General features: G+C 52.4%; 50 protein-coding genes and 1 pseudogene (1 of these 51 running past the window's edge). 27 read left to right on the top strand and 24 right to left on the bottom strand.

Features of this window, described 5'->3' with window-relative positions:
• Both HGO41_RS09780 and HGO41_RS09775 read left to right on the top strand, forming a co-directional pair.
• Nucleotides 1-316, top strand: the final stretch of a protein-coding gene (locus tag HGO41_RS09780; protein WP_112151948.1) for a methyl-accepting chemotaxis protein. The gene continues 1340 nt to the left of window position 1, outside the view; the window shows 316 of its 1656 coding nt (coding positions 1341-1656); the start codon falls outside the window, past its left edge; the stop codon is at nt 314-316.
• Nucleotides 317-357: 41 nt separating this feature from the next.
• On the top strand, nt 358-666 hold the full coding sequence (locus HGO41_RS09775; protein WP_013573528.1) for a hypothetical protein: 309 nt from the start codon (nt 358-360) through the stop codon (nt 664-666).
• A gap of 140 nt (nt 667-806) precedes the next feature.
• Here the strand turns inward: HGO41_RS09775 and HGO41_RS09770 are convergent, their stop codons facing one another.
• Nucleotides 807-2009, bottom strand: coding sequence for a BaiN/RdsA family NAD(P)/FAD-dependent oxidoreductase (locus HGO41_RS09770; RefSeq protein ID WP_112151949.1), 1203 nt, complete (start codon nt 2007-2009; stop codon nt 807-809).
• A 311-nt stretch (nt 2010-2320) separates the two neighbouring features.
• Between HGO41_RS09770 and pitA the strand changes: the two genes are divergently transcribed.
• Nucleotides 2321-3826: an inorganic phosphate transporter PitA gene (gene pitA / locus HGO41_RS09765; protein WP_013573526.1), complete on the top strand. Its 1506-nt coding sequence runs from the start codon at nt 2321-2323 to the stop codon at nt 3824-3826.
• A 100-nt stretch (nt 3827-3926) separates the two neighbouring features.
• On the opposite strand, the gene uspB is transcribed toward pitA, so the two are convergent.
• Nucleotides 3927-4262 carry a universal stress protein UspB gene (gene uspB / locus HGO41_RS09760; RefSeq protein WP_013573525.1) on the bottom strand — a complete coding sequence of 112 codons (336 nt, stop codon included), beginning with the start codon at nt 4260-4262 and terminating at the stop codon, nt 3927-3929.
• Nucleotides 4263-4599: 337 nt separating this feature from the next.
• Between uspB and uspA the strand changes: the two genes are divergently transcribed.
• Nucleotides 4600-5040 (top strand): universal stress protein UspA, encoded by a 441-nt coding sequence (uspA, locus tag HGO41_RS09755; RefSeq protein WP_013573524.1) that lies wholly within the window; start codon nt 4600-4602, stop codon nt 5038-5040.
• Between the two features lie 93 nt (nt 5041-5133).
• Here uspA and rsmJ read toward each other — a convergent pair whose 3' ends face one another.
• Both rsmJ and prlC read right to left on the bottom strand, forming a co-directional pair.
• Nucleotides 5134-5880 carry a 16S rRNA (guanine(1516)-N(2))-methyltransferase RsmJ gene (rsmJ, locus tag HGO41_RS09750; RefSeq protein ID WP_037033739.1) on the bottom strand — a complete coding sequence of 249 codons (747 nt, stop codon included), beginning with the start codon at nt 5878-5880 and terminating at the stop codon, nt 5134-5136.
• A gap of 9 nt (nt 5881-5889) precedes the next feature.
• Nucleotides 5890-7950, bottom strand: coding sequence for an oligopeptidase A (gene prlC, locus HGO41_RS09745; protein WP_153376658.1), 2061 nt, complete (start codon nt 7948-7950; stop codon nt 5890-5892).
• Between the two features lie 181 nt (nt 7951-8131).
• Here prlC and HGO41_RS09740 point away from each other — a divergent pair, with 181 nt between their 5' ends.
• The gene (locus HGO41_RS09740) at nt 8132-8974 is read left to right on the top strand and encodes a 23S rRNA (adenine(2030)-N(6))-methyltransferase RlmJ (protein WP_112197404.1); all 843 of its coding nucleotides are present in this window, start codon (nt 8132-8134) and stop codon (nt 8972-8974) included.
• A gap of 176 nt (nt 8975-9150) precedes the next feature.
• Complete coding sequence (gene gorA / locus HGO41_RS09735) at nt 9151-10503, top strand: glutathione-disulfide reductase (RefSeq protein WP_112151951.1); 1353 nt, start codon at nt 9151-9153, stop codon at nt 10501-10503.
• 67 nt (nt 10504-10570) lie between these two features.
• Here the strand turns inward: gorA and cho are convergent, their stop codons facing one another.
• Nucleotides 10571-11422 (bottom strand): excinuclease Cho, encoded by an 852-nt coding sequence (gene cho, locus HGO41_RS09730; RefSeq protein ID WP_013573518.1) that lies wholly within the window; start codon nt 11420-11422, stop codon nt 10571-10573.
• 120 nt (nt 11423-11542) lie between these two features.
• The gene (locus tag HGO41_RS09725) at nt 11543-11851 is read right to left on the bottom strand and encodes an antibiotic biosynthesis monooxygenase (protein ID WP_112197958.1); all 309 of its coding nucleotides are present in this window, start codon (nt 11849-11851) and stop codon (nt 11543-11545) included.
• Between the two features lie 139 nt (nt 11852-11990).
• On the opposite strand from HGO41_RS09725, the gene HGO41_RS09720 reads away from it, so the two are divergent.
• Nucleotides 11991-12899, top strand: coding sequence for a LysR family transcriptional regulator (locus HGO41_RS09720; protein ID WP_013573516.1), 909 nt, complete (start codon nt 11991-11993; stop codon nt 12897-12899).
• Nucleotides 12900-12936: 37 nt separating this feature from the next.
• On the opposite strand, the gene HGO41_RS09715 is transcribed toward HGO41_RS09720, so the two are convergent.
• From HGO41_RS09715 to HGO41_RS09705, 3 genes are all read right to left on the bottom strand, one after another.
• Nucleotides 12937-14523: an MFS transporter gene (locus HGO41_RS09715; protein ID WP_112197957.1), complete on the bottom strand. Its 1587-nt coding sequence runs from the start codon at nt 14521-14523 to the stop codon at nt 12937-12939.
• Nucleotides 14520-14939, bottom strand: a complete 420-nt coding sequence (locus tag HGO41_RS09710; protein WP_112197956.1) for a DoxX family protein — start codon at nt 14937-14939, stop codon at nt 14520-14522. Before HGO41_RS09710 ends, HGO41_RS09715 begins: the two co-directional genes overlap by 4 nt.
• A 62-nt stretch (nt 14940-15001) precedes the next feature.
• On the bottom strand, nt 15002-15643 hold the full coding sequence (locus HGO41_RS09705; protein WP_013573513.1) for a hydrolase: 642 nt from the start codon (nt 15641-15643) through the stop codon (nt 15002-15004).
• A gap of 327 nt (nt 15644-15970) precedes the next feature.
• Between HGO41_RS09705 and HGO41_RS09700 the strand changes: the two genes are divergently transcribed.
• Nucleotides 15971-16792 carry an alpha/beta fold hydrolase gene (locus HGO41_RS09700; RefSeq protein ID WP_112151954.1) on the top strand — a complete coding sequence of 274 codons (822 nt, stop codon included), beginning with the start codon at nt 15971-15973 and terminating at the stop codon, nt 16790-16792.
• A 67-nt stretch (nt 16793-16859) separates the two neighbouring features.
• Here HGO41_RS09700 and HGO41_RS09695 read toward each other — a convergent pair whose 3' ends face one another.
• The 3 genes from HGO41_RS09695 to HGO41_RS09685 all read right to left on the bottom strand — a co-directional run bounded on the left by HGO41_RS09695 (nt 16860) and on the right by HGO41_RS09685 (nt 21627).
• Nucleotides 16860-19775 carry an FKBP-type peptidyl-prolyl cis-trans isomerase N-terminal domain-containing protein gene (locus HGO41_RS09695; protein WP_223509934.1) on the bottom strand — a complete coding sequence of 972 codons (2916 nt, stop codon included), beginning with the start codon at nt 19773-19775 and terminating at the stop codon, nt 16860-16862.
• Nucleotides 19772-20140, bottom strand: coding sequence for a YuaE family lipoprotein (locus HGO41_RS09690; RefSeq protein ID WP_037033751.1), 369 nt, complete (start codon nt 20138-20140; stop codon nt 19772-19774). The genes HGO41_RS09695 and HGO41_RS09690 overlap by 4 nt, the downstream gene beginning before the upstream one ends.
• A 554-nt stretch (nt 20141-20694) precedes the next feature.
• Nucleotides 20695-21627: a sugar-binding transcriptional regulator gene (locus tag HGO41_RS09685; RefSeq protein WP_013573509.1), complete on the bottom strand. Its 933-nt coding sequence runs from the start codon at nt 21625-21627 to the stop codon at nt 20695-20697.
• A 233-nt stretch (nt 21628-21860) separates the two neighbouring features.
• Between HGO41_RS09685 and HGO41_RS09680 the strand changes: the two genes are divergently transcribed.
• The 7 genes from HGO41_RS09680 to HGO41_RS09650 all read left to right on the top strand — a co-directional run bounded on the left by HGO41_RS09680 (nt 21861) and on the right by HGO41_RS09650 (nt 26369).
• Nucleotides 21861-22796 carry a tagatose-bisphosphate aldolase gene (locus tag HGO41_RS09680; RefSeq protein WP_013573508.1) on the top strand — a complete coding sequence of 312 codons (936 nt, stop codon included), beginning with the start codon at nt 21861-21863 and terminating at the stop codon, nt 22794-22796.
• Complete coding sequence (locus tag HGO41_RS09675) at nt 22789-23385, top strand: P-loop nucleotide/nucleoside kinase family protein (RefSeq protein WP_013573507.1); 597 nt, start codon at nt 22789-22791, stop codon at nt 23383-23385. The genes HGO41_RS09680 and HGO41_RS09675 overlap by 8 nt, the downstream gene beginning before the upstream one ends.
• 206 nt (nt 23386-23591) lie before the next feature.
• Nucleotides 23592-24035 carry a PTS sugar transporter subunit IIA gene (locus tag HGO41_RS09670; RefSeq protein ID WP_013573506.1) on the top strand — a complete coding sequence of 148 codons (444 nt, stop codon included), beginning with the start codon at nt 23592-23594 and terminating at the stop codon, nt 24033-24035.
• A 65-nt stretch (nt 24036-24100) separates the two neighbouring features.
• Nucleotides 24101-24403 carry a PTS sugar transporter subunit IIB gene (locus HGO41_RS09665; protein WP_013573505.1) on the top strand — a complete coding sequence of 101 codons (303 nt, stop codon included), beginning with the start codon at nt 24101-24103 and terminating at the stop codon, nt 24401-24403.
• 72 nt (nt 24404-24475) lie between these two features.
• A complete protein-coding gene (locus HGO41_RS09660; RefSeq protein ID WP_013573504.1) occupies nt 24476-25741 on the top strand; it encodes a PTS sugar transporter subunit IIC in 1266 nt (421 codons plus the stop codon).
• 20 nt (nt 25742-25761) lie between these two features.
• Entirely contained in the window at nt 25762-26067 is a 306-nt protein-coding gene (locus HGO41_RS09655; protein ID WP_013573503.1) for a hypothetical protein, read from the top strand.
• A gap of 119 nt (nt 26068-26186) precedes the next feature.
• Nucleotides 26187-26369, top strand: a complete 183-nt coding sequence (locus tag HGO41_RS09650) for a 4-oxalocrotonate tautomerase (protein WP_013573502.1) — start codon at nt 26187-26189, stop codon at nt 26367-26369.
• A 69-nt stretch (nt 26370-26438) separates the two neighbouring features.
• On the opposite strand, the gene msrA is transcribed toward HGO41_RS09650, so the two are convergent.
• Nucleotides 26439-26981 (bottom strand): peptide-methionine (S)-S-oxide reductase MsrA, encoded by a 543-nt coding sequence (gene msrA / locus HGO41_RS09645; protein WP_013573501.1) that lies wholly within the window; start codon nt 26979-26981, stop codon nt 26439-26441.
• Between the two features lie 220 nt (nt 26982-27201).
• On the opposite strand from msrA, the gene HGO41_RS09640 reads away from it, so the two are divergent.
• Nucleotides 27202-27837: a carbonic anhydrase gene (locus HGO41_RS09640; RefSeq protein ID WP_013573500.1), complete on the top strand. Its 636-nt coding sequence runs from the start codon at nt 27202-27204 to the stop codon at nt 27835-27837.
• A 163-nt stretch (nt 27838-28000) separates the two neighbouring features.
• Nucleotides 28001-29128, top strand: a complete 1128-nt coding sequence (locus HGO41_RS09635; protein ID WP_013573499.1) for a GNAT family N-acetyltransferase — start codon at nt 28001-28003, stop codon at nt 29126-29128.
• A 9-nt stretch (nt 29129-29137) separates the two neighbouring features.
• On the opposite strand, the gene HGO41_RS09630 is transcribed toward HGO41_RS09635, so the two are convergent.
• Together HGO41_RS09630 and HGO41_RS09625 are read right to left on the bottom strand one after the other, a co-directional pair.
• Nucleotides 29138-30985: an ABC transporter ATP-binding protein gene (locus HGO41_RS09630; protein ID WP_013573498.1), complete on the bottom strand. Its 1848-nt coding sequence runs from the start codon at nt 30983-30985 to the stop codon at nt 29138-29140.
• A gap of 102 nt (nt 30986-31087) precedes the next feature.
• A complete protein-coding gene (locus HGO41_RS09625; RefSeq protein ID WP_013573497.1) occupies nt 31088-32587 on the bottom strand; it encodes an MDR family MFS transporter in 1500 nt (499 codons plus the stop codon).
• Between the two features lie 84 nt (nt 32588-32671).
• On the opposite strand from HGO41_RS09625, the gene HGO41_RS09620 reads away from it, so the two are divergent.
• From HGO41_RS09620 to HGO41_RS09610, 3 genes are all read left to right on the top strand, one after another.
• Complete coding sequence (locus tag HGO41_RS09620; protein ID WP_013573496.1) at nt 32672-33373, top strand: TetR/AcrR family transcriptional regulator; 702 nt, start codon at nt 32672-32674, stop codon at nt 33371-33373.
• A 143-nt stretch (nt 33374-33516) separates the two neighbouring features.
• Nucleotides 33517-34602, top strand: coding sequence for a type I restriction endonuclease (locus HGO41_RS09615; RefSeq protein WP_013573495.1), 1086 nt, complete (start codon nt 33517-33519; stop codon nt 34600-34602).
• A 209-nt stretch (nt 34603-34811) separates the two neighbouring features.
• Nucleotides 34812-36026: an MFS transporter gene (locus tag HGO41_RS09610; protein ID WP_013573493.1), complete on the top strand. Its 1215-nt coding sequence runs from the start codon at nt 34812-34814 to the stop codon at nt 36024-36026.
• On the opposite strand, the gene HGO41_RS09605 is transcribed toward HGO41_RS09610, so the two are convergent.
• From HGO41_RS09605 to dcp, 3 genes are all read right to left on the bottom strand, one after another.
• Entirely contained in the window at nt 35998-36750 is a 753-nt protein-coding gene (locus HGO41_RS09605) for an isocitrate lyase/PEP mutase family protein (protein WP_119261086.1), read from the bottom strand. The genes HGO41_RS09610 and HGO41_RS09605 overlap by 29 nt on opposite strands.
• Before the next feature lie 14 nt (nt 36751-36764).
• The gene (locus HGO41_RS09600) at nt 36765-37823 is read right to left on the bottom strand and encodes a bifunctional transcriptional activator/DNA repair enzyme AdaA (protein ID WP_119261085.1); all 1059 of its coding nucleotides are present in this window, start codon (nt 37821-37823) and stop codon (nt 36765-36767) included.
• A 137-nt stretch (nt 37824-37960) separates the two neighbouring features.
• Nucleotides 37961-40114 (bottom strand): peptidyl-dipeptidase Dcp, encoded by a 2154-nt coding sequence (dcp, locus tag HGO41_RS09595; RefSeq protein ID WP_250980989.1) that lies wholly within the window; start codon nt 40112-40114, stop codon nt 37961-37963.
• Nucleotides 40115-40301: 187 nt separating this feature from the next.
• Between dcp and HGO41_RS09590 the strand changes: the two genes are divergently transcribed.
• Both HGO41_RS09590 and cytX read left to right on the top strand, forming a co-directional pair.
• Nucleotides 40302-40958, top strand: a complete 657-nt coding sequence (locus HGO41_RS09590) for a Qnr family pentapeptide repeat protein (protein ID WP_013573489.1) — start codon at nt 40302-40304, stop codon at nt 40956-40958.
• A 156-nt stretch (nt 40959-41114) separates the two neighbouring features.
• Nucleotides 41115-42368: a putative hydroxymethylpyrimidine transporter CytX gene (gene cytX, locus HGO41_RS09585; protein WP_112197945.1), complete on the top strand. Its 1254-nt coding sequence runs from the start codon at nt 41115-41117 to the stop codon at nt 42366-42368.
• A gap of 531 nt (nt 42369-42899) precedes the next feature.
• Here cytX and ygjK read toward each other — a convergent pair.
• Nucleotides 42900-45281, bottom strand: coding sequence for an alpha-glucosidase (ygjK, locus tag HGO41_RS09580; RefSeq protein WP_250980988.1), 2382 nt, complete (start codon nt 45279-45281; stop codon nt 42900-42902).
• Nucleotides 45281-46363 (bottom strand): protein YgjJ, encoded by a 1083-nt coding sequence (gene ygjJ / locus HGO41_RS09575; RefSeq protein WP_112151964.1) that lies wholly within the window; start codon nt 46361-46363, stop codon nt 45281-45283. The genes ygjK and ygjJ overlap by 1 nt, the downstream gene beginning before the upstream one ends.
• 210 nt (nt 46364-46573) lie before the next feature.
• Between ygjJ and ebgR the strand changes: the two genes are divergently transcribed.
• The 4 genes from ebgR (at nt 46574) to HGO41_RS09555 (ending at nt 52748) form a co-directional block, all read left to right on the top strand.
• Nucleotides 46574-47554, top strand: a complete 981-nt coding sequence (gene ebgR / locus HGO41_RS09570) for a transcriptional regulator EbgR (RefSeq protein ID WP_037033902.1) — start codon at nt 46574-46576, stop codon at nt 47552-47554.
• A gap of 134 nt (nt 47555-47688) precedes the next feature.
• On the top strand, nt 47689-50745 hold the full coding sequence (ebgA, locus tag HGO41_RS09565) for a beta-galactosidase subunit alpha (protein WP_250980987.1): 3057 nt from the start codon (nt 47689-47691) through the stop codon (nt 50743-50745).
• Nucleotides 50745-51197, top strand: coding sequence for a beta-galactosidase subunit beta (locus HGO41_RS09560; protein WP_112197942.1), 453 nt, complete (start codon nt 50745-50747; stop codon nt 51195-51197). Before ebgA ends, HGO41_RS09560 begins: the two co-directional genes overlap by 1 nt.
• A 51-nt stretch (nt 51198-51248) precedes the next feature.
• Entirely contained in the window at nt 51249-52748 is a 1500-nt protein-coding gene (locus HGO41_RS09555) for an amino acid permease (RefSeq protein ID WP_013573482.1), read from the top strand.
• 92 nt (nt 52749-52840) lie between these two features.
• Here the strand turns inward: HGO41_RS09555 and mqo are convergent, their stop codons facing one another.
• The gene (gene mqo / locus HGO41_RS09550; RefSeq protein ID WP_250980986.1) at nt 52841-54493 is read right to left on the bottom strand and encodes a malate dehydrogenase (quinone); all 1653 of its coding nucleotides are present in this window, start codon (nt 54491-54493) and stop codon (nt 52841-52843) included.
• Nucleotides 54494-54543: 50 nt separating this feature from the next.
• Here mqo and HGO41_RS09545 point away from each other — a divergent pair, with 50 nt between their 5' ends.
• Entirely contained in the window at nt 54544-54897 is a 354-nt protein-coding gene (locus HGO41_RS09545) for a hypothetical protein (RefSeq protein ID WP_250980985.1), read from the top strand.
• On the opposite strand, the gene HGO41_RS09540 is transcribed toward HGO41_RS09545, so the two are convergent.
• The 3 genes and pseudogenes from HGO41_RS09540 to HGO41_RS09530 form a co-directional block, all read right to left on the bottom strand.
• Nucleotides 54874-56664 (bottom strand): T6SS phospholipase effector Tle1-like catalytic domain-containing protein, encoded by a 1791-nt coding sequence (locus HGO41_RS09540; protein WP_250980984.1) that lies wholly within the window; start codon nt 56662-56664, stop codon nt 54874-54876. The two genes, HGO41_RS09545 and HGO41_RS09540, sit on opposite strands and share 24 nt — an antisense overlap.
• Nucleotides 56665-56669: 5 nt before the next feature.
• Complete coding sequence (locus tag HGO41_RS09535; protein WP_250980983.1) at nt 56670-57212, bottom strand: DUF3304 domain-containing protein; 543 nt, start codon at nt 57210-57212, stop codon at nt 56670-56672.
• Between the two features lie 97 nt (nt 57213-57309).
• A pseudogene (locus HGO41_RS09530) lies at nt 57310-57587 on the bottom strand (contractile injection system protein, VgrG/Pvc8 family); the annotation flags it as partial.
• Nucleotides 57588-57671: the final 84 nt, after the last annotated feature.

Here is a 57671-nt window from a genome sequence, read left to right as displayed (position 1 = left end):
GACTGATTTGGTCAACGAGATTGCCGCAGCGGCAACAGAACAGAGTCAGGGAATTTCTCAGGTGCATCAGGCGGTCAATCAGATGGATGACGTGACCCAGCAGAACGCCGCGCTGGTTGAAGAAGCCTCTTCAGCCTCGCGCTCGTTGCAGGATCAGGCGGATGGCCTGGCGAGACTGGTCGGCGAATTCCACCTCAGCAACGCCACGGCTCAGCATCAGTCCCTGGCAAAACCGGCGCAGGCACTTGGTGCCCTTCCACGCAAGGAAAAGCCGGGGGCACTCTCAGCCAATGAGGCCGACTGGCAAAGCTTCTGATCAGGCTTTTACCGTCGTCTTATTACCGGGAGAACGTCATTATGGAAAATCTTCAGGAGCATACCGGCCATCTGGAAAAACACAGGGCGCTGGTAGAGAGCTTCGAACAGATGGCGGCGCTGGTGAATCAGCTTGCTACGGGAGAATACCGGTCGCTGGATTTGTACATTAATAACTGCCGCCATTTTCGCGATCGCAGTCTGGAAGTTCAGGCGGTGCTGGCAGATAAGCGTTTTGAAACATACCTGATGCGCAATGATATTACGCTGTATTACAGCATTCACAGCGTAAATATGGCCTTCGGCATGATGACCAACATGCTGGAAAATTTGAAAGGTTTTTTGTCCTGAGAATGTGTTACCGGGGATACGGTAACGCGGCACGGGGTATTTTTTAATCTTTCCCCTGAAGGATCACTTGCTCCTTCAGGGGGATTTTTAATTCACCGCGCAGACAGCACCTCATGATGACGGGTACGGGATGAAGAGTGTTAACTGCCACGAACAGCCACCAGATCCTGCGCACATGCCCACGCCGAGCTCCATGCCCACTGGAAATTGTATCCGCCCAGCCAGCCGGTCACATCCACCACTTCGCCGATAAAATACAGGCCGGGGACTTTCGCTGCCGCCATCGTTTTTGAAGATAATTCTTTGGTATCGACGCCGCCGAGTGTGACTTCCGCCGTGCGGTAACCTTCGGTGCCGTTCGGCTGTACCTGCCAGTTTTGCAGTTGCTCAACCAGTTCGGCCTGCTGCGGCACGTTCAGCTGTTTCAGTGTCACGTCCGGCAACTGCCCCAGCGTTTGCAGGCATTCGACCAGACGCTTCGGCAGTTGCATCGCCAGCGTGTTTTTCAGACTCTGATTTGGGTGTTCCTGACGCTGTGCATTCAGAAACGCCGCCAGATCGACATCAGGAAGTAAGTTAACGCTCACAAACTCGCCAGGCTGCCAGTAACTGGAAAGCTGTAAAACGGCCGGGCCGGACATGCCACGATGGGTAAAAAGAATGCTTTCACGGAAGACAGTGCCGTCTTCAGCAGTAAGCACCGCCGGGACTGACACCCCGGAAAGCGTCTGCAAGTGATCGAGCAGCGGCTTGTGCAGGGTAAATGGCACCAGACCGGCGCGGGTCGGCAGTACTTTCAGGCCAAACTGTTCCGCCAGACGGTAACCGAAGGGTGTCGCGCCCAGCCCTGGCATGGAAAGCCCGCCGCTGGCAATAACAAGTGAGTGAGTGCTTACAGTTGAGCCATTCACTTTGATAACAAAGCCATTTTCGGTTTTCTGCACGTCGGAAATCTCGCTGCGCAAGCGCACATCGACATTGCCCTGCTCGCATTCTTTATCGAGCATGGTGACGATTTGCTGCGCCGAGTCGTCGCAGAATAGCTGCCCGAGCGTTTTCTCGTGCCAGGCGATGCCGTAACGGTTGACCATATCGATGAAATCCCACTGGGTGTAACGCGCCAGCGCGGATTTACAGAAATGCGGGTTTTCGGAAAGATAGGCAGCGGGTTCGGCATAAAGGTTGGTGAAATTGCAGCGTCCGCCGCCTGACATCAGAATTTTTCGCCCGGTTTTTTTGCCGTTATCCAGCAGCAGAACACGGCAGCCACCCTGTCCGGCCTGTGCTGCGCAGAACATGCCTGCCGCACCTGCACCAATGACTACCACATCAACCTGTTCCACTTTTGGCCTCTCTTTTCCGGAAATTCAACTACGTTTTAGATAAGGTTTGCCCTGTTAACCGGGGCTTTGAGTCGCGGATTGTAAGGGACGGAGGGCTGTTAAACCAGCCAGACAGACTGCTTGCCGGACGTCGTAAGTAAATGTTTCTGCGTTCAAAGGAGGAATAACATATTGATAGATAAATACTTAATTGAAATAAAGCCAAACATTGAACTGTTTTTAGTCAAAAAAATGTCATATTTTCCTTTTCCCGTCCCCCTGTTCTCGCAGATAATGCGCGGCGTTCATGACCACTAACTGGCGTAACAATTATGCTGCATCTATTTGCCGGATTGGATATTCATACCGGTTCGTTATTGATTCTCGCGTTACTGTTTGTTCTGTTCTATGAAGCCATTAACGGTTTTCATGATACGGCCAACGCAGTGGCAACCGTCATCTATACCCGGGCAATGCGTTCGCAATTAGCGGTCGTGATGGCAGGGGTATTTAACTTCTTTGGCGTCCTGCTCGGTGGTTTGAGTGTGGCCTATGCCATCGTTCATTTACTGCCAACCGATTTGCTGCTCAATGTGGGTTCTGCTCATGGCCTTGCCATGGTGTTCTCTATGTTACTGGCCGCGATCATCTGGAACCTCGGTACCTGGTATTTCGGCCTGCCGGCGTCCAGCTCCCACACCCTTATCGGCGCCATCATTGGCGTAGGGCTGACCAATGCATTAATGACTCACACCTCTGTGGTCGATGCGTTAAACATCCCTAAAATGATTGGTATTTTTGCTTCGCTGATTATCTCTCCGCTGGTCGGGATGATTATCGCCGGTACCATGATTTTCCTGCTGCGCCGTTACTGGAGTGGCAATAAGAAACATGCCCGTATCCACCTGACACCCGCGGAACGTGAGAAGAAAGACGGCAAGAAAAAACCGCCATTCTGGACACGTACCGGTCTGATTCTGTCGGCTATCGGCGTGAGTTTCTCTCACGGCGCTAACGATGGTCAGAAGGGTATCGGTCTGATCATGCTGGTGCTGATTGGCGTGGCGCCAGCCGGTTTTGTGGTGAATATGAACGCGACCGGTTACGACATTACCCGTACCCGCGACGCCGTGACACACCTCGGCCAGTATTATCAGCAACATGTTGATGCCGTGCCGCACGTGGTTGCACAGACGCCAATAGTGCCGGCACCGGACGTCAATATCGCACCGACCGATGAGCCTAAAGTGTTCCACTGCGACAGCAGCCACGCACTTGACGCTATCGGCCGCGCGCAAACCCTGCTGACCAATCTTCAGTCTTACAGCGACCTGGCACCGGAAGAACGCAGCCATATGCGTCGCCTGCTGATGTGTGTTTCTGATACTGCGGATAAAGTGGCCAAGCTGCCGGAAACCTCTCCTGCAGACAAACGCTTCCTCGGCGAGCTGAAAACAGACATTCTGCAAACCGTTGAATACGCGCCTATCTGGATCATTATCGCTGTGGCACTGGCACTGGCGCTGGGTACGATGATTGGCTGGAAACGTGTCGCAACCACTATCGGTGAGAAGATTGGTAAGAAAGGCATGACTTACGCACAGGGTCTGTCTGCACAGCTCACGGCGGCGGTCTCCATCGGCGTAGCCAGCTATACCGGCATGCCGGTATCCACCACGCACGTGCTGTCTTCTGCGGTCGCAGGAACCATGATTGTCGATGGTGGCGGTGTGCAGTCGAAAACCGTGAAAAACATCGCGATGGCGTGGGTCTTAACCCTGCCTGTGTCGATTGTGCTTTCCGGTGTCCTGTACTGGATTGCACTGAAGCTGATCTGATGATTGTCTGACCGGCATGAAATAAAAAGGCGACCTTGCTCAGCAGGTCGCCTTTTTTGTTTCCTTTTTCACGCATCCTCCCTCGCGTTTCTTTCCGTTTCTAATACCAAATCAGCATGGCTAACATACTGATTAATATTAAACCGACCAATGCTGTTGTCAGGATAAACTGACCGCGAACCCGTTCACAACGGCGAATAAACTCAGGATCGTGATGTTCAACGTAGCGCTGAGCATAAATATAGCGTACCAACCTTATTTGCTTGCTGGGCTGACCGTGAGACGTAAAAAATCCTCCTCCATCAACGTACTGATACAGCAGCGGATCACACCCTCGCAGAACCACCAGCAATGCGCGCAAAGAAGAGTAATAGCGCAGCATATTCACTACACACACAAAACATAAAGCCCAAAACAGCGCAACGGGACTGATCATGATTCCCCCTCAAGGCGAACTGACACCGCGCAATGCGCCCGTCGTGCTGGCACACACCCGGCGTTTCGCCCTGCCTTTCCGCAATTTCACACCCCCGGGCTACGTTCGCCCGCCCTCTTGCCCTATCACAGAAGATTGCCAAAACAGGAGACGCCTGCATTATTCAGTGTAGGAAACGAATCCGTAACTGTTCATATTATTTATATCTATACATAGCCGGAAACGGAAATGGGATCTGTATGCTTGATTTATTTAACCCTTTTGGCGCTATACTGAAGTCATGAGTTTTGCATGATGCTGATATTGCTATTAACCGACTTATGGAAGGAGTTTTCTTATGGCTTACAAACACATACTTATTGCTGTGGACTTGTCACCGGAGAGCAAAGTTCTGGTCGAGAAAGCCGTTTCCATGGCGCGTCCGTATAACGCCAAAGTGTCCCTGATCCACGTTGATGTAAACTATTCAGACCTGTATACCGGTCTGATCGACGTTAATCTGGGTGACATGCAGAAACGTATTTCCGAAGAAACGCATCACGCGTTGAACGAACTGTCGCAAAATGCCGGCTATCCGATTTCAGAAACCCTGAGCGGCAGCGGTGATTTAGCGCAGGTGCTGGTGGATGCCATCAACAAATATGGCATGGACTTAGTACTGTGCGGCCATCACCAGGATTTCTGGAGCAAACTGATGTCCTCCGCACGCCAGCTAATCAACACCGTTCATATCGACATGCTGATCGTGCCGTTGCGCGATGAGGAAGAAGAAGAATAAGAGGCGTTGTTGTTAATTTAAAAAAGCCCGCAGGTTTTCACCTGCGGGCTTTTTTTTATGACAGTAGTGGAAAGACGTTACAGCAGCGGCTTTCTATAACGGCGTATAGATATCAAACCGGTGGCTCTTGGTCACCACGGCGGCCTGTGCGGGGATGTCGGCCATCGGCGGCGCATAATCCGGGCGTTTCACCACAATACGTTTGGTCGCTAAACGGCGTGCCGGTTCCAGCAGGCCATCGGCATCTTCGTCCGGGCCAACCAGTCCCTGAAACACGCGCATCTCTTTCTTCACCAGCGCACTTTTCTGTTTGTGCGGATACATCGGGTCGAGATACACCACTTCCGGCTTTGGCGAAAGCTCAGCAAGCGCCGTCAGGCTTGAGACGTGCAGCAGCGTCATACGCTCGCGCAGCCACGGGCCAATTTCTGCATCGCGATAACCCCGCGCCAGCCCGTCATCAAGCAGTGCCGCGACCACCGGATTACGTTCCAGCATCCGCACTTTGCAACCCAGAGAAGCCAGCACAAACGCATCGCGGCCCAGCCCGGCGGTCGCGTCGACGACATCCGGCAGATAGCGCCCCTTGATGCCGACAGCTTTGGCCACCGCTTCACCGCGCCCGCCGCCAAATTTGCGACGATGCGCCATCGTGCCGCCGACAAAATCGACATAAATCGCGCCGAGTTTCGGCTCATCACGTTTACGTAATTCCAGACGTTCAGGCGTCAGCACCAGTGCCATCACAGCATCCGGGTCAGACGTCAGATTCCAGCGCTGCGCCAGAACAGATAAGGCGCCTTCATCGGCGCCTTCTTCACACAGTAAACACACACTCACAGGCAGAGGTTATCCTTTGATTCCGTAGTGGCGCAGCATAGCATCCAGCTGCGGCTCACGCCCGCGGAAGCGTTTGAACAGCTCCATAGGCTCTTCGGAACCGCCGCGCGACAGAATGTTATCCAGGAACGACTGACCGGTTTCGCGGTTGAAAATCCCTTCTTCTTCAAAGCGGGAATAGGCATCTGCAGACAGCACTTCCGCCCACAGATAGCTGTAGTAACCGGCCGCATAACCGCCTGCAAAGATGTGGCTGAAGGCATGCGGGAACCGGCCCCATGAAGGTGACGGCACCACGGCAACCTGTTTCTTGATTTCAGCCAGCGTTTGCAGGATTTGCGCGCCTTTAGCCGGGTCGTATTCCGCATGCATACGGAAATCGAACAGGCCGAATTCCAGCTGACGCAGGATAAACAACGCCGCCTGATAGTTTTTCGCCGCCAGCATTTTATCCAGCATCTCTTTCGGCAACGGTTCGCCGGTTTCGAAATGACCGGAGATGAACGCCAGTGCGTCCGGCTCCCAGCACCAGTTTTCCATAAACTGGCTTGGCAGCTCGACGGCATCCCACGGCACACCGGCAATACCGGCGACTCCCGGCGTGTCGATGCGGGTCAGCATATGATGCAGGCCGTGACCGAATTCATGGAACAGCGTCGTGACTTCGTTATGGGTAAACAGCGCCGGTTTGTTGCCGACCGGACCGTTAAAGTTACAGGTCAGGTACGCGACCGGTTTTTGCAGTTCGCCGTCGGCTTTACGCATGCTGCCAACGCAGTCGTTCATCCATGCGCCACCGCGTTTGTGTTCGCGGGCATACAGGTCGAGATAGAAGCTGCCGCGCAGGTCGCCGGTTTCATCGAACAGGTCGAAGAAACGCACGTCTTTATGCCAGGTTTCTACGTCTTTACGTTCTTTGGCGGTGATGCCGTAAATGCGTTTCACCACTTCAAACAGCCCTTCCAGCGCACGCTGCTCAGGGAAGTAAGGACGTAACTGTTCGTCGTTGATGGAGAACAGATGCTGTTTCTGTTTTTCGCCGTAGAACGGCAAATCCCAGGCTTCCATTTCGTCCACACCGAAATATTCTTTGGCGAAAGCACGCAGTTGGGCCAGTTCCTGCTCGCCCTGCGGACGCGCACGGGTTGCCAGACCGCTCAGGAAGTCGATCACCTGTTTCGGGCTTTCGGCCATTTTGGTGGCGAGAGACATATCCGCGAAAGAATCAAAACCTAACAACTGAGCCAGTTCGTGACGCAGCGCCAGTTCTTCGGCCATGACTTCACTGTTGTCCCACTTACCGGCATTCGGACCCTGATCGGAGGCGCGGGTAGCAAATGCGCGGTACATCTCTTCACGCAGTTCACGGTTTTCGCCATAGGTGATCACCGGCAGATAGCTCGGGATATCCAGCGTCAACAGCCAGCCTTCCTGCTCTTTCGATTCTGCCAGCGCTTTCGCGGCGGCCAGCGCACTTTCCGGCAGACCTTTCAGGTCATTCTCATCAGTGATGAGTTTGCTCCAGCCCATCGTGGCGTCGAGCACGTTGTTGCTGTAGGTCGAACCCAGCTCAGACAGACGCGCGGAAATTTCGCCATAGCGCTTTTGTTTTTCCATCGGCAAACCAATGCCGGACAGCTCAAAATCACGCAGCGCGTTATCAATGGCTTTTTTCTGTGCCACGGACAGCGTGCTGAAATGTTCGCTGTCTTTTAAATCGCGGTAGGCCTGATACAAACCGGCGTGCTGCCCGGTCCAGGTGCTGAATTCAGACAGAATCGGCAGGCACTGCTCGTAAGCTTCACGCAGTTCCGGGCTGTTTTTTACGGCATTGAGATGCCCGATCGGCGACCAGATGCGGCTCAGGCGGTCATCACTTTCGGCCAGCGGTTGACAGAGATTTTCCCAGGTATAAGGCGCGCCCTGCGCGACAACACGTTCGATCGTCTGACGGCTTTCTTCGATAGCGGATTTCATCGCAGGGACAATATGTTCAGGCTTGATCGCAGAGAAAGGAGGCAGGGAGAACGGTTTTAAGAGCGGATTCGACGCGTTTTGCTGTTCAGTCATAGGGCCAGTCCTTCGTAATAGCGTTTGGGGCTGATGCGCCTGTGGCGCACCACGCCGTGAATTCGGGTCGTCTTAAAGATGACGTGACTTCTAACATGCGGTCAAGTTACGGGGAAATCAATGGGTGGCGGCGGGATAGTCTTTAATGGATAATGCCGCGAAGCCGCAGGAGAAGCCGCACATGTTGAGTTACCGCCACAGTTTTCACGCCGGCAACCATGCCGACGTACTGAAACACACCGTTCAGAGCCTGATCATTGAATCTCTGAAAGAAAAAGAAAAGCCCTTCCTTTATCTCGACACCCACGCGGGTGCCGGGCGTTATCAGCTGAGCGGCGAACATGCCGAACGTACTGGCGAATATCTGGAAGGCATCGCGCGCATCTGGCAGCGGGACGATATTCCTGAAGAACTGGCGGCGTATATGTCAGTCGTCAATCACTTCAACCGCAACGAGAGCCTGCGTTATTACCCGGGTTCACCGCTGATTGCCCGTCAGCTGTTGCGCGAAGACGACAAACTGCACCTGACCGAACTGCACCCGAGCGATTTCCCGCTGCTGCGCAGTGAATTCCAGAAAGATGACCGTACCCGCGTTGCGCGTGCCGACGGTTATCAGCAGTTGAAAGCCCAGTTGCCACCGCCTTCACGTCGCGGGCTGATCCTGATGGACCCGCCGTACGAAATGAAAACCGATTATCAGGATGTGGTAAAAGGCATTCAGGAAGGCTACAAACGTTTTGCCACCGGCACTTACGCGTTGTGGTATCCGGTGGTGATGCGCCAGCAAATTAAGAAAATGCTGCGTGATCTCGAAGCAACCGGCATCCGCCGTATTCTGCAAATCGAACTGGGCGTGCGACCGGACAGCGATCAGCGCGGCATGACCGCTTCCGGCATGATCGTGATTAACCCGCCATGGAAGCTCGAGCAGCAGATGAACAACGTACTGCCGTGGCTGCTCAAAGTGCTGGTGCCTTCCGGTACCGGTCACACCACGGTGAACTGGGTAGTGCCTGAGTAAGTAAAGAATTTCCCTTCGCTGAGGCCTTTTTCTAAGGTCTCAGCTATCAAACCTATTGCAGCCATCGATCCAAACTTTGCGACAAAACGCATTCACGCGCTAAACTCACAAGCAATTTTTAAGATTAGCGACGCCGGTATGGCGTTCTTCATTTTTGACAACTCATGGAAAATCCGATGACCAAACATTATGACTATCTGGCAATTGGCGGCGGCAGCGGCGGTATCGCATCAATCAACCGTGCAGCCATGTATGGGAAAAAATGTGCGCTGATCGAAGCTAAAGAGCTGGGCGGCACGTGCGTCAACGTGGGTTGTGTCCCGAAAAAAGTGATGTGGCATGCCGCGCAAATCGCTGAAGCGATCCGCAACTACGGCCCGGATTACGGCTTTGATACCACCGTGAACAGCTTCAACTGGAAAACGCTGGTCGCCAACCGTACCGCCTACATCGACCGTATCCATACCTCGTACGATAACGTGCTGGGCAAAAATAACGTTGATGTGATCAAAGGCTTCGCCCGTTTCGTTGACGATCATACTGTGGAAGTGAACGGTGAGAAGATCACTGCAGATCACATCCTGATCGCTACCGGCGGACGCCCGAGCCATCCGGATATTCCGGGTGCAGAATACGGCATTGATTCAGACGGTTTCTTCGATCTGACCGAAATGCCAAAACGCGTTGCGGTGGTTGGCGCAGGTTATATCGCGGTAGAAATCGCCGGTGTGATGAACGCGCTGGGTGCTGAAACCCATCTGTTCGTGCGTAAACACGCGCCGCTGCGGACTTTCGATCCGCTGATCGTTGAAACGCTGGTGGAAGTGATGGAAACCGAAGGCCCGGCGCTGCATAAAGAATCCATTCCGAAAGAAGTGGTGAAAAATGCCGACGGCAGCCTGACGCTTAAGCTGGAAAACGGTCAGGAATTTGAAGTCGACAGCCTGGTCTGGGCGATTGGCCGCGAACCGGAAACCGATAACTTCAATCTGAAAGCGACCGGCGTGAAAACCAACGAAAAAGGTTACATCGTCGTCGATAAGTTCCAGAACACCAGCGTAAACGGGATTTACGCCGTTGGCGATAATACCGGTGCCGTTGAACTGACTCCGGTTGCCGTTGCTGCGGGTCGTCGTCTGTCTGAGCGTCTGTTTAACAACAAACCTGACGAACATCTGGATTACAGCAACATTGCGACCGTGGTGTTCAGTCACCCGCCAATCGGTACGGTCGGTCTGACTGAACCGCAGGCGAAAGAGCAGTTCGGCGAAGAAAACGTGAAAGTCTACAAATCTGCTTTCACCGCCATGTACACTGCCGTCACTCAACACCGCCAGCCGTGCCGCATGAAACTGGTGTGCGTCGGTGCTGAAGAGAAAATCGTCGGTATCCACGGTATCGGCTACGGTATGGATGAAATGTTGCAGGGCTTTGCGGTCGCACTGAAAATGGGCGCGACCAAGAAAGACTTCGACAACACCGTCGCCATCCACCCGACCGGTGCGGAAGAGTTTGTGACTATGCGTTAATTCGCGGGGCTTGCGCTGAGTCGCAATGCACTGAAAGGCTGCCGATCGGCAGCCTTTTTTGTTGCCGTCAGTCCAGCAAAATCACTTTCGAACTCTCCGTCTCGAATAGCGGCTTACAGAGTATTTTATAACTGTCGCGGTCAAAGTGCGGCACAGCGATATCGAAGGCTTTGGCGTCTTCCAGCGTTTTGACCGTTCCCAGATAGAACCAGTGATTGATGACGTGATAATCGGTCAGCCCGTTGGCTTCTTCGGCGATGGCAATGCGCCCCGGATACGGCCAGCTGCGGATTCTCAGGGTGCTGAGTGCATTTCTGAGGCGCGCCTGATGGACGTCGGGCGTCTCTTTACCGCAACAGACACCGGCACATTTGCCGAGTGAAAAGCGGAAACACGCACGATTTTTTGCCAGTTTTTCCAGCCCCAGCGCGCCGTAACACAGCTTTTCCTGATCGGCGATATCCCGGATTTTTTCGACTGCCGACATTTTAGTTTTAAACAGGCCAAATAAATCTTCGCTGTGAGAAAAATCCACGTCATCGCTGAACACAATACTGGCCGTCAGCCCCTGAAGCCGGATCGAACACAGCTTGCGGGCGGTGCGCAGCCGCTTATTAAACAGCGGTCGTCGGGTTTTAATCAGATCCGATTCCAGCAGTAACGCCCCCACTTCACCGATCGTCTCGATGAATTCAATATCGCGGGTCATATGCAGAAGTTTGGCTTCGGCAGGATTGCGGAAATGCGACATCACGCGGCTGCGGATATTCACGCTTTTACCGATATACAGCGGAAAGGCATTATCGTCGCCGTAAAAAATATAGACGCCGCTGCCGTTGGGTAAGTTTTCTAAGGTATGGCGAAGATGTTCAGGGTACTGATAAAGCTCGGTAAAAAACTCTTTTTCGGGATTCCACAAAATAACTGACCTGCTTTAACCGGATAAACGTCGTATAGAAAACAGACGAATAATACTGGTGATTTATACAGCCTTCAACCTTTATGGAAAAAATCGGGTGTAAATGTTGGACGTCAGGATTTACGCCTGCGTACGCAGCTCAATATATTCCTGTCCGCTCAGTAAGTTGGCTAATGCCGCCTCACGGATTTCGCGCTGATCGGATTGTATCCAGAGATACAAATTATCGAGGTTATCAAACCGCACCAGCACGGTATAGATAGTTTCGCCATGCACCGGGCGCAGGATATTTACATTCTGATAACCTGGAAACCGGGCCGCATCGGTCTTCAGCTGTTCCAGCCAGCGTTCATATTCCGTCAGCTTATCCCGCTGTACGCCGTGGGTGATCACCAGAGTAATGTGGTCAGGTTGATGAGGATAAGTCACAGGATGTTCCTTCTGATTAACCGTTGTTCTGGTTAACTGAATGTTGCGTTATATTCATGAACGATACGAAATCAACACGGCCATTCATAACGGAAATATTTTGGGTTGTTGTTAAACAATTTTTGGGGTGGGGAAAATAATGCGATTAAGCCTTGAAGCGCTGCTGATCCTGGATGCGCTGGACAGACACGGCACTTTTGCCGCAGCGGCCGCCAGACTGTTTAAAACCGCTTCTGCACTGAGTTATACCGTGCAGAAAATGGAAAGTGACCTGAACATTAAACTTCTGGACCGCTCAGGCCACCGTGCGACATTCACACCAACAGGCCGTCTGATGCTGGAAAAAGGCCGTGTGCTGCTGCGTGCCGTCAGTGAGCTGGAACAACAAGCGCAGTACGTCGAAAGCGGCTGGGAAAGCAAACTGACCATCAGCGTGGATGCTTCCGTCCCCTTCGCGCTGCTTGCGCCGCTGATTGACCGTTTTTACGCAGAACATCAGCACACGCAGTTATTGTTCCGCCACGATGTACTGGCCGGTTGCTGGGAAGCGCTGAGTTATGGCGAAGCCGACATCGTATTTGGTGCCGTGCAGGAACCGGTGACGCGCAGCGGCATTGAATACCGTCCGATCGGCTGGCTGGAATATGTGTTTGCCGTCGCGCCGCATCACCCGCTCGCCTCGCTGCCGGAACCGCTGGTGCGTGAGCAAATCCGTCAGTATCGCGCCGTGGTGGTTCACGACACGTCCCGCCATGGCACAGGTGCGGATTTGCGCGTGCTCGATGAGCAGAAAATGCTCAGCGTTCATGATTTTAACGCCAAAGTTCACGCACAAATTGCCGGGCTGGGTTGTGGCTATCTGCCGCGTTATCTGGCCGCCCCCCATCTCGAAAGCGGTGCGCTGGTTGAACGTCGTCTGGATACCGAAACCCGCCGCGATCAGGCTTTTATGGCCTGGAACGAAAACGCGACCGGCAACGCTGCCATGTGGTGGCGCGAAAATTTACAGGATTTCGAGGGCATTGCGGCGGTGTACAGCCAGGCCTGAAAAACAAAAAGCCGCACAATGCGGCTTTTTACGGCGACTAACGCACCGACAAATAATGATGCACCTGAGGTTTATTTTCGCCACGGTGATAACGCGTCACTTCGCTTTGTAAATCGGCATCGGCATGTGACACACGCTGATGCTGACGCAAATGCTCATGCCAGGACTCCACCAGGAACCATTCCACCAGACGCGACGGGTCATCGCTGTGTTCGGTGATCCCCCACGCATAAGCACCGTCACGGCGGCGCGCCAGCGAAAGTTTCCGAATTTCCGCCAGAAACGCCGGGCGATCTTCTTGTGCAATCATGTATTCAATCTGGATCATCACCGGACCGCGGTCGCCCTGCACATCGCCTTCAACCACCGGATTTTCCCAGTGACCGGCAGGCTGTAAATCCGCCTCGCCTGCGGGCAGTTTCAGCCGCCAGCATACCAGCGCGGCGATAACCAGGCCGGTACCGGCGAGTAATAACGCCCCGACCAGACCGGTTTCCTGTGCGATTAATCCCCAGAACAGGCTGCCCGCCGCCATCGCGCCGTTAAATACCATCAGGTACACCGCCAGCCCGCGGCCACGTACCCAGTCAGGCAGCACCGCCTGCGCCACGCCGTTCATGGATGTCAGCGCGATAATCCAGCCAATCCCTAATACCACCATCAGCACCACGGCCAGCCATTTTGCCGGTGACGTCGCCAGCAGCAACATCACGGCGGCGGACAGTAAGGCGGAAAGCAACACCAGCCCGTCAACACTCAGTTTCTGACGTAAACGGGGCAGCAACAGTGCACCGCAAATCGCACCGACGCCCACTGCGCCGAGCAGGATGCCGTAAAATCCGGCGGTACCGTGCAGCATATTGCGGGCAATCAGCGGCAACATCGCCCAGATCGCACTGGCGAAAGCGAAGTAAATCGCGGCACGCAGCAGCACACGATGAAGTTCCCGGCTGGCTTTGACATATCGCAGCCCGGCACGGAACGCGCCAAGAAAGTGTTCTGATAATTCATTTTTCGCTTTGACCGGACGCTTCCACCACAGTAATGCGCCAATCACAAAAACATAGCTCATGACATCTGCGCCATAAGCCGCACCGGCACCGAGACTGGCTAACAGCAAGCCACCGCCCGCAGGCCCTACTGCGCGGGCAATATTAATCCCAAGCGAGTTCAGGGCAACGGCATTTCGCAAATCAGAACGGGGCACCAGTTCCGGCACAATCGCCTGCCAGGCTGGCCCCATCAGCGCCGCACCGATACCGCCGATAAAGGTCAGCGCGACCAGATATTCCACGGTCAGCAAATTATTGTGCGACAACAGAAGCAAGGTTCCGCTGACGCCCGCCAGTAACAACTGAACAAAAATCAGCAGGCGGCGACGGTCAAGAATATCGGACAGCACACCCGCGGGGATCGCCAGCAAAAAAATCGGCAACGTTGCTGCGGTTTGCATCAGCGCCACCGCCGCAGGGTTTGATGAAAGCCCGGTGACTAACCATGAGCTGGCCACATCACGCATAAAACTGCCGGTATTGCCGAGAATGGTTGCCACCCAAATCGTGGCAAACAGCCCCTGTTTGAGCGGCGAAAAAGCGCCGCCGGCCGCAACATTATTCTGGCTCATGCCCGCTCCTTAAGGTCATTCCAGGCGACATAGATAAAAGCGCCGACCAGCCCGATGTGCTCGAAGAAACCGTTCATCATCATGGCGCGTTCATGGCTGGAAACCTGCCAGTACGCATTCGCCATAAAGTTGGCGCTGAAAGTGAACAGCGCCAGCGCCAGCGCGCCAGCCCAGCGAAAGCGTCCGGAAAGAATCAGCGCTGAAGCGCCCAGTTCCAGCACAATCACGGCTGCGGCCATGGGCGCGGCGGGCGATAAGCCGAAATGCTGCATCTCGGCAATCGCGCCGGGAAAATCGAACAGTTTGACGATACCGCCCTGCAGATACGCGGCACACAAGGCCAGCAGGGCCAACCAGCGGATAACCGCGAAAGGGATAACAGGTGCCGACAGGCGGGAAACAGGGGCATGACGCATGATGTCTCTCCTGCCGGAACCCGCCTGAGCACGGTTCCGGCTTAATGGATAAATGAAGAAGGTTACGCTTTGCGCTGAGGGGCTTTGTGCACCATGGTGTAGGCATAATCGACGCCCATACCGTACGCACCGCTGTGCTCGCGAACCAGATTCATCACATCGTCGTAAGTCTCTTTGCGTGACCAGTCGCGCTGGTATTCGAGCAGAACCTGCTGCCAGGTCACCGGCACCGCACCGGCCTGCACCATACGGTCAATGGAACGTTCGTGTGCATCCACGCTGGTGCCGCCGGAAGTATCGGTCACCACATACACTTCATACCCTTCTTTCAGCGCCATCAGTGCCGGGAATGTCAGACACACTTCAGTCCACAGGGCAGAGATAATCAGTTTCTTACGGCCAGTGGCTTCAACAGCTTTCACGAATGCCGCGTCTTCCCAGGAGTTCATTGAGGTACGCTCAATCGGTTTCACATCCGGATGTACCGCCAGTAATTCCGGCCAGATATAGCCGCTGAAGCTTTCCGTTTCAACCGAGGTGTAAATCACCGGCACGTTAAAAACTTTGCCCGCTTTAGCGAGAGCGACCGTATTATTTTTAAGCTGCTGGCGATCGATATTCGCAACGCCGAATGACATTTGTGGCTGATGGTCGATGAAAATCAGGGTGGAGTTCTGTGGGTCCAGCAGATCGAATTTAGACATTTTCATTTCCTCTCAGAGTGCATTGTTGGGTTGTGTGTTTGTATTTCACGTTGTGTTGTTGTGCTGCTGGAATTAACAATAGGTCAGGACATCAAAAGCGGATAGCGGAAAGAATTTGGCAACTTGTTCAGATTTTTTTGACAGGCATCCCCCTCTCTATACCGTCGTAAATCCCTATTACTTTCAGACTGATAGAAGCAACAAAATCTTTTAACGACTTGTCAAAAATAACCCATTATCAATATTTCCCTGCCATGCCTAATGTTGTTTGCAACACAACACACAACCTGTTTAAAACCTGCAAATAACCGCTGAGGAAATATAAAAATGAGCACATTCAATACCCAAGACGGCACTCAAATTTATTTTAAAGACTGGGGCAAAGGTAAGCCGGTGTTATTCAGCCACGGCTGGCCGCTGGATGCCGATATGTGGGACAGCCAGATGAATTTCCTGGCCGATCGCGGCTACCGCGTTATCGCTTTTGACCGTCGTGGTTTTGGCCGTTCAGAGCAGCCATGGGAAGGTTACAACTACGACACTTTCGCCTCTGACATCAACGATCTGATTGAACATCTCGACCTGCACGACGTTACGCTGGTCGGCTTCTCGATGGGCGGCGGCGATGTGACCCGCTACATCAGCCGTTACGGTTCAGAACGAGTCACCAGCCTGGTATTGCTCGGCGCGGTCACCCCGCTGTTTATTAAAACGGATGATCATCCGCAGGGCGTGGATAAATCAGTATTTGACGGCATCCGGGCCGGTTTACTGAAAGACCGCGCACAGTTCATCAGCGACTTTGCGACGCCGTTCTACGGCACTAATCAGGGGATGACCGTTTCCGACGGCGTGATGACACAGACGCTGAACATCGCGCTGATGGCGTCGCTGAAAGGCACCGTCGATTGTGTCACGGCCTTCTCTGAAACAGATTTCCGCCCGGATATGGCGAAAATTACCGTGCCGACGCTGGTTATTCACGGCAGCGCGGATCAGATAGTGCCGTTCGAAGCCACCGGCAAGCTGGCGGCAGAAATGATTAAAAATGCAGAACTGAAAATCTATGAAGGCGCACCGCACGGTTTTGCCGTCACGCATCAGGATCAACTGAACGACGATTTGCTGGCATTCCTGAGCGGAAAATAAATCAGGCCGCAGAAATAAAACAGGCAGGTGATCTGACGATCGCCTGCCTTTTTTTATGCGGCCACTCTTACTTGTCTTTTATACCTAATATTTTGATATTCATGATGGAAAGTGAATTCGGCGGAATTTTACCCGGAATGCCGTCTTTGCCATACGCCAGTTCAGGTGGAATATACAGTGTCGCTTCGCCTTGCAAACCCAGCTTCAGCACGACTTCCTGAAGCACTGCAGGGATTTCCGTTACGGACGCGCTGATCACATTATTGTCTTTTTCGCTGGCAATGACTTTACCGTCGCCCAACGTCTCAATAATCTGCAAACGAATGCCCTTATCCATCGTCACTTTAGGTGCAGAACCTGGCTTAGTAATCTGGTAAATAAAGCCAGATTTGGCTTTCACCGCGCCTTTAGCCTTGCCCGCTTTATCGAGGATTTTCTGGTTATTCTCTACATTTGACGTTTTTTGCTTTTCCTGACGAGAGCGGATATCACTGTCCAGACTGTTCAGCGACTCCCGCATGTCTTCAGTCGACATGTTGGACAGCTCATTCATCCGGTCAACAAAGCCTTTAACAATCACATTGCGATCAATTTTCTCACCGGCGGATACCACCTGCTCGATTTTTGAATTCGCGGCCTGCCCCAGCAAATACCCGACAGAATAAGAACGCCCGGTTTTCTTGCTTTCTTTCGCCTGCAACGTTTTAAGTTCTGCATCACTGATCAACTCTCCGCCAGATTGCGTCACGGCAGCAATACTGTGTGAGGCGAGGTCTTTCTTCGTTTTATCCAGTTCGGCTGTCAGCTTATTTTTTTCTTCAGTGACTTTGGTCGCCGCCAGCTGACTCTCGCTGAGCTGGGCTGTCAGACGTTTCACATCCTCAGAAGATTTTGATAATGCCGTTTGTGACGCCTGATAATCACTTTGCGACTTTTTGTTCGCGGCCTCAGACGCCACCAGTTTTTCCGCCTGCGCTGCGCTCTGTTTCTGCAAATCTGCCAGTTGAATACTCAGTTGCGCTTTATCATCCGTGGCTTGTTTCAGGGTTTTCTGCAAAGCCAGATAATCCGCCTGAGATTTCTTATTGGCGGCTTGTGAAACGGACAACTTTTCATTTTGTGCCGCGCCTTGTTTCTGCAACTCTCCCAGTTGGGTTTTCATTTGCGCATTCTCATCAGCGGCCTGTTTCACGCTTTTCTGCAAGACCAGATAGTCAGCCTGTGACTTTTTGATGGTCGCCTCATACACGGACAGTTTGCCATTCTGTGCGGTGCCCTGTTTTTGCAAGTCTGCCAATTGAGTTTTCATTTGCGCATTCTCATCAGCGGCCTGTTTCAGGATTTTCTGCAGAGCGACATAGTCGGCCTGAGATTTTTTAACCGCCGTCTCTGACACTGACAATTTTCCGGTCTGCGCAGCAGTTTCTTTTTGCGATGCCGCCAGTTGGTTTTTCAACCCGGCATTTTCATCGGTCGCCTGTTTGAGGGTTTTCTGCAAAGCCACGTAGTCAGCCTGAGATTTCTTATTCACAGCATCTGAAACTGACAGTTTGTCATTACGTACAGCATCCTGTTTCTGCAAGTCTGCAAGCTGCGATTTCAATTGCGCATTCTCATCAGTGGCCTGTTTAAGGGACTTTTGCAGTAGCTGATTTTCATTGAGGGATTTGTTATTGGCCTCGACAGCGAACGCTATTTTTTCATTCTGGCTGGCGCCTTGCTTTTGCAGGCTGGCCAGCTGCGTTTTCAGTTGAACATTTTCAGCAGCAGCTTGTTTTGCCGTCGTCTGCAACTCAACCACATTAGCCTGAGATTTATTGCCCGTGCTTTGTAAAGCCTGCAATTTATCGGCCTGTGCAGTCGACTGCTTTTGTAGTGTCTCAAACTGCGTTTTAAGCTTATGATTTTCTTCTGTCGCCTGCTGTAATGTCGCATTCAGCACTGCGAATTCTGCCAGAGATTTACCGTTAGCGTGTTCGGATGAGACCAGTTGTTCGATGCGTGCCGAGGATTGCTTTTTCACGGTATCGAGTTGCGTTTTGAGCTGTGTATTCTCACTGCTTAATTTTTTAAAGCTCGCCTCCAGAGCAGCGAATTCTTTCTGGGCTTTTTTAGTCGCCAATTGAGAGGCAGCTACCTGTTCGGAGGATTTTTTGACTGAGCCGTCCTGACTGGTTTTGAATGCGGTTAACTGTGCTTTCAACCGGGCATTTTCACCCATAGTCTTTTTCAAAGATTGCTGAATATCTGCCACTTCGTCCTGGTATTTTTTTGTCGCCGTCTGCGCCACGGAAAGTTTTTCCGTCAGACTTTCAGCGTGTTTCTGGCTGCTCTTTAGCTTCTGCAACTGAGTGGTAATCTGCTGGTTTTCTTGTTGTGTATTTTTCAGCGAATTTTGCAGTTTTTTCAGTTCATCCTGCGTTTTTTTCTGCGCAAGTTTTTGATCTGCCGACGGCGGGATGACCACAGGTTTGGCTTTTAACGCCGCGATCTGCGTTTGGAGTTGTTGATTTTCTTTTTGTGTATCCGCATAAGATTTTTGCAAAGCCGCGTATTGATCACGGGATTTTTCTGCCGTGGATTTTGCTGTCTCAAGGGATTTTTTGAGCTGCTCATTGGCCTTTTTCTGGGTGTCGCTGACATTCGCAGTAGCAGGCACCGCAGGTGCAGACTGAGTGCTCGCAGGCTGAAGCGCTTTAGGGGCTTTCCTGACGGGCGCTGGCGTCGGTTTAGGTCGCGGTTTTTGCGCTACCGGTTTTTCAACAAGGGCTTTCGGCACGACGATATTTTTTGGAGGCTGGATCAGCGGAGAGGAAGTCTTATCTTTTTCCGCAAAAACAGACGGTTCTGGAGCAGAAATTAAATTTTCACTCTGCAACTGATCCAAAAGACCCAGGTTAGCATCCACCGGTTCTTCAGCATGGGCTCCCTGTATATTGATCAGGAGCAGAATTAAGAAGAAAGACTTCACTCGCGCCATCATATTTTATTCACTTCCTGAGAGCGCTCGTCCATGCTCTTAAAGGCCGCCCCTTTAACTCTTGCGCAGATAAGTTTTAATTTAGAATCCAGCTCTATGTTCAGGATCTCCTGAGCATCTTTATTTATCAAACCTTTATTGGTTTTATAGACATCATAAGATTTTGTCAGTTGATTAAACTGCTTCTGATATAGATCAAAATCGTGAGGAGAGAGACGTTGTAATGCTTTGAATTCATTAACGCACGTATTATTCGAGCTTTTATTTACTGATACCTCTTTTATCGTAGCCACATTATTTTTAGTGCTACAAGCAGTCAATGCGATTAACGCAATGAGAGTCAAAGACATTAAGCAAGGCTTATTCATGGGAATTATCCTGTAGGGTTTTACTGCTAGAACACATTATTTTCCCAGCAAAATACCCCGTGGAACACCCACTTTTACTGAAATGATCATTTAGCAAACACCACATCAAATAAAAACAAAATAAAATCAATAAGTTAAATTAATAAAAATGAAAAAAACCTTTCTTTTTTATGCGTAAAAGAAAAAAATTCGTCGTTGTAACGATGTCTTAATGGATAAATAATTTGTGAAAATTGACATATATCATTATTTATTTTTCAGAAATCCCGCGAAATCCTCAAATATCAATTAACATTTCTGGATAAAACGGAATGCTCCTCAATCACGATTAGGATTATTGGTAGCTTTAATTTTCAAACCACCTTCCCTGCATCCAAACGTTCAACAAGAAAATCAATCATACTACGGGGAAACTGCAGTGCTCATCAGGGCACGGCATTTCCGACGGTGCGGTGTGATAGCATAGATGCAGAAACGAAAAGGCATTCCCGCAAAGGAATGCCTTTTTCTTTTAAGCATATTTTTTAAGCACTGCTTTTTTAAGCAAGCAGGCGTCAGACCACCGGCAGTTTATCCAGAATCGCCTGTGCGGTATTCACGTCTGTCACTAATGAATTAATCATGCCTGAACGCACGGCACCGATAATCCCTGCCGCTTTTTCCGGCGTTGCCGCCACGCCGATAGTCAGCGGCGTATTGCGTAGCTGTTCAACCGAGGCCGCAATCATTCGCTCCTCGCCTTCCCAGTGCAATAACTCTCCGGTTCCCGTGAAGTAATGGCGCAGCACATCGCCTGCGGCATCGCTCAATGCCTGCTCACCGGGCGTCGCGGTAGTGGATTCACTCGGTTTCGGGGTATGCGTCAGACCCACACCGACAATCGCCGCATCGAGTTTGTCCCACAGTGAAATGATTTCCTGCACGCTCGGGTCCGAGAGAAACGCATCACGCAGTTCCGCCGAAGAAAGATAAGGGGCATGAAGAAAATACGGTGTGCCTTCCATCTGTTCCGCCGCACGGCGCACGAACTCGGTTATCTGAAAATGCGGCGCAGATTGTTGCATCCCGCCGTTGAGCGCCACGGTCATGATCCCCGGCAGACGGGGCATACCGGCCAGCGTGACTTCGCGCACTGCTCTTCCCCAGCCGATGCCGAGCACCGATCCCGCGCCTAAACCGGCTTCCTGTAAAAGAGAAGCCAGCGGCGTCGCCAGCGCGCCGAGCACATTACCCGGCGGTGCATCCACAACATACGCATGTTTCAGCCCGAGACGTTTTATCAGGTCTGCCGTCATGTCTTCCGGTGACGATAATCCCACCACTTCGATGCGCACAATCCCCGCCGCGCGGGCTTTATTCAACAACCGGGAAATGGTTGCCGTCGACACATCCAGCTTGCGTGCAATCTCCACCTGAGACATATCAGACTCGTAATGCAGCTTCGCCACCAGATGCATCATGGCACGCGTTGCTGCAATATCTTGCAAAATTGGCTCTTTCAGCTTGAAATTCCTTTCAGTAATGAATTACACTCAAATCGTCGATTGAGGGATTATTGCGCAACACCTGTAAAAATGCAATGTGCCGGATCGGGCTTCAACCCTTGTAATACGGCATGTTACGCGATTTTCCGCCCCGTTTTTTCAGGGGGGAAAGACAGAACGTCCAGTGTAATCGAGATTTTTTAATCTGTAATAAATTTCACGCAAAGGAGAGTTCCATGTCAAAGATGTCTACCTCAGAATTACGCAGCTACCAGCAGATTTGCGGTAAAAATGGCGCGATGCTGGTGATCGCCTGTGATCAGCGCGGTGCCATGCGCAGCCTGCTCGCCAGCGACCCGCAACAGCAATCTGCCATTTCAGAACACGAACTCGGGCTGATTAAAGCCGACATCACGCAATATCTTGCCAGCAAAGCCTCCTGCGTACTGGTCGATCCGGTCTGTGCCGTTCCGCAACTGGTGGACAACGGCATTATTGCCCGCGACACCGCGCTGCTGATTGGCCTGGATGCGTCGGGCTGGGACAGTTCGCCGGAAGGCTACCGCCTGTCACGGCTGGTGGAGAATGTCGATGCACGTCGTGTGCGTGAACTCGGTGCGACCGGCGGCAAAATCATGGTGTATCTGCGTTCAGACCAGGAAGCAGCAAACCGTCATAACATTGATATTCTGCGCCAGAGCATTGAGGATTTCGCCCGCGAAGACCTGCTGCTGGTGGTGGAGTTTCTGACCTATAAACTCGACAACGAAACCGAGGAAGAATATAAAGAAAAAGTCCCGTCTCTGATTTATGGCGGCACCAAGATTTGTCTGGAATGCGGCGCGAAGGTGCTGAAACTGCCTTATCCTGGCTCAAAACAAGCCTGTGCTGACATCACAAAACTCGCTGGCGACGTGCCGTGGGCCGTGCTTTCTGCCGGGGTTGACCATTCCACCTTCCTCAAACAAGTGGCAGATGCCATGAGCGAAGGCGCATCAGGCGTTATCGCAGGCCGTTCATTATGGAAAGACTGCATCTCACTGGACCGCAACGCGACGAAATCCCGTCTTGAATCGCTGGCGGTACCGCGTCTGAACGAACTTCAGGCCGTCATTGAACAGTATTTCCATGCACCGTCACACAACCAGACACAACAGGTGGAACATGTCTGAAAACAGAAATGCCTCACGAAATGGCTCAACCGGCAAACGCGTCATCCTGGTGAACGGGATCCCGGCGTCAGGTAAAAGCCGGCTCGCCGTTGAGCTTTCTGCATACAGCGGCTGGCTGCAACTGTCGCTTGATGGCATTAAAAATCCGTTTCTTCAGCGATTAGAGAATGTTGACCGCCCTTTTAACCGCGTACTCGGGCTGGCAAGTTATCAGGTTATCTGGGACATCATCGGCGGCGCGCCCGAAGGCAGCACCTTTATTGTCGATGCCTGGTTTGGTTTTCAGCCCAAAGAGGTGTTGCAGGATTATCTGCAACGGGCGGGCATATCGCAGGTTGTGGAAATCTGGTGCCAGATTGATGCTGAACTGGCGGCCGAACGATTTTCTTCACGGCTGGGCGAGCGTTTACCGGGACATGTCGGGGCAGAATATATCCCCGAATTAAAAATTCTCGCAGGAAAAGCACGACCAATAACCCCGGGACCAGTTTATTCTGTTGACCAGAATGTTATCGGCCAAAATAAGCCTGTAAATATTGTTGATATTCATGCGTGGATAATCAATTCATTCAATACGCAAATTCAATAAATACTGACCGGAGGAAATATTCATTTACTGAAAAAGTAAGTTAATTCTGATATCAGGACCTTGTTAAACCTCTACTATCATTCATTCTTTCAGGTCTTTTGAAATTATTATCTTTCATTGATGGCTAATAGGATTGGATAGATCACAGTTTTTATTTTAATTAAATATCATACTGAGAAAAGACCCTATTCATATGAAGAGGTATTATGTTAAGCGACTGGATTAATGAAAATAACACGCAAATCATTAGCAAAATAGATGACTGGAAAAGTGCCGTGGCATTTGCCGTGCAACCATTAATTGATTCGGGCGCAGCGGAAAGTCGTTATCTTCAGGCTATATATGATATGCACCGGGAAATCGGGCCTTATTATGTTTTGGGCGAAGGTATTGCGATGCCGCACGCCCGGCCGGAAGAAGGGGTTAACCGAACGGCACTGTCTTTGGTCATTGTTTCAGAAGGCGTTGAGTTTGGCAGTGAAGATAATGATCCGGTTTACGTTATCTTCGCGCTGGCCGCGGTGGACAGCCATTCACACATCGAAATGATTGCCAGCCTTTCCCATCTGTTCTGCGATGACGAGGCAGCGGAACGATTAAAACGCAGTAAAAACAAGCAGGAAGCATTAGAGATTATCCGACAGTTTTAGACGTGAAGTGAAAAAAGATAAACATAACCCTTTATGAACACCTACAAAGAACGTAAGGAAAAATGATGAAAAAGCTATCAATCCTGGCGGTATGCGGTGCGGGTCTGGGCAGCAGTTTTGCCTGTGAAATGAGTATCGAAGCGGCACTGAAGGATCTGGGTGTGGAAGCCGATTTATCACATTGTGATATTTCAAGCGCCACGTCTTCAAGAGCCGACATTATTATGACCGGCGAAAATTTCAGATCGCAATTCCAGCATTACACCATCAACGCCAATATTATTTACCTGAAAAGACTGGTCGATAAAAATGAAATAAAGAGCAAGCTGACGCCTATTCTTCAGGAGATGGGTCACCTGGCCACTTAATAACAGACCCACTCAATTCACAATACTTATAAATCGATAAAACAATTACCGTGAACTCTACAGGGGACGCTTATGTCTTTCCTTCACTTTATTGTCAATGATGTATTAGGCCAGGCATCAATTTTAATCTCACTGATCGCCATGATTGGTCTGATCGCATTAAAGAAAAGCACCGGCCAGATCATTACCGGTACATTAAAAACGCTGCTGGGTTTTCTGGTTCTGCTTTCCGGGGCCAGCATTATTGTTAATGCCCTGACCTTTCTGGGTGAAATATTCCAGAAAGGGTTTCACATGCGCGGGATTGTTACCGACGTCGGTTCTATTGCCGGTATCGCACAACAAACTCTCGGCCGTGAAACCGCATTAATTATGGTTCTGGCGTTTATCGTTAATATCCTGATTGCCCGCCTGACCCGTTTCAAATATATCTTTCTCACCGGACAAGCATCGCTGTGGATGGCCACGGTGTGTTCCGTTATCGGTTATATGGGCGGCTTGCGCGGCACGGAACTGATCCTGACTGGCGGCATTATTGCGGGCGTCATGGCCGTCGGGATGCCGGTGCTGGCTCAGCCGATTGTGCGTAAAATCACCGGGTCCGATGATATTGCACTCGGCCATTTTTGCACCATCGGCTATATCGTGCAGGCAGGCGTGGCGAAAATCACCGGCGATGTCAGTAAAAGCACCGAAGATTTCGAACTGCCGCAATCTTTCTCGTTCCTGCAGGACACCTACCTGTCGATGATGGTGGTGATGATCCCGATTTACCTGATCCCGGCGATTGCCGCAGGCCCGGAAGTCGTCGCGCCTTACGCCAACAGCGTTAATTATCTGGTCTATTCGTTCCTGCAATCCATTCAGTTTGTGGTCGGTGTTTACGTTCTGCTGTCGGGTGTGCGCCTGTTGCTGGCTGAAATCGTACCGGCATTTCGCGGCATCGCCCTGCGCATCGTCCCGAATGCCATTCCGGCACTCGATTGTCCGGTGCTTTTCCCGTACGCACCGAACGCCGTCATTATCGGTTTCATCTCTACCACCATTGGCTCCATCATCGGTATGTTCCTGTTCCCGAGTCTCGGGCTGGCGATGATTTTACCGGGCATGCTGACCAACTTCTTCGCGGGCGGCACGGCGGGAATCTTCGGCAATGCAGTCGGCGGACGACGCGGCGCGATTATCGGCGGTATCTTCCACGGCCTGTTTATCACCCTGCTGCCTGCGCTGTTGCTGCCGCTGCTGGGCAAGTTCGGCTTCTCGAACGTGACGTTCAGTGACTCAGACGTGATCAGCGTCGGGCTGGTATTCGGCCATATTCTCAACTTCTTCCACTAAGCAAGCCGGAGGTCATGGTTATGGACACACGCATTGAGCAAATTCTGGCGCAGCAACTGCCGCCGCAGGAGTCGGCGAAAGCGCTGAATGAGCTGGGAAAACAGTATCAGGAACAGCAGGATCTGGACGCGGCCATTGCCTGCTGGGAGCAAAGCATGGCCTGTTACGGCAAGCCGGGTTTTGCACAGGCACAGCTGATGAAAGCCTACAATGCGCGACGGCGGCAGTGCTCTGAAGCCGGTGACGGCAAAGGGCTGGAGCGATTTTCCGAAAAAATCGATGCACTGATGCAGCAAAGTAAGGATGCAATCCGCTACGGATTCTGAAGCAATTAAAAGCCAGAACAGAGGTTCTGGCTTTTGTTTTGCACGTCTTTATTCTTCCCAATCCTTACGTAGAATAGAGGCTGCCCCCGCCGTGAGGGCCTAATCACTAAGGATTTACTATGCCGATGATCCGTCTGGAAATGTTTCCTGGCCGTACCCCCGAACAAAAACGTGACTTTGTCCGCGAAGTGACCCGCCTGGCAGCAGAAACCCTGAAATGTAAACCTGAAAGTGTGGATGTGGTGATCACTGAAATACCGAAATCACATTGGGCAAAAGGGGGAGTGTTGCCGGAAGAATAACAGGCGGAGATGAATCGTCGTCAGCCAGCACGCATTAATGTGCTGGCTGAGCAACGGATAAGGATGTTTTTACTGCTGTAACGATTTCGTCCGCTGCGCAAAACTCTTGCGCAACTTTTGCAGTTTCGGCGGGATCACCGCCATGCAATAACGGTTCTGCTGCCCCGCACCATCCCAGTAGTTCTGGTGATAGCCTTCGGCCACATACACTTCGCCGAGTGGTTCGATGCTGGTCACAATCGGATCACTGTGATCGTGCTGCGCGCGCAGTATCGCCGCTTCCGCCTCTGCTTTTTGCTGTTCATTGGCCGGGAAAATCGCCGAACGGTATTGCGTGCCGACGTCATTCCCCTGGCGGTTAAGCTGGGTCGGATCGTGCGTCACAAAGTGAATATCCAGCAAATCGCCGTAAGTCAGTTTTTCCGGGTCAAACCCCACGCGGATGGCTTCCGCATGACCAGTCGTGCCGGTACAGACCTGCTCATAATTTGGGTTCGGGCGACGCCCGCCGGTGTAGACACTTTCCACCGACTCCACGCCAATGACGTCTTTGAACACCGCTTCTGTACACCAGAAACAGCCGCCACCGAAAATAGCGTATTCGATTGTCATACAGACTCCTTCACTGAGGGGGTAGAGGAAATATGGGGACGAATAATGCTGAGATAAAGGTATGGCATTAAAAAAACAGAATGTGAAATTCTTATCGCCGGTAAATGATATTATTTTGTGCCTGCTTATTTCCCTGTAAATAGTGTTGATATTGTGTCTGATTGATCTGACTTTTTTTTCGTGGCAGACTCACTGGCATTGAAATACATGGAATTCCCCTATGAAAGATGTCATTGAAGGTTTCCTCAGATTCCAGAAAGAGGCGTTTCCACAGCGTTCTAAGTTATTCAAAGAACTGGCGTTAAACCAAAATCCTAAGACCTTGTTTATATCCTGTTCTGACAGCCGGTTAGTGCCGGAATTAGTCACGCAGCGTGAACCGGGCGAACTGTTTGTTATCCGTAATGCCGGTAATATTGTGCCGCCATTCGGGCCGGAACCGGGCGGCGTTTCCGCCACGGTGGAGTACGCCGTCATGGCGCTGGGCGTAAAAGATATCGTCATCTGCGGGCACTCCAACTGCGGCGCAATGAGCGCGATTGCCAACTGCACCTGTCTGGATCATATGCCAGCGGTCGCACACTGGCTGCGTTATTCCGATGCCGCAAAAGCCATCAATGAATCCGTCGAACACGAAAACCCTGAGGCACGCGTCAACGGTATGGTGCACCAGAACGTCGTGGCCCAGCTGAGTAACCTGCGCACGCATCCTTGCGTAGCGGTCGCCCTGGCGAAAGGGGAAATTACCTTGCACGGCTGGGTGTATGATATTGAATCGGGTTGCATCGAAGCCTTTGATGCGAAAAGCGGAGCCTTTATTTCGCTGTCCGATAACCCGGAAGTACGCGCCAGTTAATTACCCGTTAAATAAAACATCCGGAACATTTTTAAATAATGTTCCGGATGATAAATCAGCGACTTAAGACTTATTATATTGTTATCTTAACCTCTGCCGTAATATCCCCCTGCCTGCACGACAGTTAACTGATTTCTCTTTTACGCCACAGCGAGAATAATTGATGCCTGTTATCACGTTAAACCGTCTGGCTGATTTGCCAGCCGCACAGTGGGATGCGCTGGTGCCTGCGCAGCAGCCTTTCCTCAGCTATGCATTTTTATCCGCGCTGGAAGACAGCGGCAGCCTCGGGCCGCATTCCGGCTGGCATCCGCAGCATCTTCTCTGGCAGGAAAACGGGGAAATCCGCGCCGCCATTCCCGGCTATCGCAAACGCCATTCTTACGGCGAATACGTGTTTGATCAGGGCTGGGCGGATGCCTGCCAGCGTTCAGGTATTGCCTATTACCCGAAATGGCTGGGTGCGGTGCCGTTCAGCCCGGTGACCGGCGCACGGCTGCTGGGCGATGAATCTGCTGCGATCAGTCTGTTGCAGGCACTGCCGGATTTTCTGCAAGAAAATGGCCTGACCGGCGCACACATCAATTTTACCGATGAGCGCGCCAACCGGCTGATCGGCGGTGAAGCGGTCTGGCAGCACCGGCAGGGCCTGCAATATCACTGGCAGAACCGCGGTTATCGCGATTTTCAGGATTACCTCGACGCACTCACCTCACGCAAGCGCAAACAGTTTCGCAAAGAGCGCGAACAGGTGGCCGCGCAGGGCATTGATTTTGTCTGGCTGAAAGGCGCGCAGGTGACTGAAGCACAATGGGATTTCGTTTATGCCTGCTACAGCAATACCTATGCGGTACGCGGCCAGTCACCGTATCTGACCCGCGCATTTTTCAGCCTGCTGGCGGAAAGAATGCCGGAGGCGATCCGCGTGGTATTCGCGCAGCAAAACGGCCGTGATGTCGCCATGGCGTTCAGTTTAATCAGCGGTGATACGTTTTATGGCCGCTACTGGGGATGCGTGGCGGAATTCGACCGGCTGCATTTTGAAACCTGTTTTTATCAGGGAATGGAATACGCGATTGCCAGCGGCCTCAAACGGTTTGATGCGGGCGCACAGGGCGAACACAAACTGCTGCGCGGCTTTGAGCCGGTGATCACCGACTCATGGCACTATTTACGTCATCCGGGTTTGCGTGACGCCGTGGAAGATTTTTTAGTGGAAGAGCGTGCCGCCGTGCAGCGCTGGGCGGACGAAGCCCGCGAAGTGCTGCCCTACCGGCACGACGTCTGTTAAGTTCGGGCCCTAATCCATGCCGACAAATCCACCGGTCTGGTGTTGCCACAAGCGCGCATAAAGCCCGCCGTGCGCCAGCAGCTCGGCGTGATTGCCCGTCTCAACAATCTGCCCTTTTTCCAGCACCACCAGGCGGTCCATTTTGGCAATCGTCGATAAGCGGTGCGCAATGGCAATCACCGTTTTACCGCCCATCAGCGTCTCCAGACTTTCCTGAATAGCCGCTTCCACTTCGGAATCCAGCGCCGACGTGGCTTCATCCATGATCAGGATCGGTGCGTTTTTCAGTAATACGCGGGCAATCGCAATACGCTGACGCTGGCCGCCGGAAAGTTTGACGCCGCGCTCACCGACATGCGCATCCAGCCCGGTACGGCCCAGCGAATCATAAAGTTGCGGAATGAATTCATCGGCACGCGCCTGACGAATTGCCAGTTGCAACTCCTCTTCCGTCGCGCCCGGCCTGCCGTACAGCAGGTTGTCGCGGATGGAACGATGCAGCAGCGAGGTGTCCTGGGTAATCATACCGATTTGCGCGCGCAGGCTTTCCTGCGTGACGTCGGCAATATTTTGCTGATCAATCAGAATGCGACCGCTGTCGATGTCATACAGACGCAGCAGCAGATTCACCAGCGTGGATTTCCCCGCGCCGGAAGGCCCGATCAGGCCGATCTTCTCGCCGGGACGGATTGCCAGATCCAGATTGGGGATCACCCTGCCGCCTTCTCCGGAATTCTCTTTGCCGTAATTAAACTGAATGTGATCAAAGTGGATCGCCCCCTGATCGACTTTCAGCGCTTTCGCCTGCGGGATATCCGTTACCGTCAATGGCCGCGCAATGGTGTGCAGGCCGTCCTGCACCATGCCGATATTTTCGAAAATACCGTTCACCACCCACATGATCCAGCCGGACATATTCACAATACGAATAACCAGACCCGTCGCCAGCGCGATAGCCCCGACGCTTATCAGCGACTGGGTCCACAACCACAAGGCAAGACCGGTGGTGCTGACAATCAGCAACCCGTTCAGCGTGGTGACCGACACGTCCATGCCGGTGACCAGACGCCCTGCCAGTTGGGTTTTCTCGGTCTGTTCGCTAATCGCTTCGCGCGCGTATTTTTGCTCGAGATCGGTATGCGCAAACAGTTTCAGCGTCGTGATGTTGGTGTAACCGTCGACGATGCAGCCCATCAGTTTTGAGCGCGCTTCCGATGACTGCACCGAGCGTTGTTTCACACGCGGCACGAAATAACGCAGGCAAACGCCGTAACCGAAGATCCAGATAATCAGCGGGATCATCAGCCGCCAGTCCGCCTCGGCAAACAGGAACAGCGCACTGGCGGCGTAAATCACCACATGCCAGATGGCGTCCACCGCCTGCACCGCCGAATCGCGCAACGAGTTACCGGTCTGCATAATGCGCTGGGCAATGCGCCCGGCGAAATCGCTCTGGAAAAAGTTCAGGCTCTGTTTGAGGACATACTTATGATTCTGCCAGCGGATCATGCTGGTCATGCCGGGACTGATAGCCTGGTGAACCAGCAAATCATGCAACCCGATAAACACCGGCCGCAGGATCATCGCCACCGCCGCCATCCATAAAAGCTCGCCCATATGGTCGGTGAAAAAACTGCCCGGCGGTGTGTCTTTGGTCAGGTCGATAATCTGGCTGAGATAGCTGAACAGCGAAACCTCAATCAGCGCACCGATCAGTCCCACCACCAGTAAAACGGCGAAACTCGGCCAGACCTGACGCAGATAATAAAGATAGAAAGGCAGAACCTGATCCGGCGGTTCAGCAGCCGGTGCCTCACGGAAGATGTCGATCATTCGCTCGAAACGGCGAAACAGCATAGCGATCCCCTTTATGATATCCCTGCCGGCGTTGCTGGTTTCCATGCCATTTCAACGCCGTAAAGGGGAAAGCTTAGTGCAAATCGCCGGGATTGCGGCCGGTTATTTCTTCAGCACCGCATCTTTTTGCAGCAGCGACAGGACAAACGCCAGCACCATCACGCACGCGGCAATCAGATACACCGAGTGCAGCGCCGAGCCAAATGCCTGCAAATAATCAGCGCGGATGGCGGCCGGTAATTCCTGCACCGCCTGCGCGCTGAGTGAGCGGGGAAGCACCGTGCCTTCGGGGATCAGCGCCACCAGTTGATCACGCAGAACGTGGGTGAAAATCGCCCCAAACATTGCCACGCCGATGGAACCACCAATCGAGCGGAACAGTGTCACACCGGAGGTCGCCACGCCCATTTGTTTCATCGATACCGAGTTTTGTACCGCCAGCACCAGCACCTGCATCACCATCCCCAGGCCGAAACCGAGCACGCCGATGTAGAGATACAGCATATGTACCGGCGTGCTGACTTTCAGAAAGCCCAGCAGCACCATACCGGCGAAACTCAGTAAGGTGCCGATAATCGGAAAAATACGATAACGGCCAATACGGCTGATCAGACGCCCGCTGACGATCGAACTGAACAGCAATGCGCCCATCAGCGGCAGCAGTTGCATCCCCGCTTCTGACGGCGACGAGCCTTTCACCACCTGCAGATACAGCGGCAGGAAGGTCATCGACCCCATCAGTGACATGCCGATAATAAAACTGATTGCGCAACTGAGCAGGAAGGTGCGGTCGCGGAACAGACCCAGCGGAATGATCGGCTCGGCCGCCAGCGTTTCTTCATAAATAAAGCCACCAAGGGTCACCAGCCCGAACGCCAGAATGCACCACAGTTGCGGATCCGACCACTGATACACCGTGCCACCTTCGCTGGTGAACAAGATGATGCAGGTCAGCGCCGCCGCGAGATACCCCGCGCCGAGAAAATCGATTTCATGGCGGATGCGTGCAGTCTGCGATTTCAGCGCCACGCCAATCACCAGCAGGGCGAAAATCCCCAGCGGCAGATTGATGTAGAAAATCCAGCGCCAGGAAATATGCTCAACCAGAAAACCACCGATCAGCGGCCCGATGACGGTCGCCAGACCAAATACCCCGCCGAACAGCCCCTGATATTTCCCACGCTCGGACGGCGGAATGACATCGCCGACCGCCGCCATACTGACCACCATCAGCCCGCCGCCGCCCAGCCCCTGCAGGGCGCGCATCAGAATCAGTTGCGTCATGTTCTGCGCCAGCCCGCACAATACCGAACCGAGCAGGAACACGATAATCGCCGTTTGCAGCACGATTTTGCGACCGAGCAGATCACCAAACTTACCGTACAGCGGCACCACAATGGTGGAGGCCAGCAGATAAGAGGTCACCACCCACGAAAGCTGATCCAGGCCACCGAGCTCGCTGACGATAGTCGGCAGCGCGGTGGACACAATCGTCTGGTCGAGTGCGGCCAGCAGCATCACCAGCATCAGCGCGGAGAACAGCAGCTTTATCGAAGGCTTCTGTTCCGCCACCTCGCTCTGTGCCGAATTTATTGTCGTCATGAATGACATCCTGACTTGTAATTAATTAACTGTATAATTAATATTGAAGCATCAAATTCATCTGGTCAATGGATCGCCCTCCTTATGGCAGACAGAAAAATCTCAGAAACGCCAGGATCCGCACAAAAGGATCAAAACGAAGCCAACACGCCCGTGCGTCGTCCGGGTCGTCCGCGCAGTGCAAAATCCGGAGCGGATAAGCGTGAACTGCTGCTGGACGCCGCCCTGAAACTGTTTGCCCAATACGGCATCGCCGAAACGCCGCTGAGCATGATCGCCAAAGAAGCAGGCGTCACTACTGCCATGCTGCATTACTATTTCAAGACCCGCGAACAACTGCTGGACGTGATGATCGACGAACGTTTTCAGCCAGTCCGTGCCGGATTTACTGATATTTTCCAAACACATGCCGACGATCCGCTTCTGGCGATCACTAATATGGCGCAGTGCATGATTGATGCGGCAGAAAAATACCCGTGGGTGGCACCGCTGTGGGTGCGGGAAGTCATCAGCGAAAGCGGTATGCTGAAAAAACGCATGGAAGAACGTAACGGCGACAAAAACCGCAAAATCGTACAGGAATGCATTACCCGCTGGCAGGCCGAAGGAAAACTGAATCCGGATCTCAATCCGGCATTGCTGTTCATTTCCCTGTTCGGTCTGACGCTGTTCCCGATGGCCTCAATGAAAATGAGACGGGAAGGCGCGTCACCCATTTCCCCCGATATGTTGCGTAAACACGTCGCCCTTTTGCTGTTCCACGGCGTTGCGCCGCAGAAGCCGTAAGCTATTGACTATTATTTCTTGTTTATCGTCGGCATTTCACCAAATAAGTGATCAATGCCGCAATTTTTCATCTGGTGTTATCTCCCTATATTCCCTATAAATAAATATCACACAGCAGTGATTTAAAAATAATAGAGGTATATATGGAAATCCTTGAACAATTAAACAGTTTGGCCATAAAAATTAAGCAACAGTCGCCATTGATTCAAACTGAAGAAGCCACGAAAAACGCATTTGTTATGCCATTTATTAATAAGATCCTTGGATATGATGTCTTTGACCCAACGGAGGTTATTCCAGAATTTATCTGTGATGTGGGTACCAAAAAAGGCGAAAAAATAGATTACGCAATTCTTAAAAGCGGGGAAATTCAAATCCTTGTGGAATGTAAAAAAATCGGCGAATCCCTCAATGTTAACCATGCCTCTCAATTATTCCGATATTTTCATGTCACAAACGCGCGAATATCCATTCTGACTAACGGGCAGGTGTATAAGTTTTTTACTGATCTCGACGCACCCAACAAGATGGATGAGAAACCTTTTTTTGAGCTAGATCTGCTTGATTTAGATGAAAATCTTGTTCCGGAGCTGATCAAGCTTACCAAATCAGCTTTCGACGTGGAATCCATTGTTAATGCGGCAGGTGAACTGAAATACGTCAGCCAGATTAAGAAGATATTTCTTGCTCAATTCACTAATCCTGAAGAAGATTTCGTTAAATTTTTTGCCTCGCGTGTTTATGACGGAATCCTCACACAAAAAGTACGTGAGCAATTTAATACTCTTACCCGTAAAGCCGCGAGCCAGTTGTTAAATGATCAGGTAAACGAAAGACTTAAATCAGCACTCAGCGGCACGGCGCAGAATTTGCCGGTGAAAGAAATCGAAGAAGAATCCAGTACTGCACCAGCAATTATAAATACACCTGAAACGGATCAGATTGTTACCTCCGAGGAAGAACTGGAAGGATTCCACATCGTCAAGTCAATCATAAGAACCATTGTCGATGCGAAACGCATCACGCCAAGGGATACCAAAAGCTATTTTGGTATTCTCATTGATGACAACAACAGGAAACCTATTTGTCGCCTCCATTTTAATCGCACGCAATTTTATATTGGGCTGTTTGATGCAGAAAAAAATGAGACCCGGCATCCGATAGATTCCCTGGATGATATCTACAAGTTCACTGAGCATCTTAATAAAACAGCCCAGAGTTATAACTGAAGAGCTAAGGATAATTTCATGAACCTGCAGAAGCAGGTTCATGATTCTTCCACGGCGTTGCGCCGCAGAAGTTATAAGCCGGGCCACGACCTGCGCGGGTTATCCCGTGCAACTCTCTTAAATCCCTCTTTTTTGTAATGAAAAATACTGTGCAGACTCCTTTATGATGTAACGAAAATGTTGCTGTTAATCAGGGAATGCCATTCAACATGAAGGGAATGCCGCCATTAATTCTCGCGCTGTTAGCCAGTTCGTTAGTACTCACTATCGGACGTGGCGTCACACTGCCGTTTATCACTATTTATCTGACTGAGCACTATCATCTGCTGCCCAAAAGCGTCGGGATCATTCTCGGTGCCAGCCTGGCAATCGGGATTCTCAGTAGTCTTTACGGCGGCTATCTGGTGGATAAATTCAATCACCGGACGCTGATTACCGTCTCCATCAGCCTGTTCGGGCTGAGCTTTTTACTGTTGCCGTTTCTGCCGAATGTGACCGGCGTGCTGCTGGTACTGGCGCTGCTCAATGCCGCTTACGCCCTGCTCAGCATCACGCTCAAAGCCTGTATCGCCAGCTGGTTGCCGGTAGAAAAAAGGGTGAAGGCATTTTCGATGAATTACACGCTGGTGAATGTCGGCTGGGCGGTGGGCTCGTCGCTGGGCGTGTGGCTGGCGGGTTTCAGCCCGCTGCTGCCGTTCGTGATTTCCGGCGTACTGGCGCTCGGTACCGTGATTTCCCTGACCTGGGGATTGCGCAATATCCCGCATAAACCGCCGCAAACAGAACAGGAACAGAAACCCCTGCCAAAACCGAACCTTCGCCAGACACTGAGCATTCTGGCCCATGACCGTCGTCTGATTTACTTCACGCTGGGCAGCACGCTGGGTTCGGTGGTGTTCGGGCAATTCGCCGGTTATCTCTCGCAGTACCTGATTCTGGTCTCAAACGCCGCTTTTGCGTACAAAATCATCGGCGCGGTGATGATCACCAACGCCGTGATTGTTATCACCTTCCAGTACGTATTAAGCAGCCGGATGAAACAAAACAGCCTGCTGAAATGGCTGCTTCTCGGCACGATTTTCTTCATCATCGGCCTGATCGGCTTTATGACCGCCGGACAATCGGTGTTGCTTTGGGTGATCGCGATGGCGATTTTCAGCTTTGGCGAACTGATTGTTATCCCGGTGGAATACATGTTTATCGACTTTATCGCGCCGGAAAATATGAAGGGCAGCTATTACGGCATGCAGAACCTGAGCAATCTGGGTGGCGCGATAAACCCGGTCATGTGTGGTTTTCTGCTCAGTTACACCGCCCCGCCGGTGATGTTTATCGCGCTGATTGCCGCCTCGGTTGGCGGTCTGCTGTTCTTCTGGATGGGGCACCGTCTGGCGGCTAATACAGCACAGCCGCGTGCTGTTTAAGGGTTTCCATCAGCCCGATATAAGGATGCGGGCCATAGCTTATCCGGCTGACACCCGCCGCAGTGAGATCAGCCAGCGGTGGTGTCAGATTGCTGGCCATAATGTTCACCGGCAGCGCTGATACCTCACAGAGTTCGGCAATCAGTGTCAGGTCACTCAAACCGGGGGCAAAAAAACCGCTGGCTCCCGCATCCTTATAGGCAGTCAGCCGCTTTTTAGCTTCCGCCATCAGCACCGGATGCCGCGTGGCGTCGGGTTCCTGTAAAAAGACATCGGTGCGCGCATTGATAAATAACGCCATTCCCTGATTTTCCGCCACCTGACGAAGCGAGTTCAGAATCTCGCATTGTTCACGGACGCCGTTCAGCGCGGATAATCCGATTTGCTGATCCTCAACATTAATACCCACGACACCCGCCTGCAAAAGTGCGCTCAGGTTGTCGCGGCGATCCGCACCATAACCGGTCTCGAAATCCACCGTGAGCGGCAGACTGATCACAGAGGCAATGCGTTGCACCGTCCGTAACAGGCTGGAAAAAGGCATGGCTTCGCCATCCTGATACCCCTGCGCCGCCGCACACGACCAGCTTCCGGTAGCGATGGCTTTTGCCCCCGACTGCGCCACCGCCAGCGCGCTGCCCGCATCCCAGATGTTGTATAAAATGACCGGATTGTGCTTCTGGTGAAGTTGTGAAAATGCCAGTGCCCGACTTTGCTGATTCATACCCTGCTCCTCGTTTAGCGGCTCAACGCCATTCTTCGTTCGTGTTCAATCAGCCACCGCTTGCGCCATAATCCGCCGCCGTAACCGGTCAGCGAACCATCAGCACCAATGACGCGATGACAAGGGATCAGGATTGAAATCTGGTTAGCCCCGTTGGCACGGGCGACTGCGCGGGAAGCCGTGGCCTGCCCGATATCCGCCGCCAGCGCGGAGTAACTGCGCAGTTCACCCGCCGGAATAGCCCTGAGCGCATCCCAGACTTTACGGGTAAACAATGAACCGAATTCCGCCAGTGGCGTGATAAATGTGTGCTTTTCACCCGCGAAATACGCCGCCAGTTCCAGTTCGAGCTGATCAATCAGCGGCGTTCGTCCAAAAATAATTTCAGAGGACGTCAGTTGTTTCAGCCGCTCAATTTCATTAGGTAATGCCGGACGATCAATAAACTCCAGCAGATACAGTGCGTCGTGGCTGGCGATCGCCAGCATGGAACCGATCGGCGTATCCAGCCAGTCAGCCTTCAGAAACTGATGCTTTCTGGCCTGGCTCGGGTTCAGCCCGATTTGACGGGTGATCGCCGCTCGAAATCCGCTGCCGGATTCAAAACTTGCATCCAGTTGGGCATCAATTACCGGCTCTCCTCCGGCCAGCGCATCGACACCCTTGCCGATTCTGCGTAAGCGCGCCATTTCCAGAAAAGTGATGCCAAACTGTCGTTTAAAGGCGCGGCGGACGGTGGAAGGATCAACGTTCATCGCCTGCACATCGCCCTCGCTCCACTTTTTGCCTGGCTCGTTTTCCAGCGCGGCCAGCAATTTCAGCACCAGCGGGTCTTTTTCTCCGCCCTGCATCAGCGGCCGGCAGCGTTTACAGGGCCGGAATCCGGCTTCCATCGCGCTGACCATCGACGGATAAAATACCGAGTTCTCGCGCTTCGGTTTTCGTGCCGGGCAGGTCAGGCGGCAAAAAATACCGGTGCTTTTGACGCCGACAAAAGCAAAGCCGTCATAGGCCGGATCACGGGCAATCAGCGCAGCATAAAGCACATCATCGTCAGGTAAATCGAACAGCATGATTTCACTCGCAGACCGGAAACATGGGGAAAAGCATAGGGGAATTTCAGCGGGAGAAGCGACGTTTTTCGGGCGTTGATTTTAAATATTCACAGCAAGAGTGTCCGTGCCCGGCGTGATACCGGGCACGGCTATTTTTACTCCTCCAGTCCGCGGTTTTTCAGCATCGGCTCAATTGACGGAGCCTTGCCACGCCAGGTTTCGTAGAGTTTTTCCAGATCTTCGCTGTTACCGCGTGAGAGGATCTGATCACGGAATTTCTGACCGTTCTCCCGCGTCAGCCCGCCCTGCTCAGTGATACCGGCAAAGGCATCATCAGCCAGCATTTCGGTCCACAGATAGGCATAGTATCCGGCGGCATAGCCGTTACCCCAGATGTGCTGGAAATAACTGGAACGGTAGCGCGGCGGCACATACGCCAGATTCACTTTATCTTTCGCCAGCGACTCCGCTTCAAACTTATCAACATCCTGCTGCGGTGCGTCCGCGCTCAGGCTGTGCCAGTGCATATCCAGTAACGCAGCCGCCAGCAGTTCGGTCATGTCATAGCCTTTGTTGAACTTGCTGGCCTTCTCTATTTTGTCCTGCAAAGCCTGCGGCATCACTTCACCGGTCTGATAATGTTTGGCGAAGTGAGTAAACACTTTCGGATCACTCGCCCAGTGCTCGTTAAACTGCGACGGGAATTCGACAAAATCACGCGGCGTCGCGGTACCGGAAAGACCCGGATATTCCTGATCGGCAAACAGGCCATGCAGCGTGTGACCAAATTCGTGGAACATAGTGATAACGTCGTCCCACGACAGCAGCGCCGGTTGCCCCGCCGCCGGTTTCTGGAAATTCGCCACGTTGTAAATCACCGGTTTCGTGCCCAGCAATTTCGACTGATCGACGTAGTTGCTCATCCATGCGCCGCCGCCTTTATTATCGCGCTGATAATAATCGGCGTAGAACAGCGCCATCGATTTACCGTCTTTATCGAACACCTCAAAAACCCGCACATCAGGATTGTAAACCGGCAGGTCTTTGCGTTCTTTAAAGGTGATGCCATACAGCAAGTTAGCGGCATAAAACACGCCGTTTTCCAGCACATTATTCAGCTCGAAATAGGGTTTGATCTGCGCGTCGTCCAGATCATATTTCTCTTTGCGAACCTGCTGGGCGTAGTGCTGCCAGTCCCAGGCAGTCACTTTGAAGCCGCCCTTCTGTTTATCGATTTCTGCCTGAATATCCTGCGCTTCACGCTGCGCGCGGGCGGTCGCGGCTGGCACAATTTTGTGCATGAAATCCAGTGCAGCCTGCGGCGTTTTCGCCATCTGATCTTCCAGTTTCCACGCGGCATAACTCGGGAAACCCAGCACCTGAGCCTGCTGCGCGCGGACCTTTGCCAGCTTCGCAATCAGCTCACGGGTGTCGTTGGCATCGCCTTTTTCAGCGCGATTGATTGAGGCCTCATACAGTGCCTGGCGCGTGTCGCGGTCATCCAGTGACTGTAACAACGGCTGCTGCGTGGTGTTTTGCAAAACCAGAAGCCAGGCATTATCCAGCTTGCGGTCTTTGGCGGCCTGCGCGGCTGCCGATAATTCGGCGTCACTCAGCCCGGCAAGCTGCGCTTTATCTTTCACCGTCAGCCCGCCCGCTTTGGTGGCGGCCAGCAATTTATTAGTGAACTGCGTGCTGAGCGTTGCCGCCTGTTGATTCAGCGCTTTGAGTTTGTCTTTATCCGCATCCGAAAGATTGGCACCTGACAGCTCGAAATCCTTAAAAGTCACCTCAATCAGGCGCTGTGATTCGGGGGAAATTTTCAGGCTGCTGCGCTGGTCATAGACCGCTTTCAGCCGCGCAAACAGCTTGCTGTTGAGATGAATGCTGTCATCCATCGCCGCCAGTTTTGGCGAGGTATCTTCGTCAATTTTTTGCAGCGTATCGTTGGTATTCGCGCCGGTCATCGCGCCAAAAACGTTTTGCACGCGTTGCAGCATGACGCCGGATTTTTCCAGGGCCACATAAGTATTTTCAAAGGTTGGCGGCGCGCTGTCGCTGGCGATTTTATCGACTTCAGCCAGTTTCTGGCGGATGCCTTCGAGGATCGCCGGTTCATAATCGCTGTCTTTATAGAGATTAAATTGCGGCGCCTGGTATTCCAGCGTGCTGGGTTTCAGAAATGGGTTATCGGCATTAATAGCGTGATTCATGACGTGCTCCTGAGTGGCGGGCTGTGCGGTTTCCGCAGCCCCTGCAAACTGGCTGACAGCCAGGCTGGTTGCCAAAAAGAGAGATGACAAACGCATTCCAGTCTTCCTTATCTGAGTGAGAGAAGTGCTCCGTTAAGTCATTGAGAATAGACCTCACTCAGCGATCCGGCAAAAGGCAAACGTAGGTAAATCGTGTTATTACGAGGCGGATTCCATATTTTCGATAAAACTTTTCTGTCAGGATACCGGCCTTAGCAGGGCATAAAAGATGACAGAGGTTCCGATGATCAAAGACCAGACGTTCAGTGACCAGCGTTTTAGCGTGAAGCAGTTTACCGGCGAGACACTGGAGAACTGCCGCTTTTACCGCTGCCGTTTTGACAGCACCGATCTGTCAGAAACGGCGTTCGTCGATTGTCTGTTTTACGATGATGGGGAACAAAAAGGCTGCTCTTTCCAGCATGCAAAATTGCAGGATGCCAGCTTTAAACGCTGTGATCTGACGATGGCTGATTTCAAAAACATTCAGGCACTGGGTTGTGAAATCCGTGAATGCAAAGCCACTGGCGCAGATTTCAGCGGCGCGAGTTTTATGAATATGATCACCTCGCGCACCTGGTTTTGCAGCGCCTTCATGACCAAAAATAACTTCAGCTACGCGAACTTCAGCAAAGTCATTCTGGAGAAATGCGAGTTATGGGAAAACCGCTGGACCGGCGCGAACGTGCAGGGCGCAAACTTCAGCGGCTCCGACCTTTCCGGCGGCGAATTCACCGAGTTCGACTGGAATAACGTCAACATTACCCATTGCGACCTGACGAACTCCGATCTGGGTGAGCTGAATATCCGTAAAGTCGATCTCGATGGCGTGAAAATCGACGACTGGCAGCAGAGTCATTTGCTGGAAAAATTGGGGATGATTGTGATCCATTCGAAGTGAGAGGATACGATATAAAAAACCGCTCTCTGAAGCGGCTTTTTTGTGCCTGAAATCCCCAGGCTGCCCGCCGGAAAGTGCGCTTCCCCTCCGCCCTTCATCAGAATCTCACCGCAATATGCTATAACAGACCTTCGCTTTAGCCACGAAATTAACCTCATGAAAGATAATAGTATTTATTCGCCTCAGGCGTCTGTGCCGGAAAAATCACGGGTGCTGGGCTGGTCTGATTTATTCTCGCTGTGGTTCTCGCTCGGTATGGGTCTGATGGTATTGCAGGCCGGTGCCATTCTGGCTCCGGGCCTCGGGCTGGCGGGCTCGCTGGCAGCCATTGTGCTGGGGTCTGCCGTCGGCGTTGCGCTGCTGGCGCTGGTCGGGGTGACCGGCGGGCAGACGGGCATGTCGTCGATGGCATCGCTGAGGCTGAGCCTCGGCAAACGCGGCGTGGCACTGCCGGTGCTGTTCAATCTGATCCAGTTGATCGGCTGGGGCGCGTTCGAAATTGTGGTGATGCGCGATGCGGCCAGTCTGCTGGCAAAACGCGCCTGGGGCGACGGCAGTTTTTGGGCGAATCCGACCCTCTGGACGTTTATTTTCGGCGTCGTTGCCACCTTGCTGGCGGCCAGCGGGCCGCTGGCGTTTATCCGCCTGGTACTGCGCCGCTGGGGGATCTGGCTGTTGCTGGCGAGCTGTGCGTGGCTGACCGGTTATCTGTTCCTGCACGCCGATTTATCCACACTGTGGCATAAAGCCGGGGACGGTTCGATGCCGTTCGCGCTGGCCTGCGATATTGTGGTGTCGATGGCATTTTCGTGGCTGCCACTGGTGTCGGATTACACCCGTTTCGGCAAATCTGCGCGGCAAAACTTCTGGGGAACGGCCTGCGGATATTTCCTCGGCAGCGTGTGGATGATGGCGCTCGGCGTGGCGTATACGCTGGCGTTTGTCAGCACCTCGACCGATGCCAATGCGCTGCTGCTGGCGCTTTCCGGGATCGCACTGGGTATTCCGCTGTTACTGATTCTGGTGGATGAGCATGAAAATGCCTTTGCGGATATTCACTCAGCGGCGGTGTCGGCGGGGACTTCCCTGCCGGTCAGCGTGGGTAAACTGACGCTGGGTATCGGCCTGCTGTGTACGCTGATCGCCTGGGCCGTTCCGCTGACGCAATACGAAAACTTCCTGCTGCTGATTGGCTCCGTGTTTGCGCCGCTGTTTGGTGTGGTGCTGACGCATCATTTTGTTCTGCGCAGGCAGACACAAAAAGACCTGAATATACGTTCCCTCGCAGCCTGGATTACCGGCATTGTGGTTTATCATCTGATGGCAAATATGCTGCCGGATATCGGTGCGACAATTCCGTCGCTGCTGGTGGCGGGACTGGTGTGCTGGGGATTAGGGCGTAAAGCCTGAGATAAAAAAACCGCCCCGAAGGGCGGTTTCTCTACTGCTACAAACCCGGGCCCGTGCTGACATTGATGTTGATATGAGAAACATTAACGTTCCATCCATCACCAGCAGTTGTCATCAAAGAACCCAGTACAACGATCAGTGCATAAATACACTTATTCATTGATGCGGCCTTTTACAACCGCGTTTCACCAATAAGCACCGGGACCGACTGGAGAAGGACAAGCAGTGTTTGGGTTGCCTGTCCGCGCGGTACTCAAGTGCTAATTTCAAGCCCGGTGACCCGTCGCTAAACGGGCAAACTAGCCCCGCGCAGATGCTACCACCAAGACCATAAAAACAATAAGGATATGTGTATAGAATTTAAACTTGCTGCCTTCCCACCCCTGGTGTAAGTTAGTGGCGTTTGGGTTGCCTGATCCCGCTTATTATTAAAGCGTGAAACTGGGTTGATTTAGCGCTAACTGAATCACCCAACAAAAAAACCGCTCTCTGAAGCGGTTTTTTTGTGCCTGAAATTCAGCCCTTACCGTCTCATTTCCCCTGGCCGAAAAAGTCGTTGTACAGCATGTAAAGATGCGCCGCACTCCATGAGAAGTTTGGTGCGCCCTGCTGCTGGCCGTTGAGCGGATTGTAGTTTTCCCGGATAGGCGCATCCGAAATCAGACCATCGGCGTGATCGAAAAAGGCCTGTGCCATTTTCACAGCATCTTCGCGGTAACCGTATTGCTCCATGCCTTTCAGGCCGAAATATAACTGATCGACCCAGACCCTGCCGCGCCAGTAAATGTCTGCACCGAACGCCGGATTGGTCAGTGCGGCGGTGCCCAGTGGCACATAGGTGTTAAATTCGCGCACATCTTTCATCACTTTCACCACGGCGTCGGCATGCGCCTGCGTCGCTGCGCCGTTAAACAACGGTGACCAGCCTTCCGGACCTTTGCCGCGTTCGACAATCGGTTTGCCCGCGCAGCCGTTGGCCAGCGGTTTGTCTTCAATGCGGATGTCATAGAAGAAGCCGCTGCGGCTGTCGAACATGCAGGTGTTGATGTATCCGGCCAGTTTGACGGCTTTCGCGCGGAAATCTGCGGCGGCTGTTTTCTTGCCCAAAATGTCGGCGATTTCGGCCATGTATTTGTTGTCGCTGTACATATAGCTGGCTTCATCGACGGATTCCTGTAACAGCGAATACCCCAGCAACGTTCCGTCATCCGAACGGTTTTCGGCGAATTTGACCTGCCAGTCCTGTTTTTTACCGCCATTTTTGATGTATTTCGTCAGCTGATCGGCATCGATAAAACCGAAGGCCGCCGCATCATCCCGCCCCGATTCCCACGAAGCCGCCACCTGCGCCGGGATTTCGATGCTGTCGTACTGACCGGATTTCACCACGCGGTCGTAGTTTTTCAGCCCGGATTCGGTCTGTTCTTTCTGCCCTTCCCTGACGGTAAACAACATCTTGCCGTCAGCGGTGTTATGCGCTTTATCGCGCGTGGCGCCATATTCCGGCACGCCGTTATGGTTGTGGTCACGGTTGTGCAGCCACCAGTCGTGATAAGCGACCAGTTTAGGGTACATCTCCGCCAGCCATTGTTTATCACCGGTCGTTTTGTAGATTTCCATCACCGACCACGCCGCCAGACTCGGTTTCGTGTTGCGCTCATTCCAGTTGGTGCCATCGCCGCCACGTTCCGGACCCGGGTTATAGGCAATCAGATCAGGTACAAAACCGGCATCCCACGGACGAACCGGATCACCGGGCGGGATCTGAAAGGCAAACACGGCGCGGATATTGTTTTTCGCCACCTCGGGATTGAAATGCGCCATCGCATACGCCTGTTTCCAGGTGTCCCACGGCCAGGTCTGATTGCCGGAGAACCAGCGGCCAGTCACCGATGGCGTCACCGAATCAAACTTCATCGCACCTGCCGCCCCGCGCCAGTTAGCGGTTAATGTTTCGATGGCTTTCACCGCCACACGTTCCTGATCTTTGGTTGCTTTCGGGTTTGTCAGACCGGCATTCAGGTAGCCTTCCCAGCGTTTTTGCGAGGCATCCAGATAAGGCTGGGGATGCGCCAGAATATCCTGGATTTTCGGCTGCTCTTTCTGAACCTCAGCGGCCGTCAGCAGATGCGAATAAGTGGTGTAAAACGTGGTGGAACCGGCGATTTTGGCTTTGCCGGTAAACTGATGGCCTGTAACCGTCATCTGCATCGGCAGGGATTTGTGGATCTGATATTCGGACTCGCCGGAGGTCATCAGGCTTGAGGCCTCGCGCACTTTGCCGAAAATCACACGCAGGCCGTCAGCAACCGGCAGGATCTGGCGCGTATACCCCGGATATTCCTGCCCGATAGTTTTATCCGATGGCGGTTTTCCTTCCTGAGCGCGGAGCTTTTCCAGCAGTTCGCCGTCCCAGACCAGTTCCAGCGGGGAATCCGTGGTGATTTTAGTTTCCAGCAAAGAAGTGCGGGACGTCGCGAAACGCAGGGTCATGTCGATGCGGATGCCGGGCGCGGTCAGCGTCTGGATAAGCGCCCCGGGAATGCTGTAAGCGGTCATGCTCAGCGCGACTTTTTGCCCGGCTTTATACACCGTCAGCCGGTCAAAGTTATCGGCCATAAAGTTGATATATTCTTCGGTCAGCAGCGCCGGTCCAGGGAATCCGCCCATACCTTGCGGGCCAGACGGCAGTAAATGCCCGTGCCAGGCACCCTCATCAAATAAAGGATTAAAACGCTGATGCTCGTCGAAATCATAATCGAGCATATATTGCGGCGCGCCGGTACGGTTAATAACGTTTTTAAACGAATCAGCCCGCAAAGTCTCGGCGTTTTCTGCCTGTGCGTGTGCAGAAATAAATAAAGCAGCGCAGATAATTAAACTGAGCGGCCGGTGCGGATTAATTTTTTTCATTATGATCTTCCCCAGTAGAAATATTGCATAAGAAATACCGAGTTGCTGGCGCCGGTATTGTCATTGCTCATATAGAATTTGCTGTCTAATGCGGTCGCGAACCGGCCGCCGTAATATTCGTACCAGATACCGGCCTGTGCGTAAGACGTGGTGGTATCGAAAGTAGTATCCCGCGAATGTTCGGCATAACTGTACGCGGTGGATAAATACAGTCCGGTGACCGCTTCAACCATGGCGCTGACCATCATTCCTGATTCGTGGCCGGAATGGCTGCTGTCGCCTTTGCCGGTGTGATGCCAGACGCGCCCTGCCAGATTTTTACCCTGCAAACCCGCGAGGAATAGCTGCCCGGTGCCATCGGTCAGTTCCAGACCGTTGAGCAGCGTCAGCCCTTCCATCAGATCATATTGCGTGTAGCCGTTGACCATCGCCTGATAGGTGTATTTATCTGAATAACGGTCGTATTTTCCGAAATGGAGCAATGCAGTACTTTCATTAACACGGCTTTGCGGTGCGGCGGTCAGGCTGTAACGAAACTTGCCGGTCAGGTTTTGCACCTTCACTGCCTGCGTTAAATCGCGGGTATTAGGAATCACGTAGCCGTATTCCGGCGTGAAATCGCCCCACCATTGCAGGTCATCCAGCGAGGAATCGTTGCGCATACTGAGGATAAATTCGGTGCCCCGATCAGTACGATAACCACCGTAAAAACGGTTTAAGCCGCCTTCGAATCCGCCCCAGCGGTGATCAGGCACCCAGGCGTTTCCGTGATGATCGGCCTGTACCGTCCAGCCTTCGCCGTAAATAAGCCCGAACCAGTTACCGTGTTTTATTTCCAGACCACCTTCGATATAGGTTCCGTCGCTGTATTTGTGCTGATCTTTGCCATTTAAATACACGCTGCCGCCGCCGCCCATTTCGCCATAAAAGCGATAAGCAGTGGCGTCGCGGCTGACCGGCGTTATTTCCGGTGGTGCTGATTCATTATGTTCGGCGGGGACAACCGGTTCCTGCGCCCGCAAATTCATTGATAAGGAAAATAATAAAAGTACTAATATTTTATTTAATGATGTGTTCTTCATCGGTATGCGCTTCTTTGTTTGGTTATTATGAACAGGAAAGCAGAAGTAAAACGCATACTAGTAAATATTTTACTAAAATATACTTAAAATTAGGTAAAGCGTTAACTCTGTCACAGTGAGATTTTGCGGGCCGGAAGGCCGGTGAGCGGTGTACATAAGGCACTGATCACATTAAGCTACGGCTTTGGTTTACCTGATGATGAGACGCTGATGGCTACTTTGAAGGAAATCGCTGAGGCCGCGAACGTATCCGTTGCGACGGTTTCACGTGTGCTCAATGACGATCCGAGCCTGAGCGTGAAAGCGCAGACCCGCCAGAAGATTTTAGAAACGGCGGAACGCCTGGAATATAAAGTCTCGCCTTCCCGCCGCAATGCCACGCAACGCATGACGTTTGCCGCATTGTTTACTTACCGGCAGGGGCTGGAAATAGACGATCCTTATTATCTTTCCATGCGCTATGGCATTGAAACACAATGCGAAAAACTGGGTATCACCCTGATTTCCGGCTATGACTTTACCGGCGAAAAAGCGCTGCCTCCGGCGGACGGTTTTCTGGTTATCGGACAACCTCAGGCCGCACTGCATACGCAGCTCGCGCAACAATCCACGCCGGTCGTTTTCATTGATGGCGTAATGGAAGACCCGCAATCTGACTGCGTTAATGTGGATTTATTTAAGATCAGCCAGAAGGTCATCGACTTCTTTATCGGTCAGGGCTATTCGCGCATCGGCTTTATCGGCGGCCGCGATCACCCTGAATTCCCGGATCAGCGCGAGCAGGCCTTTGTGGAATATGGCCGTCTGAAAAACGTCGTCCAGCCGGACGATATCTGGTACGGCAATTTCACCAGCCAGTCCGGCTATCAGTGCGCCAGGAAAATGTTGCAGCAAAATGCGCCTTATCCCCCGGCGTTGCTGATTGCCACCGATACCATTGCGCTGGGCGTGACCCGTGCGCTACTGGAACACGGCGTTAAAATCCCCGAGCAAATCGCGCTGATCAGCGTTAATGACATTCCGACAGCCCGCTTTGTGTTCCCTTCTTTATCGACCGTTCGCATCCATTCCGAAACCATGGGCGCACAGGCGGTCAACCTGCTGACCGAGCGTCTGCGCGATGAACGCACCGTACCGCTGTCGGTATTTGTGCCGGGATCGCTGCAACTCCGGGACACCACCCGCCGGTAAAATTTAACTGCATGATCCTCAAACCGATTTTTTATTTTTTGTGATCGCCCTGACAACCAGTAAAACTTTTTAGTTATTTTTACTAAATATTTACTATCTTCTCTCCCATAGAAACACGTCTCAGGAGAGATCACGTGAATAATTGGGAAAATATCGAGAAGCAGTCGGAGAACCGTTTACCGCCACGCGCCTCCTTTTTCAGCTATGAAAATCCACAGGCGGCGCTGCGTTTCGATCGCGCAGCCAGTCACGGCTTTCAGTTGCTCAGCGGCCGCTGGCAGTTCCGCTTTTTCGAGCACCCGGCGTTAGTCCCGGATGAATTCTACAATCAGCCGATGACTGAATGGGGCCACATCACCGTCCCCGGCATGTGGCAGATGGAAGGCCACGGTCAGCTGCAATATACCGATGAAGGTTTCCCCTTCCCGATCGACGTTCCTTACGTTCCCACTAATAACCCGACCGGCGCGTATCAGCAGCGTTTTACCCTCGATGCAGCCTGGACAGGCAAACAAACGCTGATCAAATTTGACGGCGTGGAAACCTATTTCGAGGTGTATGTGAACGGGCACTACGTCGGATTCAGCAAAGGCAGCCGCCTGTGCGCAGAGTTCGATATCAGCGCCAGCGTGAAACCGGGTGAAAACCTGCTGTCGGTGCGTGTTTTACAGTGGGCGGATTCAACATATATCGAAGATCAGGATATGTGGTGGATGGCGGGAATTTTCCGCGATGTGTATCTCATCGGTCAGGATCCGGTTCATCTTAACGATTTCACCGTAGTCACCACATTCGATGAAAACTACTGCGACGCCGTGCTCAATATTGATGCCGTGCTGCGTAATTTACACCAACCCGTCAGCGGTTATCGTCTGCACGCGCAGTTATTCGACGATGGCGTCTGCGTGGCACAGTTATCAGCAGATAACCTGAATATCGGCGATGAAACGCGCTGTCGCCTGGACATTCCGGTCGCTCATCCGCGCCAGTGGAACGCGGAACATCCTGAGTTATATCAGCTGTTGCTGACGCTGTATGACGACACGGGACAGATGATTTCGGTGGTACCTCAGCGCGTTGGCTTTCGTGATATCGGCGTGCGTGACGGGCTGTTTTACGTCAACGGACGTTATCTCAAGCTGCACGGCGTAAACCGTCACGATCACGATCACCGCAAAGGGCGCGCGGTCGATATGGCGCGGGTGGAACGCGATATCATCCTGATGAAACAGCACAATATTAACGCGGTGCGCACCGCGCATTACCCGAATGATCCTCGCTTTTACGAGTTGTGCGATATCTACGGATTATTCGTGATGGCCGAAACGGATCTGGAAAGTCACGGTTTCGCGAACGTCGGCGATCTGAGCCGCATCTCCGACGATCCGCACTGGGAACACGCCTATGTGGAGCGTATCGGGCGTCACGTCATGGCGCAAAAAAACCACCCGTCGATCATTATGTGGTCGCTTGGCAACGAATCCGGTTATGGCTGCAATATCCGCGCCATGGCGAAACACTGTAAAGCCCTCGATCCGACGCGTCTTGTTCACTACGAAGAAGATCGCGACGCCGAAGTGACCGACGTCATCAGCACCATGTATTCCCGCGTACAGATGATGAATGCGTTCGGCGAATACCCGCACGCCAAACCGCGCATCATCTGCGAATACGCGCATGCAATGGGCAACGGTCCCGGCGGATTAGCCGAATATCAGGCCGTTCTGAATCGCCATGACAGCCTTCAGGGGCATTACATCTGGGAATGGTGCGATCACGGATTGCTGGAAACCGGTGAAAACGGCCAGATGCGTTATACCTACGGCGGCGATTACGGCGATTATCCAAACAATTACAACTTCTGCATGGACGGGCTGATTTACCCCGACCAGACGCCCGGCCCCGGCCTGCGCGAATATAAACAGGTGCTGTGCCCGGTCGGCGTCAGTCTCCGCGGCGGCGCGCTGCACATCAAAAATCGTTACTGGTTCAGCTCACTGGAAGACATCACGCTGTCGCTGACCGTTCAGGTCGCCGGACGCGGCCTCGAAACCCGAGAAATTTCCCTGCCACACCTGCAACCCGGCGAAGGCGAAACGCTGGCGCTGCCAGAATTTTCCGCCAGCGGTCAGGAAGTTTTCCTGAATGTTGGCATCCGCAAAAACAGCCCGACGGTGTACAGCGAGGCGCAACATCCGCTCGGACAGTATCAGATGCTGTTGCAGGCAGCCCGCCCGTCAGCCATGAAACCTGCGCCGCAAAAGTCCGCAACGCTGTTATGTGATGAGCAAAAACATCAGCTTATCGTCAGCGGCGAGGGCTTCCGGCTGGCATTTTCCCGTCTGGACGGCGAACTGCAAAGCTGGCAAGTGGATGACGAAGAGATCACAGGCCGTGCGCCGAAACTCAATTTCTTTAAGCCGGTCATCGACAACCATAAACAGGAGTTCGAAGGCCTCTGGCAGCCCCATCATCTGCATATCATGCAACAGCATTTCCGGCAGATGCACTGGGCGCGCCAGCAGGACGACGTCGTCATTGAAGTGCAAAGCATCATTGCGCCGCCTGTTTTCGATTTCGGTATGCGCTGCACTTATCGCTGGCAGATATCGCCTCAGGGCATCGTCACCCTCGATTTATCCGGCTCGCCTTACGGTAATTTCGATTCAATTATCCCGAAGATCGGCCTCGATTTTGGCGTCAGCCGTCGTTTCACGCAGGTGGAGTATTACGGGCGCGGGCCGGATGAAAACTATCAGGACAGCTGTCAGGCCAATCTCATCGGCCATTATCAGCAGCCGGTGAGCCGTTTATTTGAAAATTACCCGATGCCGCAGGACAACGGTAACCGGCAGGATATCCGCTGGCTGAGTCTGTGCGATGACGCTGGAAAAGGGATTTTCATTCAGCCGCGCCAGCCGCTCAATTTCAGCCTGTGGCCATACAGTGCGCAGATGCTGCAACAGGCGCAGCATATTGATGAACTGACGCCGGACGGCTGCCTGACCCTCAATCTCGATCACAAAATTTCCGGTCTGGGCTCCAATTCCTGGGGTTCCGAAGTGCTCGATTCTTATCGCGTCTATTTCTCGGCATTCCGCTACGGCTTCACGATGGTGCCGTTCAGCCAGCATGGCACCAACAGCCAGCAGCTCGCGGAATTCACCTTTCATCCCCGGGAGGAAAACTGATGATTATTCTCGACTGTTTAACCGAATTTCAGCGGCTCTACCGTAGCGGAAAAAAATGGCAGCGCTGCATGGAAGCCATTAATAACCTGGACAATATTCGTCCCGGCGTTTTCCATTCCGTCGGCGATTCGCTGGTTTACCGGCTCGCCAGCGGCAGCGAAAAACAGCGGGCGGAATTCGAGGGTCACCGCCGTTATTTCGATGTGCATTACTACCTTGAAGGCACGGAGGAAATCGAGTTTTCTGCGAAATCTGCCCTGCACCGCGTGTCGCCTTATGACGATGAAACGGATCGCGAATTTTTTACCGGTCAGGGTGAAACGATAAAGGTACCTAAAGGCCGCGTGATCATTTTTGAAAACCACGAAGCGTACCGGTTCAGACCGGAAAAAGACGTCAGAAAAGTCATTTTAAAAGTGACCGTCGAAGAGAGTTATTTCGTTAATAAATAATAAAAAAACAAGAACCACTTACCCTATAAACATCGCAGTTGGAGAGTATTTATGGCCGGGTCCAGTCGAAATACCATAGGCAAATTTGGATTGTTATCCATGACATTTGCCGCCGTTTTTAGCTTCAATAACGTCATCAACAATAACATCCAGTTAGGCATCGCCTCGGCACCGGTATTTCTGGTGGCGACCATCATCTACTTTATTCCGTTTTGTCTGATCATCGCCGAATTTGTCTCATTGAATAAGAGTTCGGAAGCCGGTGTGTATGCCTGGGTGAAAAGTGCCCTCGGCGGCCGCTGGGCGTTTATGACCGCCTATACTTACTGGTTCGTGAATTTGTTTTTCTTCACGGCGCTGCTTCCCCGCGTTATCGCTTATGCGTCTTACGCCTTTTTAGGGCACGATTATATTTTCACGCCCTTCACGACTGCGATTATCAGCATCTGTCTGTTTGCCTTTTCCACGATGATTTCCAACAGCGGTGCGAAACTACTCGGGCCGATGACCTCCGTCACCTCGACATTAATGCTGCTGCTGACGTTCTCTTATATCGTGCTGGCGGGCGCTGCGCTGATGGGCGGCGCAGAACCGGCGGATCCGATTAATGTTCAGGCGATGACGCCGCATTTTAACTGGGCATTCTTAGGCATTATTGCGTGGATATTCCAGGCAGCAGGCGGCGCAGAATCGGTCGCGGTATACGTGAATGACGTCAAAGGCGGCAGCCGTGCTTTCGTGAAAGTCATCATTATTTCCGGGCTGGTGATCGGCGTGCTGTATTCCATCGCCTCGCTGCTGATTAACGTGTTTGTGGCCAAATCCGCGCTGCATTTTACCGGCGGCACGGTGCAGGTATTTGAAGGGTTATCCGCACACTTTGGATTACCGGCGGTGCTGATGAACCGCTTTGTCGGCGTGGTTTCCTTCACCGCCATGTTTGGCTCATTACTGATGTGGACGGCAGCGCCGGTAAAAATCTTCTTTACTGAGATTCCTAAGGGGATTTTTGGCGAGAAAACTATTCGTCTGAATAAACACGGTGTTCCGACCCGCGCGGCGTGGATCCAGTTCCTTATCGTTATCCCGCTGATGTTAATTCCGACATTAGGCTCAGACAGCGTGCAAGATTTAATGAATACGCTGATTAACATGACCGCTGCCGCGTCGATGCTGCCGCCGCTGTTTATTATGCTGGCGTACCTGAATCTGCGTCTGAAATACGACAGCGTCGAGCGCGATTTTAAGATGGGCTCCAGAATGCAGGGGATCACTATCGTCGGTACGCTGATTGTGATTTTCACCGTCGGGTTCATCGCCTCAACCTTCCCGACCGGTGCCAGTATTATCACGATTGTGTTCTATAACGTCGGCGGACTGGTATTGTTCCTCGGCTATGCCTGGTGGAAATACAATAAATACTCCAAAGGACTGGACGATAAAACCCGTTATCACGAAGACACGCCGCTGGCGAGAATTGTGCTGGAATCGCAGAATGAAACAGCGCGGGTGAAGAAAGAGAATATGGCAAAGTCACTTTCCGGGGCGTAAGACTGCGCCCTGCAAAGCGAAAATAAGGACATAAAAAAACCGCCTGAAGAGGCGGTTTTTATTTTTCTGCACCAGAACTTACAGCGCAGAACTTACAAAGCGATATCCGCAGGTTGTTTCGGCTCTTGTTTTGCCTGAACATCCAGCGGGCGCAGCTGAACCACCTCAGCCACTGGCGTGGTGATCATCGACGGCGTTTCCAGTTGCAGAATACGGCTGGTTTCCAGCAGCTCTTTCTCGGTCGCTTCGATATTGCCATTCAGTTTAGTGCCGTAAGACGGGATGATTTCCCGGAATTTGGCCTGCCATTCCGGGCTCGCGGCTTTTTCTTTAAAGACCGTTTCCAGCAGTTTCATCATGATCGGCGCTGCGGTTGACGCACCCGGTGATGCACCCAGCAACGCCGCAATACTGCCGTCTTTTGCGCTCACCACTTCAGTGCCCAGACGCAATACGCCGCCGTGTTTGCCATCTTTTTTGATGACCTGCACACGTTGTCCGGCCACCCAGCGTTTCCAGTCTTTCTGCTCGGCTTCGGGGAAAAATTCCTTCAGTGCGGCATGACGGTCTTCATCGCTGAGCATCACCTGCCCGACCAGATATTTCACCAGATCGAAGTTACCCATGCCGACATGCGTCATCGGCAACAGGTTGGAACTGTTCACACTGCCAAACAAATCCCACAGGGAACCGTTTTTCAGGAATTTGCTGGAGAAGGTGGCGAACGGCCCGAACAGCAGAACCTGTTTGCCATCAATAATACGGGTGTCGAGATGCGGAACGGACATCGGTGGCGCGCCCACGGCCGCTTTGCCGTAAACCTTCGCCAGATGGCGTTTCACCACATCCTGATTTTCGGTCACCAGGAATTCACCGCCGACCGGGAAACCGCCGTATTCACGCGCTTCAGGAATGCCGGATTTTTGCCGCAGCGTCAGGGACGCACCGCCCGCACCGATGAACACGAATTTCGCATTCACCACGCGATGTTTGTGGCTGTGTTTGAGATCGGTAATCGTCACGCGCCAGCTTTTATCCGGATTGCGCTGGATATCGCGCACTTCCTGACCGTTTGCCAGCGTGAAATTGGATTTTTTCTGCAACGCCTCGACAAGCTGTCGGGTCACTTCGCCGAAGTTCACGTCCGTACCTGCGGTGGTGCGGGTCGCGGCAACTTTTTGCTTCGGATCACGGCCATCCATGACTGCCGGGATCCATTGTCTGATTTGTTCCGGGTCTTCCGAATATTCCATCCCGCGGAACAACGTGCTTTCCTGCAACGCAGCAAAACGTTTGCGCAGGAAATCGATATTCTCATCGCCCCAGACAAAGCTCATGTGCGGCACGCTGTTGATGAACGAGCGCGGGTTATTCAGCACGCCTTTCTGCACCTGATACGCCATAAACTGACGGGAAACCTGGAAGGCTTCGTTGATCGCCACGGCCTTGGTGATATCGACAGAACCGTCGGGCATCAGCGGGGTATAGTTCATTTCTGCCAGCGCGGAATGGCCGGTACCGGCGTTATTCCAGCCGTTGGAACTTTCCTGCGCCACGCCGTCCATGCGTTCAATCATATGGACTGACCAGTCCGGCTCGAGTTCCTGGAGATAGGTCCCCAGGGTAGCACTCATAATTCCGCCGCCGACCAGCAATACATCAACGGATTTTTCGTCTTCTGCGGCCGCAGGCTCGCTGGCACCCAGTGAGTCACGGTTGAGAAGCATACCAAGTATCTTTCTCATGACGTCTGTTTCTCTAAATGTTCAGTTCTGTTCTGTTATGAATCGTTGTTGTGACTATCGAACAAGAAATTAGCAAAAAAACACGCGGGATCGTTACTGAAACTTCATTTTTTCAAATGATGGCTACGAATATAACATTATCACTACAAAAATTAAAAAAGGATTTAACGTTTCAAAAAAACAGGCAAACGGGATACCGGACAGCGCTTCAGGCCGCGTCACCGCTGGATTTGAAGGGTTTTGCAAAGGAATTCCGGAGGGCTTTGGGTCGGTCAAAGAACGAGCTATTCGTGCTAAATCGGGTTTTGAGTCGCGGAATAGCAGAAAAAAGTGAGGGAAAGCGATCAACCGGCGGCCTGATGACCGCCGGCATCAGGAGGTTAACTGTCGGGCATTTCCATTGAGCGGATCACCAGAAAATCTTCTGAAATACCTGCACCTTTGTCCACCTTCTGCACGTCATGTACAAACCAGGCATATATCTCTGAGGGAGCACTGTCTTCAGGCCAGGGTGGCGGCAATCCCTCATAAGCAGCGTGCCCGTAAGCCAAAAACTTTTTCGCCCTGCGTAATGCAGGAATGTAAACATCAGGCACGAGCTGACGGCGGGTATCGTGGCTACCCCGTATTTCCATCGCATTTTGCATACTCAGTGCAGCACGGTGAACATCATCCAGCCAGCCCCAGTGTTTACGCAAAATATCGATTTCATTGCGAATATCACTGGCGGTCTCCTGCGCTTTTGGCGAGATACCTAACAGGCCTGCCGACGCACCTGCGGAAGCCATCACCTGCCCGCGCTGTTCGGCATATTTCATGCACTGACTGCGATAAAGATAAAACTGTCTGCCCAGCCAGTCGATATAACTGTCGAGGTGCAAATTCTGCGCAGCAACGCTGAGATTTTTAAAAGGCACTGCCTGCTGATATAACGCTGTCCACTCTGCGACCGATTTCTCCTTCACGCTGTTTTCCATAATGAAGTAGGAAGCGACATCGGTATCCGTTTTATCTAGAGTCTGGAAATCAGGGAAGGGAACGCCTGCCAGCGTAGCCTCACGGTACATTCTGTGTAAGGCGACCCGGCACAACTCGGCGCTCGGTTTTTGCTCATCAGGTTTTAGCCCGCCACCCACATCTTCAGAACAGCCGGGCAGTAACTCCTCGCGGTATTTTTGCTTATCGCCGCCTAAGCGGTAAAGGCTGCGCCAGACCCGCGTTTCATGGGCCGCCACCAGATGCAGGGCGCTTTTTACCGCAGCCGGTAACGGAGTGTCCTGATCGACATATTTATCCCCCAGCAAAATACTGATCCCCCTGATGGGGCCGCCGAATGCCCCGACAAACCAGTCCACACCGTTGTTATTACTGGCAGGGGTATGGCGGGCACAATCGAATAAACCGGCAAAAATAATCTCAACGGGAATACCCTGATAAACGTATTTATCGCCCTGTTTCTGGCAAATATCGTCGAGCAGCGTATCCAGAAACTTACGCGCCAGGGTCGCGCCTAGGTCGTAACCGAATAATGAAACCGAGATCAGCTTGATGGGCACCTGACTCTTATTTTTTGCCTCTTTAAACGCTTCTTCAAAAGAAGTTTTGGTTGAAGTGATTCGGGTATCTACGCCCGTCACCAGCATGTCGGCAATTACAGGATTGTCGCGCAACCAGGGAGTAGCTTCGATGCTCACTTTTTTCACCGCACTTTTCGTGATATCCCCGGTCAGCTTCAACAATTCGGTGGGGTTAATCAGCTTTTTACCGACATCTTTTAATACTTCCCACCACTTGCCTGTTTTAAAAAGTTCTATGCCTGCTTCTTCGGCAATATCACCAGGCAGATCTTTTAAGTCATCAAGTGCGCTGCCTTGCGCACCATCCATGATGGCGTGGAGTTTCGAGGTTAAGTTTTCATGAAAAGGTGTGCCAAGACCGGAAATATAAAATGCATCGTAATTCTCGCGGGACGTATTTTTATTCAGATCTGGAAAAGCTCTGAATAAACGCCCGACATTGCTGAGGCGATTTTCTGGTGCATCTTGCTCAATATTACGATGAATACCGTCAAAGAAGAATCCTACATGCCAAATCCTGGAGCAGTTACTCTGACTTTCATCTTCCGCTTGTTGAGCACGATGCGCAGCTGCAATAAGGCTTTCACTATCCATAATGATTACTCCTTAATAGTATCTGTCTCATTTGTATTTGGAACATCTTTTGCCGTAGGGCTAATAAATCCTGTCCCCCACCACAAGCGCACTTTATCTCCGGGTAGAAAATAAACATGCAGGTAATTTTCTTCCCATTTTCGCTCGGGAAGAGGCATGGTAATACGACGGTTTTCCGTGCGCAGTCCTGCATTGTATTGGACACGGGTTGTACTCAATGTCCAGATAACTTCAGCCGTTTTACCACGGATACTTCCGCAACATGTGGATTTACCAGAACCTGATGCGTAAGGGTTTTCTTTATCATGTGCTGAAGAATTAGCACCCGCTACACCATTCACACTAAATCCCAAAATAGGCCGGTCAATTTCGCTGTGAATAATTAATGTCACCGGTCCGGTCGGTGGTCCCCAGATGGATGCCCAGACTAACCAGCCACCCCATCCCAGTATGAACAATAATAATCCTGCGCCCAGCCATTTACCCCAGCGTGCATAGCCGCGATTAATGGCTCCGTCTATTTTTTCCAGTCTGTTAAAAAAATCCATTTTATTTCTCACGTTATTTTATTTTTGACTGACGTAATCAGATGCCTGCCGCAGATAATTTATCAACCTTGTCAGGATGTTTTTCATAAGGTGACCAGGCATTGTCATCCAGCGGCGTGGTGGCCTCGCGGTAGTTGTAATCGCGTTTGAAGATTTTGCCGGTCACGGCGTTCCAGTGGATTTTCAGCCCCCAGACGCTTTCGGCGTGGCCGTTGCTCATCCCCGACGGCTCGCAGTACGGCAGGGCCACGCCAAACTGGTACTGCTCCGGCCCGTCGCCGAACAGCACCTTTTCACACGTCAGGCGGTGTCCGCCTCAAAGCGAAACCAGATACCGACCTCGGCCAGAATGCGTTTTATAAACTGCAGGTCGGTTAAAATAAAAACCGGCTACATGCACAAAAGTCATTTAGCTGTTTATAAAAACGCTGCCCTTATCATCCCGCTCCAGCAGTGACC

The organism is Rahnella sp. CG8, assembly GCF_023701875.1.
Taxonomy (GTDB): Bacteria; Pseudomonadota; Gammaproteobacteria; order Enterobacterales; family Enterobacteriaceae; genus Rahnella; species Rahnella aceris.
This window is presented reverse-complemented; position numbering and strand designations above follow the sequence as displayed.

What these genes read in the sequence shown, in the direction of transcription:
- HGO41_RS09775 (WP_013573528.1), top strand. Translation starts at nt 358, where the DNA reads ATGGAAAATCTTCAGGAGCATACCGGCCATCTGGAAAAACACAGGGCG.
- pitA (WP_013573526.1), top strand. Translation starts at nt 2,321, where the DNA reads ATGCTGCATCTATTTGCCGGATTGGATATTCATACCGGTTCGTTATTG.
- uspB (WP_013573525.1), bottom strand. Translation starts at nt 4,262, where the DNA reads ATGATCAGTCCCGTTGCGCTGTTTTGGGCTTTATGTTTTGTGTGTGTA.
- uspA (WP_013573524.1), top strand. Translation starts at nt 4,600, where the DNA reads ATGGCTTACAAACACATACTTATTGCTGTGGACTTGTCACCGGAGAGC.
- prlC (WP_153376658.1), bottom strand. Translation starts at nt 7,950, where the DNA reads ATGACTGAACAGCAAAACGCGTCGAATCCGCTCTTAAAACCGTTCTCC.
- HGO41_RS09740 (WP_112197404.1), top strand. Translation starts at nt 8,132, where the DNA reads ATGTTGAGTTACCGCCACAGTTTTCACGCCGGCAACCATGCCGACGTA.
- gorA (WP_112151951.1), top strand. Translation starts at nt 9,151, where the DNA reads ATGACCAAACATTATGACTATCTGGCAATTGGCGGCGGCAGCGGCGGT.
- HGO41_RS09720 (WP_013573516.1), top strand. Translation starts at nt 11,991, where the DNA reads ATGCGATTAAGCCTTGAAGCGCTGCTGATCCTGGATGCGCTGGACAGA.
- HGO41_RS09715 (WP_112197957.1), bottom strand. Translation starts at nt 14,523, where the DNA reads ATGAGCCAGAATAATGTTGCGGCCGGCGGCGCTTTTTCGCCGCTCAAA.
- HGO41_RS09710 (WP_112197956.1), bottom strand. Translation starts at nt 14,939, where the DNA reads ATGCGTCATGCCCCTGTTTCCCGCCTGTCGGCACCTGTTATCCCTTTC.
- HGO41_RS09705 (WP_013573513.1), bottom strand. Translation starts at nt 15,643, where the DNA reads ATGTCTAAATTCGATCTGCTGGACCCACAGAACTCCACCCTGATTTTC.
- HGO41_RS09700 (WP_112151954.1), top strand. Translation starts at nt 15,971, where the DNA reads ATGAGCACATTCAATACCCAAGACGGCACTCAAATTTATTTTAAAGAC.
- HGO41_RS09695 (WP_223509934.1), bottom strand. Translation starts at nt 19,775, where the DNA reads ATGATGGCGCGAGTGAAGTCTTTCTTCTTAATTCTGCTCCTGATCAAT.
- HGO41_RS09690 (WP_037033751.1), bottom strand. Translation starts at nt 20,140, where the DNA reads ATGAATAAGCCTTGCTTAATGTCTTTGACTCTCATTGCGTTAATCGCA.
- HGO41_RS09680 (WP_013573508.1), top strand. Translation starts at nt 21,861, where the DNA reads ATGTCAAAGATGTCTACCTCAGAATTACGCAGCTACCAGCAGATTTGC.
- HGO41_RS09675 (WP_013573507.1), top strand. Translation starts at nt 22,789, where the DNA reads ATGTCTGAAAACAGAAATGCCTCACGAAATGGCTCAACCGGCAAACGC.
- HGO41_RS09670 (WP_013573506.1), top strand. Translation starts at nt 23,592, where the DNA reads ATGTTAAGCGACTGGATTAATGAAAATAACACGCAAATCATTAGCAAA.
- HGO41_RS09665 (WP_013573505.1), top strand. Translation starts at nt 24,101, where the DNA reads ATGAAAAAGCTATCAATCCTGGCGGTATGCGGTGCGGGTCTGGGCAGC.
- HGO41_RS09660 (WP_013573504.1), top strand. Translation starts at nt 24,476, where the DNA reads ATGTCTTTCCTTCACTTTATTGTCAATGATGTATTAGGCCAGGCATCA.
- HGO41_RS09655 (WP_013573503.1), top strand. Translation starts at nt 25,762, where the DNA reads ATGGACACACGCATTGAGCAAATTCTGGCGCAGCAACTGCCGCCGCAG.
- HGO41_RS09650 (WP_013573502.1), top strand. Translation starts at nt 26,187, where the DNA reads ATGCCGATGATCCGTCTGGAAATGTTTCCTGGCCGTACCCCCGAACAA.
- msrA (WP_013573501.1), bottom strand. Translation starts at nt 26,981, where the DNA reads ATGACAATCGAATACGCTATTTTCGGTGGCGGCTGTTTCTGGTGTACA.
- HGO41_RS09640 (WP_013573500.1), top strand. Translation starts at nt 27,202, where the DNA reads ATGAAAGATGTCATTGAAGGTTTCCTCAGATTCCAGAAAGAGGCGTTT.
- HGO41_RS09635 (WP_013573499.1), top strand. Translation starts at nt 28,001, where the DNA reads ATGCCTGTTATCACGTTAAACCGTCTGGCTGATTTGCCAGCCGCACAG.
- HGO41_RS09630 (WP_013573498.1), bottom strand. Translation starts at nt 30,985, where the DNA reads ATGCTGTTTCGCCGTTTCGAGCGAATGATCGACATCTTCCGTGAGGCA.
- HGO41_RS09625 (WP_013573497.1), bottom strand. Translation starts at nt 32,587, where the DNA reads ATGACGACAATAAATTCGGCACAGAGCGAGGTGGCGGAACAGAAGCCT.
- HGO41_RS09620 (WP_013573496.1), top strand. Translation starts at nt 32,672, where the DNA reads ATGGCAGACAGAAAAATCTCAGAAACGCCAGGATCCGCACAAAAGGAT.
- HGO41_RS09615 (WP_013573495.1), top strand. Translation starts at nt 33,517, where the DNA reads ATGGAAATCCTTGAACAATTAAACAGTTTGGCCATAAAAATTAAGCAA.
- HGO41_RS09610 (WP_013573493.1), top strand. Translation starts at nt 34,812, where the DNA reads ATGAAGGGAATGCCGCCATTAATTCTCGCGCTGTTAGCCAGTTCGTTA.
- HGO41_RS09605 (WP_119261086.1), bottom strand. Translation starts at nt 36,750, where the DNA reads ATGAATCAGCAAAGTCGGGCACTGGCATTTTCACAACTTCACCAGAAG.
- HGO41_RS09600 (WP_119261085.1), bottom strand. Translation starts at nt 37,823, where the DNA reads ATGCTGTTCGATTTACCTGACGATGATGTGCTTTATGCTGCGCTGATT.
- dcp (WP_250980989.1), bottom strand. Translation starts at nt 40,114, where the DNA reads ATGCGTTTGTCATCTCTCTTTTTGGCAACCAGCCTGGCTGTCAGCCAG.
- HGO41_RS09590 (WP_013573489.1), top strand. Translation starts at nt 40,302, where the DNA reads ATGATCAAAGACCAGACGTTCAGTGACCAGCGTTTTAGCGTGAAGCAG.
- cytX (WP_112197945.1), top strand. Translation starts at nt 41,115, where the DNA reads ATGAAAGATAATAGTATTTATTCGCCTCAGGCGTCTGTGCCGGAAAAA.
- ygjK (WP_250980988.1), bottom strand. Translation starts at nt 45,281, where the DNA reads ATGAAAAAAATTAATCCGCACCGGCCGCTCAGTTTAATTATCTGCGCT.
- ygjJ (WP_112151964.1), bottom strand. Translation starts at nt 46,363, where the DNA reads ATGAAGAACACATCATTAAATAAAATATTAGTACTTTTATTATTTTCC.
- ebgR (WP_037033902.1), top strand. Translation starts at nt 46,574, where the DNA reads ATGGCTACTTTGAAGGAAATCGCTGAGGCCGCGAACGTATCCGTTGCG.
- HGO41_RS09560 (WP_112197942.1), top strand. Translation starts at nt 50,745, where the DNA reads ATGATTATTCTCGACTGTTTAACCGAATTTCAGCGGCTCTACCGTAGC.
- HGO41_RS09555 (WP_013573482.1), top strand. Translation starts at nt 51,249, where the DNA reads ATGGCCGGGTCCAGTCGAAATACCATAGGCAAATTTGGATTGTTATCC.
- mqo (WP_250980986.1), bottom strand. Translation starts at nt 54,493, where the DNA reads ATGAGAAAGATACTTGGTATGCTTCTCAACCGTGACTCACTGGGTGCC.
- HGO41_RS09540 (WP_250980984.1), bottom strand. Translation starts at nt 56,664, where the DNA reads ATGGATAGTGAAAGCCTTATTGCAGCTGCGCATCGTGCTCAACAAGCG.
- HGO41_RS09535 (WP_250980983.1), bottom strand. Translation starts at nt 57,212, where the DNA reads ATGGATTTTTTTAACAGACTGGAAAAAATAGACGGAGCCATTAATCGC.